46 protein-coding genes (1 of these 46 only partly in view) are annotated in these 57,671 nt (G+C 43.6%); 22 read left to right on the top strand and 24 right to left on the bottom strand.

Annotated elements, in window-relative coordinates:
• Positions 1-874 carry the 3' portion of a vWA domain-containing protein gene (locus AK824_RS08655; RefSeq protein WP_057760756.1) on the top strand. It extends 350 nt beyond the left edge of the window, so the window shows 874 of its 1,224 coding nt (coding positions 351-1,224); the start codon falls outside the window, past its left edge; the stop codon is at positions 872-874.
• A gap of 134 nt (positions 875-1,008) precedes the next feature.
• Here AK824_RS08655 and AK824_RS08650 read toward each other — a convergent pair whose 3' ends face one another.
• The 3 genes from AK824_RS08650 to AK824_RS08640 form a co-directional block, all read right to left on the bottom strand.
• The gene (locus tag AK824_RS08650; RefSeq protein ID WP_057760754.1) at positions 1,009-1,821 is read right to left on the bottom strand and encodes a phosphodiester glycosidase family protein; all 813 of its coding nucleotides are present in this window, start codon (positions 1,819-1,821) and stop codon (positions 1,009-1,011) included.
• Between the two features lie 105 nt (positions 1,822-1,926).
• Complete coding sequence (locus tag AK824_RS08645; RefSeq protein WP_057760752.1) at positions 1,927-3,741, bottom strand: FMN-binding glutamate synthase family protein; 1,815 nt, start codon at positions 3,739-3,741, stop codon at positions 1,927-1,929.
• 163 nt (positions 3,742-3,904) lie between these two features.
• Positions 3,905-4,732, bottom strand: coding sequence for an IclR family transcriptional regulator (locus tag AK824_RS08640; protein WP_057760750.1), 828 nt, complete (start codon positions 4,730-4,732; stop codon positions 3,905-3,907).
• Between the two features lie 176 nt (positions 4,733-4,908).
• On the opposite strand from AK824_RS08640, the gene AK824_RS08635 reads away from it, so the two are divergent.
• Together AK824_RS08635 and AK824_RS08630 are read left to right on the top strand one after the other, a co-directional pair.
• A complete protein-coding gene (locus tag AK824_RS08635) occupies positions 4,909-6,093 on the top strand; it encodes an acyl-CoA dehydrogenase (RefSeq protein WP_057760748.1) in 1,185 nt (394 codons plus the stop codon).
• A gap of 195 nt (positions 6,094-6,288) precedes the next feature.
• Positions 6,289-7,497: a CaiB/BaiF CoA transferase family protein gene (locus tag AK824_RS08630; protein ID WP_082624613.1), complete on the top strand. Its 1,209-nt coding sequence runs from the start codon at positions 6,289-6,291 to the stop codon at positions 7,495-7,497.
• A 53-nt stretch (positions 7,498-7,550) separates the two neighbouring features.
• On the opposite strand, the gene AK824_RS08625 is transcribed toward AK824_RS08630, so the two are convergent.
• Positions 7,551-8,321, bottom strand: a complete 771-nt coding sequence (locus AK824_RS08625; protein WP_057760746.1) for an IclR family transcriptional regulator — start codon at positions 8,319-8,321, stop codon at positions 7,551-7,553.
• A gap of 231 nt (positions 8,322-8,552) precedes the next feature.
• On the opposite strand from AK824_RS08625, the gene AK824_RS08620 reads away from it, so the two are divergent.
• The 4 genes from AK824_RS08620 to AK824_RS08610 all read left to right on the top strand — a co-directional run bounded on the left by AK824_RS08620 (position 8,553) and on the right by AK824_RS08610 (position 13,229).
• On the top strand, positions 8,553-10,016 hold the full coding sequence (locus AK824_RS08620; protein ID WP_156410706.1) for an NAD-dependent succinate-semialdehyde dehydrogenase: 1,464 nt from the start codon (positions 8,553-8,555) through the stop codon (positions 10,014-10,016).
• 186 nt (positions 10,017-10,202) lie between these two features.
• Positions 10,203-11,462, top strand: coding sequence for a 4-aminobutyrate--2-oxoglutarate transaminase (gabT, locus tag AK824_RS08615; RefSeq protein WP_057760742.1), 1,260 nt, complete (start codon positions 10,203-10,205; stop codon positions 11,460-11,462).
• A gap of 87 nt (positions 11,463-11,549) precedes the next feature.
• On the top strand, positions 11,550-11,726 hold the full coding sequence (locus AK824_RS13565) for a hypothetical protein (protein WP_156410705.1): 177 nt from the start codon (positions 11,550-11,552) through the stop codon (positions 11,724-11,726).
• Positions 11,727-11,786: 60 nt separating this feature from the next.
• Positions 11,787-13,229, top strand: a complete 1,443-nt coding sequence (locus AK824_RS08610; protein ID WP_057760740.1) for an APC family permease — start codon at positions 11,787-11,789, stop codon at positions 13,227-13,229.
• 953 nt (positions 13,230-14,182) lie between these two features.
• On the opposite strand, the gene AK824_RS08600 is transcribed toward AK824_RS08610, so the two are convergent.
• From AK824_RS08600 to carA, 11 genes are all read right to left on the bottom strand, one after another.
• Complete coding sequence (locus AK824_RS08600; RefSeq protein ID WP_057760737.1) at positions 14,183-15,556, bottom strand: NAD-dependent succinate-semialdehyde dehydrogenase; 1,374 nt, start codon at positions 15,554-15,556, stop codon at positions 14,183-14,185.
• Positions 15,557-15,653: 97 nt separating this feature from the next.
• Positions 15,654-15,848, bottom strand: coding sequence for an agmatine deiminase family protein (locus tag AK824_RS08595; protein WP_264753479.1), 195 nt, complete (start codon positions 15,846-15,848; stop codon positions 15,654-15,656).
• A gap of 80 nt (positions 15,849-15,928) precedes the next feature.
• A complete protein-coding gene (locus AK824_RS08590) occupies positions 15,929-17,251 on the bottom strand; it encodes a glycosyltransferase family 4 protein (RefSeq protein ID WP_057760733.1) in 1,323 nt (440 codons plus the stop codon).
• Positions 17,252-17,401: 150 nt separating this feature from the next.
• Positions 17,402-18,274, bottom strand: coding sequence for a TIGR03915 family putative DNA repair protein (locus AK824_RS08585; RefSeq protein WP_057760731.1), 873 nt, complete (start codon positions 18,272-18,274; stop codon positions 17,402-17,404).
• 75 nt (positions 18,275-18,349) lie between these two features.
• On the bottom strand, positions 18,350-19,618 hold the full coding sequence (locus tag AK824_RS08580; RefSeq protein WP_057760729.1) for a putative DNA modification/repair radical SAM protein: 1,269 nt from the start codon (positions 19,616-19,618) through the stop codon (positions 18,350-18,352).
• Between the two features lie 141 nt (positions 19,619-19,759).
• On the bottom strand, positions 19,760-20,335 hold the full coding sequence (locus AK824_RS08575; protein WP_057760727.1) for a hypothetical protein: 576 nt from the start codon (positions 20,333-20,335) through the stop codon (positions 19,760-19,762).
• A gap of 211 nt (positions 20,336-20,546) precedes the next feature.
• Positions 20,547-21,440 carry a hypothetical protein gene (locus AK824_RS08570; RefSeq protein ID WP_227511143.1) on the bottom strand — a complete coding sequence of 298 codons (894 nt, stop codon included), beginning with the start codon at positions 21,438-21,440 and terminating at the stop codon, positions 20,547-20,549.
• A gap of 471 nt (positions 21,441-21,911) precedes the next feature.
• Positions 21,912-22,388 carry a transcription elongation factor GreA gene (greA, locus tag AK824_RS08565; RefSeq protein ID WP_057760725.1) on the bottom strand — a complete coding sequence of 159 codons (477 nt, stop codon included), beginning with the start codon at positions 22,386-22,388 and terminating at the stop codon, positions 21,912-21,914.
• A gap of 330 nt (positions 22,389-22,718) precedes the next feature.
• Entirely contained in the window at positions 22,719-25,982 is a 3,264-nt protein-coding gene (gene carB / locus AK824_RS08560) for a carbamoyl-phosphate synthase large subunit (RefSeq protein ID WP_057760724.1), read from the bottom strand.
• A 52-nt stretch (positions 25,983-26,034) separates the two neighbouring features.
• Positions 26,035-26,430 carry a hypothetical protein gene (locus tag AK824_RS13560; RefSeq protein WP_156410704.1) on the bottom strand — a complete coding sequence of 132 codons (396 nt, stop codon included), beginning with the start codon at positions 26,428-26,430 and terminating at the stop codon, positions 26,035-26,037.
• Positions 26,431-26,465: 35 nt separating this feature from the next.
• Complete coding sequence (carA, locus tag AK824_RS08555; protein ID WP_057760722.1) at positions 26,466-27,707, bottom strand: glutamine-hydrolyzing carbamoyl-phosphate synthase small subunit; 1,242 nt, start codon at positions 27,705-27,707, stop codon at positions 26,466-26,468.
• Between the two features lie 502 nt (positions 27,708-28,209).
• Between carA and AK824_RS08550 the strand changes: the two genes are divergently transcribed.
• The 13 genes from AK824_RS08550 (at position 28,210) to AK824_RS08490 (ending at position 46,124) form a co-directional block, all read left to right on the top strand.
• Positions 28,210-28,746: a gamma carbonic anhydrase family protein gene (locus tag AK824_RS08550; protein WP_057760719.1), complete on the top strand. Its 537-nt coding sequence runs from the start codon at positions 28,210-28,212 to the stop codon at positions 28,744-28,746.
• 157 nt (positions 28,747-28,903) lie between these two features.
• Complete coding sequence (locus tag AK824_RS08545) at positions 28,904-29,605, top strand: HAD family hydrolase (protein ID WP_057760717.1); 702 nt, start codon at positions 28,904-28,906, stop codon at positions 29,603-29,605.
• Between the two features lie 124 nt (positions 29,606-29,729).
• A protein-coding gene (gene prfB / locus AK824_RS08540) for a peptide chain release factor 2 (protein WP_102078362.1) occupies positions 29,730-30,825 on the top strand; the annotation gives its coding sequence in 2 pieces (ribosomal slippage) (positions 29,730-29,801 and positions 29,803-30,825; 1,095 coding nt in all).
• 77 nt (positions 30,826-30,902) lie between these two features.
• Positions 30,903-31,187, top strand: coding sequence for a pyrimidine/purine nucleoside phosphorylase (locus AK824_RS08535; RefSeq protein ID WP_057760713.1), 285 nt, complete (start codon positions 30,903-30,905; stop codon positions 31,185-31,187).
• Between the two features lie 211 nt (positions 31,188-31,398).
• On the top strand, positions 31,399-32,529 hold the full coding sequence (locus AK824_RS08530) for a DNA topoisomerase IB (protein ID WP_057760711.1): 1,131 nt from the start codon (positions 31,399-31,401) through the stop codon (positions 32,527-32,529).
• A gap of 308 nt (positions 32,530-32,837) precedes the next feature.
• Complete coding sequence (locus AK824_RS08525) at positions 32,838-34,553, top strand: AMP-binding protein (RefSeq protein WP_057760709.1); 1,716 nt, start codon at positions 32,838-32,840, stop codon at positions 34,551-34,553.
• A gap of 72 nt (positions 34,554-34,625) precedes the next feature.
• Positions 34,626-35,417, top strand: a complete 792-nt coding sequence (locus AK824_RS08520; RefSeq protein WP_057760707.1) for an SDR family NAD(P)-dependent oxidoreductase — start codon at positions 34,626-34,628, stop codon at positions 35,415-35,417.
• A 111-nt stretch (positions 35,418-35,528) separates the two neighbouring features.
• Positions 35,529-36,110, top strand: a complete 582-nt coding sequence (locus tag AK824_RS08515) for a L,D-transpeptidase family protein (RefSeq protein WP_057760705.1) — start codon at positions 35,529-35,531, stop codon at positions 36,108-36,110.
• 309 nt (positions 36,111-36,419) lie between these two features.
• Positions 36,420-39,017 carry an ATP-dependent chaperone ClpB gene (clpB, locus tag AK824_RS08510; RefSeq protein WP_057760702.1) on the top strand — a complete coding sequence of 866 codons (2,598 nt, stop codon included), beginning with the start codon at positions 36,420-36,422 and terminating at the stop codon, positions 39,015-39,017.
• Positions 39,018-39,224: 207 nt separating this feature from the next.
• Positions 39,225-40,508: a PQQ-dependent sugar dehydrogenase gene (locus AK824_RS08505; RefSeq protein WP_057760700.1), complete on the top strand. Its 1,284-nt coding sequence runs from the start codon at positions 39,225-39,227 to the stop codon at positions 40,506-40,508.
• Positions 40,509-40,687: 179 nt separating this feature from the next.
• On the top strand, positions 40,688-42,331 hold the full coding sequence (locus AK824_RS08500; RefSeq protein ID WP_057760699.1) for a BCCT family transporter: 1,644 nt from the start codon (positions 40,688-40,690) through the stop codon (positions 42,329-42,331).
• Positions 42,332-42,575: 244 nt separating this feature from the next.
• Entirely contained in the window at positions 42,576-44,228 is a 1,653-nt protein-coding gene (locus tag AK824_RS08495; RefSeq protein ID WP_057760697.1) for a BCCT family transporter, read from the top strand.
• A gap of 243 nt (positions 44,229-44,471) precedes the next feature.
• On the top strand, positions 44,472-46,124 hold the full coding sequence (locus AK824_RS08490; RefSeq protein WP_057760694.1) for a BCCT family transporter: 1,653 nt from the start codon (positions 44,472-44,474) through the stop codon (positions 46,122-46,124).
• 143 nt (positions 46,125-46,267) lie between these two features.
• On the opposite strand, the gene AK824_RS08485 is transcribed toward AK824_RS08490, so the two are convergent.
• The 8 genes from AK824_RS08485 to dnaQ all read right to left on the bottom strand — a co-directional run bounded on the left by AK824_RS08485 (position 46,268) and on the right by dnaQ (position 55,561).
• A complete protein-coding gene (locus AK824_RS08485) occupies positions 46,268-46,624 on the bottom strand; it encodes a hypothetical protein (RefSeq protein WP_057760692.1) in 357 nt (118 codons plus the stop codon).
• Positions 46,625-46,856: 232 nt separating this feature from the next.
• Positions 46,857-47,213, bottom strand: coding sequence for a DUF3144 domain-containing protein (locus tag AK824_RS08480; protein ID WP_057760690.1), 357 nt, complete (start codon positions 47,211-47,213; stop codon positions 46,857-46,859).
• A 76-nt stretch (positions 47,214-47,289) separates the two neighbouring features.
• Positions 47,290-48,456, bottom strand: a complete 1,167-nt coding sequence (metK, locus tag AK824_RS08475; RefSeq protein WP_057760687.1) for a methionine adenosyltransferase — start codon at positions 48,454-48,456, stop codon at positions 47,290-47,292.
• A gap of 488 nt (positions 48,457-48,944) precedes the next feature.
• Positions 48,945-49,640 (bottom strand): endonuclease III, encoded by a 696-nt coding sequence (gene nth / locus AK824_RS08470; protein WP_057760685.1) that lies wholly within the window; start codon positions 49,638-49,640, stop codon positions 48,945-48,947.
• Between the two features lie 120 nt (positions 49,641-49,760).
• Positions 49,761-50,606 (bottom strand): RnfABCDGE type electron transport complex subunit B, encoded by an 846-nt coding sequence (locus AK824_RS08465; RefSeq protein WP_057760683.1) that lies wholly within the window; start codon positions 50,604-50,606, stop codon positions 49,761-49,763.
• A 254-nt stretch (positions 50,607-50,860) separates the two neighbouring features.
• On the bottom strand, positions 50,861-51,805 hold the full coding sequence (gene nudC, locus AK824_RS08460; protein WP_057760681.1) for an NAD(+) diphosphatase: 945 nt from the start codon (positions 51,803-51,805) through the stop codon (positions 50,861-50,863).
• A gap of 267 nt (positions 51,806-52,072) precedes the next feature.
• The gene (locus tag AK824_RS08455; protein WP_057760679.1) at positions 52,073-53,755 is read right to left on the bottom strand and encodes a hypothetical protein; all 1,683 of its coding nucleotides are present in this window, start codon (positions 53,753-53,755) and stop codon (positions 52,073-52,075) included.
• A 147-nt stretch (positions 53,756-53,902) separates the two neighbouring features.
• The gene (gene dnaQ, locus AK824_RS08450) at positions 53,903-55,561 is read right to left on the bottom strand and encodes a DNA polymerase III subunit epsilon (protein WP_057760677.1); all 1,659 of its coding nucleotides are present in this window, start codon (positions 55,559-55,561) and stop codon (positions 53,903-53,905) included.
• A gap of 349 nt (positions 55,562-55,910) precedes the next feature.
• Here dnaQ and AK824_RS08445 point away from each other — a divergent pair, with 349 nt between their 5' ends.
• Positions 55,911-56,456: a hypothetical protein gene (locus tag AK824_RS08445; RefSeq protein ID WP_227511142.1), complete on the top strand. Its 546-nt coding sequence runs from the start codon at positions 55,911-55,913 to the stop codon at positions 56,454-56,456.
• Positions 56,457-56,572: 116 nt separating this feature from the next.
• Positions 56,573-56,878 carry a hypothetical protein gene (locus AK824_RS08440; protein WP_057760675.1) on the top strand — a complete coding sequence of 102 codons (306 nt, stop codon included), beginning with the start codon at positions 56,573-56,575 and terminating at the stop codon, positions 56,876-56,878.
• A gap of 122 nt (positions 56,879-57,000) precedes the next feature.
• On the opposite strand, the gene AK824_RS08435 is transcribed toward AK824_RS08440, so the two are convergent.
• Entirely contained in the window at positions 57,001-57,480 is a 480-nt protein-coding gene (locus AK824_RS08435; protein WP_057760673.1) for a YkvA family protein, read from the bottom strand.
• Positions 57,481-57,671: the final 191 nt, after the last annotated feature.

Here is a 57,671-nt window from a genome sequence, read left to right as displayed (position 1 = left end):
ACTGAAAAAGTACGGCTCGCTTGAAGAGCTGATGAAGGCGTTAGAGGAACGGTTAAAAGAGCAAAAAGAGCGTCATCAAGGTGGTAGTAAATGGGTAGGGACGGGCGGCACTTCGCCATTTGGTGCCTATGGCGACCATCCAGAAGGCGTACGTGTCGGCGGTGAGTCTCGCAAACGTAGCGCAGCAAAAGTCTGGGAGCAGCGTAAATATCGCAATCTTGATGATGACAATCAGTTGGGTACACGCCAAATTCAGATGGCGCTGCGTAATCTGCGTCAGTTTGCGCGGACAGGTAGTGCTGATGAGCTCGATATTCATGAGACGATTAAGCGTACGGCAAAAAAGGGTGTACTCGATATTCATATGCAGGCGGAGCGCCGTAACCGTGTCAAAGTGCTGATGTTGTTTGATGTGGGCGGCAGTATGGATATCCATATCGAAGCGCTCGAAAAACTGTTTTCTGCGGCAAAAAATGAATTTAAAACATTAGAGTTCTTTTATTTTCATAACTGCTTGTATGACTATGTGTGGAAGGACAACAATCGTCGCCATAGTGCACCGATGCCAACGTTTGAGCTGCTCAATAAATATGGCCGAGAGTATCGTGTTATCTTCGTCGGTGATGCGTCTATGTCACCTTATGAGCTGATGACAGTCGGTGGTAGCGTAGAGTATATGAATAATGAAGCAGGTATCGTATGGCTGAAGCGCGTACTTGAGCATTTTGATAAAGTAACTTGGCTCAATCCTGAAAACCCGTCATATTGGCAATATACGCAAACCATCGTTGAAATTAAAAAGCTGTTCGAAAATAAAATGTATCCGATGACGCTACATGGTGTTGAAGAAATGACTCAATATATGGCACGGTAATATTAGTCTACATTTGGACGAGTAATATAAAAAAGCACTTAAAGCGACGTTATCGTTTTAAGTGCTTTTTTATTGAGTGTAATTCCAATTTTGAGGAGGTATATTAGCGACAAATGCTATGGTAAAGAGGGATGTTATTGTTTATTTTCAACCAATCCAATCATCACGCCCATCTCTTTTTTATCTTGCTTATCGATACTAGGCGCATACAACGCCGAGGCAATACCACCGTCTAAAAACAGCGCGTTTGAACAACCCAGCTCATTCTTAAATAGCTCTGCAAACTGATAGAATGTCACAGGCTCATCGCTATTAACGAGCTGTATACTGCCATCACGGCAAACGCCTGCACCATTACGCAGTTTGATTGAGCTGCTATCAGAGTTAAACTGTGGGTGTATATCGTCATTGATGACCAACATAGGACCCGATTGCGTCGCATACCAAGGCTGCACATCACCACTGCTTATCTGCTCATTTAACGCATTACTTTCGGTGATTTGCACGTTGCCAGCTTTGTCCCACCACATAACGCCATTAGGTAATAGATGAAAATTACCGCCACCTTCTTTTGTATTTAGCGATTTGAGTTCTTTGCCTTCGATGACTGTATAGCCAATCGGCGCATAGTGTGCATTATACATGCCTGCATTCATGGCAAAGCTGAGACTCTCATTGTTTGGTAATGTGGCCAATAACGCATCAAAGGTTAGCAGAGGCTCGTTGTTATCAGAGGATTGCCAAAACAGTTGTAATGAATAACGCTCGCTCGCTAACGCGGTAGCATCCACACGGCAAACACTATAAGTAAAGGGTGTGTCTCCAGTCTGACATGACCAGCTATCGGTGTCGCTGCTAGCTGCATCAGGATTTGTCTGCTGGCAGGCGCTCAGGCCTAGCGCGAGCACTATCGTTGATAGGGATAAGGTAAAAATAGAACTTGGCATCAATCACGCGTCTTTTAATGTACAAATTATTTAAGTTTGGTTGCTATCTACTGCTTAATTACACCTTCATTACTATTTTTTAAGTACAACAATTCAGGCGCTTATTCAATCGCTAGCAGGCGGGAAGTCGCGGATTGTGTTATTCACATTACCAATTAATCGTCCACCGTCGGTGATGTTGGTCAAATGCTCAGAATTATACCCAGCGCTTTGTTCGGTTGGCGCGCCAGTTTCTTTGCCCTTATCGCGTGAGTCTTTGTTATAAGCAATGAGCGCATCATTATTGGCTAAGAAGCTATCAGGGTTTGCCATGACCCACATCTGGTTAAATACATCGGCACGGGCACTATGATCGAGTAGTGCGCCTTTATCAGCAAAATAGAAGAATTTGGATAGCAGCTTAATTTGCCCATCGTCTAAGCGGCGTGCGATATGATACGGCTGTAATTGGCTAGGATGCTGTAAACCGACCGCGCCTACGATACTGGCAAGCGATTTTAGCGTGTTTTCATGGAAACTTGCAACACGCTCAGCCTTACTAGGGACGTCGAGCGCCTTTTGACGGTAAGGATCTTGGGTTGCCACACCCGTCGGGCAAGTGTTGGTATGACAAGAGCGCGACTGAATGCAGCCGACGGCAAACATGAAACCACGTGCTGAGTTACACCAATCGGCACCTAGCGCAATCATGCGCGCAATATCAAAGCCTGATACGATTTTTCCACTAACACCAAGCTTAATTTTGTCACGAATGCCTGCACCGACTAAAGTGTTATGTACCAGCAAAAACCCTTCGACCATCGGCATGCCGACATTGTCCATAAACTCGACGGGCGCTGCACCTGTGCCGCCTTCTGCACCATCGATAACGATAAAATCAGGATAGTTATCCGTCTCTATCATGGCTTTGACAATCGCCATAAACTGCCATGGCTGACCAATACATAGCTTAAAGCCAACTGGCTTGCCGCCTGATAAATCACGTAGCTGCTGCCAAAAGGCGACCAACTCGCGTGGGGTGCTAAATGCAGTATGCGAAGAGGGAGAGATGCAGTCTTGACCCGTAGGCACTTGGCGCGTGTCGGCAATCTCTTGCGTGATTTTGCTAGAGGGAAGGACGCCACCTTTACCAGGCTTAGCACCTTGTGAAAGCTTGATTTCAATCATTTTAACTTGAGGATCGACGGCTTTTTCAGCGAAAGACTGTGGATCAAAGTTACCATCATTATCACGGCAACCAAAATAACCCGTACCCAATTCCCAAATCAAATCACCACCGAATTTGCGATGGTAAGGGCTGATCGCACCTTCGCCCGTGTCATGGGTGAAACCGCCGAGTTTCGCGCCTTGATTGAGTGCCATGATGGCGTTGGCTGACAGACTGCCAAAGCTCATCGCGGAGATATTGAATACCGACATATCGTGTGGCTGCTGACAACGCTCACCGCCGACCATAATACGAAAGTCTTTGTTTTCTAACGGTGCACTGATGGTAGATTGCAAAAACCATTCTTTACCATGAGTATATAAATTATCTAGCGTACCAAAAGCGTTGGTGTCACTGACGTTCTTAGCCCGCTGATAGACTAGCGCGCGCTGCTGGCGTGAAAACGGTACTTGTTCTTTATCGTCCTCAAGCAAGTACTGGCGAATCTCAGGGCGAAAGTCTTCCAACACATAGCGAATATGTCCAGCGACAGGGTAGTTGCTCAATATCGCGTGCTTCGACTGAATCAAATCATAAATACCAAGCGCTACGGCCAAACCACCGATAACAATCAGCCACCAACTTACCAATAATAAACCCGCTAACAGAATTAAAATCGCCGCGCCAAACGTGCTATAGCGAAGTAATAATCCGATAAAATACGGCGAGCTGGTTTTGGGTTCAGGGTTTAGATTGGTACGAGATTCAGGCATAACGAGGCTCAATAGTAATGATTAATATAAATAAGATGCTTACATTTGTCGCGTACATCATACACGCATGACGTCATTACGTCGGTATCAATGGGTAACAGGGCTGCAGACGGTGTATTAATCAATCTAGCCTAAACTTTAATCTTATTCGTTTGAATATGCTCTATGTACCACTCCCAATCCGCTCTGCCAACGCCTGCAATTTTGGCACTATCATCGCAGCATACTCATCCGCTTCCCAGTTGGCACTTGGTACACTGGCATTGAGCGAATACGTGTATTGCCCTGTTGCGACATCATATACACCAACCGCGACTGCTAATATGTCAGTAGAAAATTCTCCATCAGACACGGTATAGCCGTATTTTTCATAATGCTCTGCTGAGCTAGCTAGGGCATCTTGTGCATGGTTGAATTCCTCAACAGATAAATTCTCTTGGAGATTATTAATGATGATCGCCTGTCTCGCTTGCGTACTTACCGTATAAAAAGCACGTCCGATAGCCGTGCGTGCGACGGGTACAGCGGAGCCAACTTGTAAATTGACCGATAGGCGAGCAGGGCTACGGCAGCAGGCGTGATAGCGCATTTCTCCTTCGACTTCGGTTGCCAAATTCACCGATACTTCATTCTCACTAGCAAATTGTCGCAGTAAAGGCTCAGCTGCTGCCACCATATCATGGCGACTCCATGCGATCGCACTGAGGCGTACTGCACTACTGCCCAGTTGATACTGACCATAATCACTCGTTCGTAAAAAACCAAGCGTGGTCAAAGTATGGATAAGGCGAGTAATGGTTGCTTTTGGTAGTTCGGTCATTTGACATAGCTGTTGATGGGTGAGCCGCTCATTATGCTCAAAAGCCGCCAGTATGATCAGTCCCCGTCCCAATGCCGTCACAAACTGTCGGTCATTCTCTTCCTTATTTTGACTCATTGTTGCATGCATGCGTTCGAGTAGTGGAATAGTTGTTGATAAGGGTTTCGTCATTTTATACTCATCTTTTTTTGATAAAGGTTTACAGGGTGGCAAAAGTTTGATTTAATGGTTTTAAATTATGAAACTAAGTTTCGCATAGCGGAATAATGAAGTCAATGACTTGTTAGACCAAATGATGTATCAATCACTATTCGTCAGTCAGGATGACTGATACCAAGGAGATCCACATGGCAACATCTACCAGCCCACGCTTTGATTGGGAAGATCCTTTTTTACTACGTGACCAGCTCACTGAAGAAGAGCGCATGGTCACAGACAGCGCGCGTCAGTTTTTTCAAAAAGAGCTGATGCCTGGCATTATTGAGGCCAATCGCAACGAGAATTTTGATCGTAATATCATGCGTCAAATGGGTGAGATGGGTTTGCTTGGTGTCACGATTGAAGGTTATGGTTGTGCTGGCTTATCGAGTGTTGCCTATGGTCTGATTGCCAAGGAAGTGGAAGCCGTTGATTCGGGCTACCGTTCAGCGATGAGCGTACAGTCAAGCTTGGTTATGCATCCTATTTGGGCGTACGGTACTGAAGAACAGAGAGAGCGTTATCTACCTAAGCTTGCTTCGGGTGAGTATGTTGGCTGCTTTGGTTTGACTGAGCCAGATTCGGGCTCTGACCCTTCGTCGATGTCGACGCGTGCGCGTGCAGTCGATGGCGGTTATGAACTGACGGGCAATAAAATGTGGATCACCAACAGTCCTATCGCAGACGTATTTGTCGTCTGGGCAAAAGATGATGCTGGCGAGATTCGTGGTTTTGTCTTAGACAAAGGCATGAAAGGCTTATCTGCGCCGAAAATCGAAGGCAAGTTCTCACTACGTGCATCAGTCACGGGTGAGATTGTCATGGACAAAGTATTCGTCCCTGAAGCCAATGCTTTCCCAGATATCCGTGGTCTAAAAGGACCATTTGGCTGCTTAAATAAAGCCCGTTATGGTATCGCTTGGGGTTCGATGGGTGCGGCTGAATTCTGCTGGAAAGCCGCCCGTCAGTACACACTCGATCGTAAGCAGTTTGGTCGTCCGCTAGCCGCAACGCAGCTGGTACAGTTGAAGCTGGCCAATATGCAGACAGAAATCACATTAGGTCTACAAGCGGCACTACGTGTCGGTCGTCTGATGGATGAAGACAATGCAGCACCTGAAATGATTTCACTTATTAAGCGTAATAACTGCGGCAAGGCGCTTGATATCGCTCGCATCGCTCGTGACATGCATGGCGGTAACGGTATCTCTGACGAATTCCATGTCATCCGTCACGTGATGAACTTGGAAGCCGTCAACACTTACGAGGGTACACATGATATTCATGCGCTTATCCTAGGCCGTGCCCAGACAGGCATTCAAGCGTTCTTCTAAGCGTTTTTAGCTAATAGTTTTTGGTACAACTGTATTTTATAACGTACGTTGCTGCTTAGCTTTTTATTAAAAGAGCATTAACGGTAGCGTACGTTTTTCAATTGTTCTTCATGATTTAACTACTTTGTAATTACATCCTGAAGAACAATTTTATGATTAAAAGTCAAAAAATACGCGACAGAGTAAGGGAATCTCATGACTGATATAGCTAATATGCCAGAGGGCGCATTGCATGGTATTAAGGTGCTTGATTTATCGAGAGTGCTGGCAGGGCCTTCTTGTACACAAGTACTTGCTGATCTTGGTGCCGAAGTCATCAAGGTTGAGCGTCCGCATATCGGTGATGAAACGCGTCATTGGGCACCGCCGACATTCAGCGATGATACCTCCGCTTATTACGCTACGATTAACCGCAATAAAAAATCACTGACGGTAGATATCACTACGGCTAAAGGACAAGACATCATTAAGCAGCTAATTGCTGAGAGTGATATTTTGGTCGAAAACTTTAAAGTCGGTGGTCTGAAAAAATACGGCTTGGATTATGACAGCTTAAAACAAGACAATCCGCGTCTGATTTATGCGTCATTGACAGGGTTTGGGCAGTCAGGTCCCGATGCCAAACGCCCTGGTTACGATTATATTATCCAAGGTCTGTCAGGTCTGATGAGTATCACGGGTCCAAGCGATGGCGAACCGCATAAAGTTGGCGTGGCAGTCGTCGATTTGTTTGCAGGTTTGCAGCTAACGATTGGTATTCAAGCGGCACTGCTGGCACGTCAAAATACGGGTGTTGGTCAACATGTCGATGTAGCGTTGCTCGACAGTGCGCTCGCCATGCTGGCCAATGTCGGTATGAATCATTTGGCATCCGATAAGATACCGCCAAGACTGGGCAATCAGCATCCTAATATCGTGCCGTATCAAGTATTTGCGGGCGAGGGCGAGCAGCATTTTATTTTAGCCTGTGGTAACGACAGTCAATTTGCCAAACTGTGTGAGGTGCTTGCAGTTGATTGGCATACCGATGAGCGCTTCGCGACCAATCCACAACGCGTTGCCAACCGCGAACTGCTGTGCGGTGAGTTGACTAAACATTTTGCCAAGCAGCCACGTACCTATTGGCTAGAGGTTTTAGATCAAGCAGGGATTCCATGCGGTGCGATTCATAATGTGGCTGAAGCCTTGGCCATGCCGCAAGCGCAAGCACGTGAGATGATCGTTAATTTCACCGAGCAAGGCAGTCCAGTACGCGCACTTGGTAACCCTATCAAGTTATCCGCATCACCAGTCAGCTATCGTACGCCGCCACCGCAGTTAAGCGAGCATACTGATAGTACGCTTACTGATTTGGGTTATGACAGTGAGATGATCGCTAAGCTAAAAGCCGATGGAATTGTTTAGCAGAATTTTTTAGATTATATTTTTTAGACCTGCACCGATATTCAATCCTAACGCTACCTTTCAGCATTAGGGTTAAAGCCTAAATGCTGCTCAATTTGCTCCGCTAATTCAATCAATACCGCACTGACCTCAGCTCGTTTAGACTCATACTCTCCTTGCAAAAAACTCACTGCCATACCAGCAACTGCATTGCCTGATGCATTACGAATATAAGTGCCCAAGCAATACATTCCATCGCGCAACTGTCCATCATCGAGTGACAATCTACTTTTCTGAGTCGCTGCAAGCTCAGCGGATAAATCCGTAAAATTTTTGACCCCATGCTGGGTCATAGGTGTCGGAAACTCATCTTTATATAACGATTTGATGTTGTCCATCGACAACGTAGATAGCATAGCCTTGCCAGTTGCAGAAAACACGGCAGGCACACGAACACCTGCACGAAAGGTAAAGCCAAGCGGAGCAGGCGACTCATGGCATGCCAAAAATACCACCTCTCCTAAATCCAGTTTGGATAAGGTAACTGTGTGCTGAAGAAGTACCGGATACTGCACAATCAAATCTTTAAACAACTGGGTGACGCCTTGTTGTTGCTCATATTTCCCAGCCCAATACATCAAATATGAACCCAAATAAAAACGGCTTTCAGGGTCTTTGTAAATGACATGTTTGGTCAATAGACTCTGCAAAATATTGTGAGTGGAGCTACGCGGTAGCCCAAGCTCTTTTGCGATATGAGCCGCTGTCAGAGGCTGTGAGCTATCGGTAATCAAGTCCAAAATCTGAAACGTTTTGTCTAGCGCAGGCACGGCAGTCGAGCTCATAAGTAACCTATAAAAGTGAATAAAAATGAAATAAAAGAAAGAAGTACAAGATAATTTTTAAAATAATGAGATTAAGGGTTGCAAATTGCGTCATATCGTTCTTATAATGACGTCTCGTATATAGAATACGTGTTCAGTATATTGAACAAATAACGAATTATCAATAATTATTTACGACTTACCATTGTATCCATTCTTATAAATACATCCTATATGACAAGGAGCGTCAATATGTCACACGCGCTGCAGTTATCAAATCCAGATTTACTCAAACAATCTTGCTTCATTAAAGACGGCTGGCATGCTGCTAGTGATGAAGCTGTGCTTGATGTCAACAATCCTTTTAATGGCGAGCTCATTGGTACTGTACCAAGTCTTACCACAGAAGATGTCAACGAAGCCGTTGCTTATGCTCATGACGTCCAAGCAGACTGGGCAGCAAAAACAGCCAAAGAGCGTGCAGAGTTATTGCAAAAGTGGGCGGATCTAATCGATGCCAATAAAGAAGATTTGGCCATCATTATGACCGCTGAGCAAGGCAAGCCACTAACTGAGTCACGTGGTGAAGTAGGTTATGCCAACAGCTTTATCCGTTGGTTTGCCGAAGAAGGTAAACGCGTCTATGGTGATGTGATTCCTGCCAATAGCACACAGCTACGTCATGTCGTTCTTAAGCAGCCGGTTGGTGTTTGTGCCGCTATCACGCCTTGGAACTTTCCAGCTGCGATGATCACGCGCAAAGTTGCTCCTGCGCTCGCAGCAGGCTGTACGATTATTGTCAAACCAGCCACCGAGACACCGTATTCGGCATTGGCACTGGGTGTATTGGCAGAACAAGCGGGTATTCCAGCTGGCGTTATTCAGGTTGTAACCGGTAAGTCTTCTGTCATCGGCGACATCCTAACGGGTGATGCACGCATTCATAAGCTGTCATTCACAGGTTCTACAGAAGTAGGCCGTACGCTGATGGCACAATGCGCGCCGACTATTAAGAAGCTATCGTTAGAGTTGGGTGGCAATGCGCCATTTATCGTCTTTGATGATGCCGATCTAGAGAAAGCCGCTGCTGGTTTAATCGCTTCTAAATATCGTAATGCTGGTCAGACCTGTGTCTGCGCCAACCGAGTATACGTTCAAGACAGCATTAAAGATAAATTCTTAGATGTCTTTGTCAAAAAAGTCGCTGAATTAAAAGTAGGTAACGGCTTAGAAGAAGGCGTAGATATCGGTCCTCTTATCAACAAAAAAGCGTTAGATAAAGTTCAAGCCTTGCTAAAAGACGCGCTAGATAAAGGCGCAAAACTGGTCACTGGTGGTAGTGTCAATGACGCTTCAGAACTGACTTATAATCCAACGGTTATCACAGATATTAGTAGCGATATGGACATCGCTTCTGAAGAAATCTTTGGACCAATTGCAACCATCTTTACTTTCAAAGACGAAGCAGAAGTTATCCGTGCTGCTAACGATACTATCTATGGCTTGGCCGCTTACTTCTATAGTAGTGACTATGCACGTTCATGGCGCGTTACCGAAGGTCTTGAGTACGGCATCATCGGTCACAACACGGGTTTGATTTCTACAGAAGTTGCCCCATTTGGCGGTGTGAAGCAGTCTGGCTTTGGCCGTGAAGGTTCAAAATACGGTATCGAAGACTATATCACGACCAAATACTGGTGCTCTGATATCACCTAATAGCCATAACCTAATGAGTTGGCTTAATGGTTAGCAAAGCATCAACTAGCATAAATTTTTAGATATCTATGGTGTTTTGGGTCAAACAAGCACCATTTGATATCTACTGAGTACAAAGACAAACATCAAATAAACCGCCAATCACTAGATGGCACTTATGTTACGAACAAAGAAAAGGACATTCCCATGACTACCAATCAATCATTACTTGAGCGCCGCAAAGCTGTTTTACCAACAGGACTTGGGGTTGCCTTTCCTATCTTTGCAGAAAAAGCAAAGAACTCAGAAATCTGGGATATCGAAGGCAAGCGTTATATCGACTTTGTCGGTGGTATCTCAGTATTGAACACGGGTCATAGCCATCCAAAAATCACCCAACGTGTGCATGAGCAGCTAGACAAGTTTACGCACACTGCGGCGCAAATGATTAACTACGAATGCTATGTAGATTTGGCTGAAAAGCTATGCGAAAAAGCGCCTATCAGCGGCGATACTAAAGCGTTCTTTTTGACCACTGGTGCAGAAGCTGTTGAAAACTGCATCAAGATTGCTCGTGCTAAAACCCGTCGTCCAGGCGTGATCTCTTTTGTTGGTGGCTGGCATGGTCGTACCATGATGTGTATGAGCTTGACAGGCAAAGTATTGCCATACAAAAAGAACTTTGGCCCGATGCCAGGACCTGTGTTCCATGCGTTGTTCCCTGCAGAAGAGTTGAACGTAACAGAAGCGCAAGCGCTACATAGTCTTGACATGATCTTCCAAGCAGATATCGATCCTAGTGAAGTGGCTGCAATGATTATCGAGCCAGTCCAAGGTGAGGGTGGTTTCCATCAGGTAACGCCATCATTTGCCAAAGCGTTGCGCGAGATTTGTGATGAGCATGGCATCGTGCTTATTTTTGACGAAGTACAGTGTGGTTTTGCCAGAACCGGTACCTTATTTGCAGGTGAGCAGCTAGGTGTTGAGCCTGATTTGATGACGACTGCCAAGAGCTTGGCTGGCGGCTATCCTATATCAGCAGTGGTTGGTCGCGCTGATATCATGGATGCGCCGCAAGTCGGAGGCTTAGGCGGTACTTACTCTGGTAACCCACTGGCTTGTGTGGCAGCGCTTGCTGTAATGGAAGTGATCGAAGAAGAGAACTTACTTGAGCGTAGTGTGGTGATTGGTGATACCATCGCCGCGTTTTTGAAAGGCTTGAACCTAAGCAGTATCGGTCATATCCGTCATAAAGGCGCGATGCTAGCGTTTGAACTAATCGATAGCGAAGGCAAACCTGATGCAGCAGCAGCAGCCAATCTAAAAGCAAAATCATTTGAGCAAGGTTTGTTATTAGCGTCTTGTGGTATGTATGGCAATGCCATTCGTGTGATGGTGCCATTGACGGTCGAAGATGAGGTGCTACAAGAAGGCCTTGATATCATCAAAGGTATTCTAACGGCATGAGCAATACTGAGTGTCATTTACTTTAGCGATGGATCGCTTTTAACCAAGTACAGCTAGTTCAAGTACCGATATTGGTTAAAAGATTGTATGAAAGATAACGGCAAGGTTGCCCTTATAACACTCGCTTTGAGTGAGTTTTTTAACGGCGCCTTGCAAGTCAAGACGCCGTTTTTGTTTTTGCTGTTTGCATACTATACCGACGGCAAATACAAGTTTTTCGGCGACGCGACAGACACAACAAACATGATGGGTATGATCCCATGAAACAAAAATAGTGTAGCTGTAACAGGCTCACACGGATGACACACAGACAAGGAGTAGGTTATGTCTGAATTAAAAAAGTCGCTAGGGGTGTTCGATATCATTGCACTGGCATTCGGTGCAATGGTCGGTTGGGGCTGGGTTGTACTGGCAGGTAGTTGGATCATCTCGGCAGGTATATGGGGCGCAATTAGCGCCTTTTTGATAGGCGGTCTGGTAGTTGTATTGATTGGTGTGACGTATGCTGAACTTGCGGCCTCTATGCCAATTACTGGCGGTGAGCATACTTATACTCACCGAGCACTAGGGGTCAATGTCTCCTTTATTTGCTCATGGAGTATTTTGTTCGGTTACTTTTCAGTCGTCGCGTTCGAGGCCGTGGCGCTTCCCACCGTCGTCGAATACATTATTCCCAATTATAGCCAAGGGTATCTTTGGAATATCGCTGGCTGGGACGTATATGCCACATGGGCCGCTGTTGGGATGCTTGGTTCAATCATTGTCACATGGCTAAATATACGCGGTATGGAGGTCAGTGCTTGGTTTCAAAAGCTGGCAGTCGTGGGTATTTTCTGTGTAGGTATATTACTGTTCGTTGGGGCATTGATGTTTAGTCCTGAAACCTCTAATACAGTACAAGCGCCTAACTTCATCGGTGGTATGGGTGGCATCATGACTGTGATGGTAATGGTACCGTTCTTATTCGTTGGCTTCGATGTTATTCCGCAAGCTGCAGAAGAAATCAATCTTACCCGTCCAAATATCGGAAAATTTTTGATTGTCTCTATTATTATCGCGGTGCTTTGGTACGTGGCTGTCGCTTGGAGTGTGGGTAAAACATTACCACTATTACAAGCGCAAGACTCAACATTGGCGACCGCTGATGCGATGACCAATGCTTGGAATGGTAAATGGGCGGGTACGTTGCTCGTTATTGGCGGTGTACTAGGTATTTTATCAAGCTGGAACGCGTTTCTTATCGGTGGTAGTCGTCTGTTATATGCTATGGGCAAAACACACATGTTGCCGCAGTTTTTGTGCAAGCTGCATCCTAAGTATAACACCCCAGTCAATGCGATCTTGTTGATTGGTGGTCTCGCGACACTCGCGCCATTGTTTGGTCGCAAAATGTTGGTATGGATTGTAGATGCTGGTGGGTTCGGTATTGTTATTGCTTATACTTGTGTGGCTCTTTCATTCTTAGTGCTGCGCTACCGTGAGCCTGATATGGTACGTCCGTTTAGAGTACCAGCAGGTAAGTTGGTTGGTATTATCACTATTATCTTAAGTCTCGGTATGTTGGCGCTTTACCTACCGGGCATGCCATCAGCCCTTGTTCCTATCGAGTGGTGGATATTCCTTGGTTGGACGGTTCTTGGCGGCGCAATGTATGGCTATGCATCAATGAAGAATCCTGGTAAGAGTAAAGATATTATGGATCATGAGCTGCGTGAGCTGAAAACGGCTAACCAGCAATGGTTAAAAGAAAATCCATATAAAAAGTAGACTTACTTATCGTTAATAAAAAAGCCTAACGTCAAACGTTAGGCTTTTTTTGTTGTTTTTGTTCTGTTCAAAAATGAGTTTATACATTTAGGACAGTAATAATTTACTTAAAGTCGTTTTCTATCCTTTCTTGATTAGATGAGAGTCTTAATTATTTTTGTTAAATAATCAACTAGCATAATATTCGCATATTGACATTTAACGATAAAAAAGTAAAATAGCTCACTCTTGTTTACTATTATCGTTGTCGTGAAGGTTAGCTATATGATCAGAAGTGGAGATAAACTAAAATGTATCTGTGGCAACGATTTTTTTGTAGAAGGCTCGGTCTACACTGTCGGCAATATTATAAGCAATAAGTTTTTCCAAATAAATATTAGTGCAAATGATGAGTATTGGTATGCAACAAAGGACAGTGAAGGGATATATGTTCGTTTTAATGAAGAGGACCACTTAGTCAATGACGCCTTTTTTTCTTTAGAAAAATAATAGTATTAGCGTCTCATTGAGAAAGCTGTGGGTTTCGAGTGTCAGGCAATGGATTGAGGTGCTGCTACTGCCCGATAGTATGCTCAATAAACAGAACGACATTTTTCTAGTTTTTGGCAGTGTACTCGACATCGCATCATCTAACTATGTAGAGACAATTTAACGTAAAAATAATGAATAAAAATATCCCAACGAAAAGACCTAATACTTGATATGAGGCCTTTTTTGACGTTCTGAAATACGTGCAATCATAATACTCTTAAACATGCATAGAAAAATAACTACGTCTAAACTCTAGATTTCGTGAAATGAGTATGATCAATGAGATTAACTAAGTTTTTGATGTTCGATATCGTCAACTAAAAATAAGAAAATCCATATAAAAAATAGACTTACTTATCGTTAATAAAAAAGCCCAACGTCAAACGTTAGGCTTTTTTTCATTCAACTAAGGTTTTAATCTATTAAGACTTATCACGAATCAGCTTATAATTTAAGAACTCGGTGATGCCAAGAGTGCCAAGCTCACGGCCAAAGCCTGAACGTTTAACACCGCCAAATGGAGTATTTGCCTCAGAACCAGAAGGCGCATTAATAGTGACCATACCCACTTCTAATTTGTCAGCGATTTCAGCAGCCAGTGCCGCATCTTGCGTTTGAATAGACGCACCCAGACCGAAAGGCACGTCGTTGGCAATCTTGATGGCATGGTCGATATCATTTGCTTTATAGACGACTGCGACAGGACCAAACAGCTCCTCACGATATACATCCATGGATTCAGTCACATCTGTCAGTACTGCAGGCTTAAACCAAGCGCCAGGCTTGTCTTTGTCCATGCCGCCTTCTACCAATACCGTTGCACCTGCTTGAATAGCACTGTCTAGCTGCGCTTGCAAGTTGACCGCCGCGGCTTTTGATGACATTGGGCCAATGAACGTATCTTCTTTAAGCGGGTCGGCCAAAGTCATGTTACTGACCGCATTGGTAAAGCCTTCAACGAATTTATCATATACGGATTCAATGACGATCAAACGTTTGGCAGCATTACAGGCTTGTCCAGTATTACCAAAACGACCAAAGATAGCGCCTTGTATCGCTTGCTCGATATCGGCATCTGCTGCAACGATAAAGGCATCTGAACCGCCCAATTCTAAAACGACCTTTTTGAGTGCGCCGCCAGCTTCTTTTGCGACCGCTTGTCCAGCGCGTTCAGAACCTGTTAGCGAGACACCTTGTACGCGTGTGTCATTGATGATGGTCGCTGATTGCTCATTGGTCGCAAAAATATTGTTATAAACGCCCTCAGGTACGCCTGCATCTTTGAAGATATCGACGATAACTTCTGCGGTGTTTGGACACTGCGGTGCGTGTTTTAGAATAATTGTATTACCCGCCATAAAGTTTGGCGCGACAAAACGGGCTACTTGGTAATGTGGATAGTTCCACGGCATGATACCTAGTAGCGCGCCTACAGGGTGTTTTTCTACCGATGCTGATCCTGAGTCTACATCAATGGTGCTTGGCGCTAGTAGCTGCTCAGCGTTGTCTGCATAGTAGCGGTAGATATCAGCAACCAGACCAATCTCGCCTTTTGCTTGGGCAACAGGTTTGCCCATTTCGTTGGCGACGATGCGTGATAGCTCGTCTTGGCGCTCAAGATAGATATCAGCGATTTTATACAGTAGTGCACTGCGCTCATTTAATGGCACTTTACGCCAATCTTGATAAGCAGTGTCGGCTTGCTCAATGACTTGTTGGATATCTTGTTCAGTGGCGGTAGGGTAAGTGGCTTCTACTTCACCAGTGGCTGGGTTATTAACTTGATAATCGCTCATGTTATGTCCTTTATTTTAAAATATTATTGGGTTCAAAATCCATTTGGGTCTATATTTTTGTGCGGGTACTTTTAATTAAAGCTTTTAATTAATGCTTTTAGTTATTGCCTTTGAACGATGGTTTTGGTTGCTGCTGCGTAATACAGTGAATATTACCGCCACCAAAAACAATCTCTCTTGTTCGTACTCCCACTACCTGATGATGAGGAAAGACTTTTTCAAGCTGCTCGATGGCGAGTGCATCATTTATATCATCATATTGCGGTACGATGACCGCGTCATTACAAATCAAAAACTTGGCATATGAGGCGATACAAACATCACCCGTTAGGCGAGGTTTGGCATCATCAGATTGGAGAGTGTTTACAGTGGTTAATTGTCTTCTGCTGTTTCTATCGTATCGACATTATCCGTTGTCTTCGATTTTTCTTTAGTCAGCTTTATTTTTGGATTCTTAGCAACAGGTTCGATATTTTTCACGGCGACATTCAGGGCAGGTTTAGATGCTTTTTTTAGACTGCGTTTGATGCGTCGAACTGCGATAGCATCTGCTTCGGCTTGTTCTTCGGCAAGCGCCGTATCATGTAAGCTTTGATATACTTCAAGCGTCTTTTCAATCATCTCACGCATGGTGAATTTGTTGGTCATTTCAGGACGCGTCACACTCTCTAGCTGGTTTCTAACGGCTTTACAAAGCGCATTGGCATTGTACTTTTTTACCAAGCCTTGCGGGTAGAGCGGTTGTAAAATCTCGCTAAAGGCAGCTTGATCCCAACCAATAACTGGCGTACCTAAATGTATGGCTTGTAGGGCATTGATACCGATTGACTCGGGCTCATTGGCAAGTGCCATGACGATATTAGCCGCCGATAGCCATTCCCGCATATCATTACGCTTGCTGCCCACATAGGTAATACGTTCAGCCAATCCCAAGCTGTTAGTACGTTGGCGAAAGTCTTCATGAGCGACATCGCCGTCTTTATAGTCTTCATCCATAATAATGACATGAATATTGGGGAACTGTTCTTGCAGGTTACCCAAAATATCTATCAGCCATTCTTGCCCGTACTCATTACCGATGACGGTTGGGAATACGAGCCATTTTTTGTGCTCAAGCTCAGGGTATTCAGCAAAGGTATGACGTAACCAATAAACCGAAGGGTTATGACGATAAGGGTAGCGCCGAGTATCGATACCACGATAGATACGTGTGATGACTTTAGGATCTACGTCTTCGATGCGCAGTCCTTTTTTTAAGTATTGCGTGACACTATCAGATACGGTGATTATCGTATCAACATTGAGTAGAGCCTGAGAGTACTTATTAATAGGATAAAAACCATACATGGTCGAGACCAGTTTGGGAAAACGTCTGACACGTGCGCGGCGTAGTGCCAAATGCAATATCCATGCAGGGGTACGCGAATGTACATGAATGACATCAGGCTCGTACTTTTCTATCAAATGCCGTAGGGCAGAGACTTGCAATAGCGATAGCCAAGACTTTTTATTCACGTGTAGCTGATGGTAAATATTGCCATCGCGCTTGAGACGTCTAACCAAGTCATTATCTTCATCGGCACTAGAGACAATGATAGAGGTATGCTCATTTTTGACCAATGCCCGTCCAAGATGAAAAATGCCGCGCTCGGATTCATCATGCTTTAGAGACGACAGTAAGCGCATAACTTTCATAATAGCGTTGGTCACCGGTTAGTAATATCAATTTGCTATTGTCAGTTAAAAGCGATTAAAACTCAACCATCAAGATAAAAAGATGAGGTCAGATAGGTAGTTTTTAGACTATATAAGCGTAAGACGTGGCTTAATAAACACCAAAAGCCGTTAGCGTCGTTTTTGTAAATGCTCAGCATTGGGTAGTACTTGTTTTTCACTCAAATATTTCCAGTAGCGCTGCGGGAGATATTGTTTATGCAGCTTGGGGTTTTTGCGCTCTTTGATATTGACGTTGGTAAAGTAACCTTGCCAAAATTTTTGATAGCGCTGCTCATCAGGACTATGGATGCTAGCAGGGTTGCGTAGTACCGCATCATCGAGGTCGGTGATGGTTTGCAGCTTTGCTGGACGTGATGGTGTGCTATTACTTTTATCGTAATAGATGCCATAGCCCCGCGTTAGATCATAGATCGCCCAGTGTTGATCTTGATAGCGCTGCCGAAAGTGCTCTCCGATGAGTGGCAGTACATTAAAATCAGGCTCTACACGTGCAAAATAAATATCATCAGTCGTATGTTCAAAACGTACAAACGCTTCCATACGGTGTTTTTCGCGCCCGACAGATTTGACTGTCTGCACTAATTCGAGAACGTCTAAATTACCAAGGTCTTGCATAATCTGACGACTAGGGTAGTCGATGGCGTATTTGACCACGCGAAACAATGTCGTACCGATATCGTCTTTCTCTGATAAAAAACCCCATAAGATATTTCGCATGCCTGAGCGACCCAGTAAGGTATTTAATTTAACCAACACGCGCTCGGCTTTATCCTCATCAGTTACCACATTAGTCGCCTGAGCGATGAGTGATGGCACATAGCAATCTTGCGCGGTTAGTTTGAGTGACATATCATTTTGCAGACGATTGGCATAAACATAAAACACAGCACTCAGCCAACCTTCAAAGCTAGGCTCATACAGTACAATGCTAGGCGTCAATTGACCGACAGCGTAAGAGTCATTTTGCATAAGTGCTGACATGTTTTATCCTAAATTTCTATCATAAATACAATAGCGAGATAGCAGGTTTTTTAACACGTGCTATCTAGAGCCATTTTAAAATAAAGCCAACTGCCCAGTACGTTGATCGTTAAACTTGGTCTGTGTTTGAGCCAATACATACTGACGGAAATTATCGCGCGTTAAATGAGCAAGGTGTTCGTTTTTGCCAGTAGTCGCGATGAAGTATTTAGCACGGTTGACCGCAGCGCCCATCTTTTTTAGATGGTATAGCGTCAATTGATTGAACTTACGTGCTTTGACGATTTTCTTGGCAGTCTTTGTACCGATACCTGGGATACGTACAATCATCTCATAAGTCGCTGTCTGGATATTGACTGGGAAATGCTCGCGATGGCGTATCGCCCACGCCAGCTTTGGATCGCAGTCCAAATCTAAAAATGGCGATTCTGGCTCCACAATCTCATGCGCACCAAAACCATAAAAGCGCATTAACCAATCTGCTTGATACAGACGGTTCTCCCGCACCATCGGCACAGGCGTTCCAATCGCAGGCAAGCGATTATCAGAGAGCATAGGTACATAACCTGAGTAGTAGACCCGCTTAAGATCATACGTTTTGTAGAAGTGACTCGACAGCTGAATCACCTGCAAATCAGTCTCGTTACTCGCACCAACGATCATTTGACTGGTCTGACCTGCTGGCGTGAACTTAGGCGCTTTCTTATGGGTTTTACGGCTCTCACGGATGGTGATAATCTCTTCTTTTACCGTTTCCATCGGTGCTTTTAATTGGTCATGTGATTTCTCTGGTGCAAGCAAAGCCAATCCTGATTTGGTCGGAATCTCGATATTGACGCTCAAACGATCCGCATATAATCCTGCTTCTAGCAGCAGTTCTTTTGACGCACCTGGGATGGTCTTTAGATGGATATAGCCATTAAAGCGCTCGCGGGTACGCAAAAGTTTGGCGACTTCGACCAGTCGTTCCATCGTATAGTCGCCACTTTTAAAGATACCAGAGCTAAGAAATAACCCTTCTATATAGTTACGGCGATAAAACTGCATGGTTAAGTCGACGACTTCTTCGACACTGAACGCAGCACGCGGCGTGTCATTGCTCTTGCGCGAGGTGCAATAAGCACAGTCGTAAATGCAGTGATTGGTCAAAAGAATCTTTAATAGGCTGACGCAGCGACCATCTTCGGTATAGCTGTGACAGATACCCGTTGCTGAGGCATCGCCTAGACCACCGCCTTGGTTTTTACGCGTACCAGCGGAGGATGAGCAGGAAACATCATACTTGGCAGCATCAGCCAAAATATTGAGTTTTCCCTGTAATCTTTCATAATTGATGTTTGCCATAAGTCGCGTTTTACCAATTAATTGATGAAAGACTATTTTACCAAAATTATCGCTAAGTCATTGTATTTATAGGTGAAGTTAGAATGATATACGACAACGGTTGTCGTCAAGAAAGTCTAGATTTTTAGATATGATTTGAGTTTATATAAAAATTTTTTCAGCTAATAATCCAACCACCAATCCGCCAACGATACCTGCAATACCAAGCAATAGGAGAGGAATGGCTAGTATCGTGAGTATCTGTGCTTGGCTTTTTTGAATCTCAATAGAGTAGTGGTTTAAATCAATATCTGCCAATGGGATAGCGCCTCCTATCATTGCTTGAAATCTTGAGGTACTTGAACCTGGTACTAGCTTTAATTCGTAGTGACCCGCTTCCGCCTTAAAAGTAAAAAGCTCCATTCTTCCAGTATCAAAATTGTTTGAGCGCGGAGACAGTATCGAGCGATTAAGCTTAATTTCTTTATCAGTAGCGGTATTGAGAATATGTGTTCTAAACTGGGTCAGCGGCGTTTTTTTGAAGAGAGGGCCCTTGTGCCAGATTGCATAAATGCCTGATTTTGAGACAGTGAAACTACCTGCATTATCGTTATATGGTAGCGTCAATAATATGATGCCATTAAATGCATTGCTAAACAGTTTTATTGCTTTAAAAATAATAAATATGCCAATAAGAACAAGGATGAATAGAAATATTCTAATGGACAGGATGCTCATTATTCATCTTCCTTAGTGATATAGAGCTTAATAATAACGTGTTACAGCCAATACAACTACAAGGCTCATTTTTCAGATTAACAAACGCTTATTTATATCATAATAAGTTAGCTATTTTCCAAAAAAAGGTCTTGTGGACTAGATAGCTAGTCCACAAGACCTTTTACATATACCGATAGCTGTCAAATAATAATATGCGACAGTTTAATGTTTACTGAACCTTGGCACGTATGACGACAGTTTTGGCCGCATTGGCATCAAAGTTCACCAAGTTCCATTTCAGACCAGAGTAGTTTTCTTGGACAACCACCGTATTGCCAACCTGCTGAATGGTTTGATAGCTGTCTCCACCAGTGGTAGCAAGCGTCGGCAGAGGACTATTCAACGAGACTAACTGGACGCCACTTGGTAATGAGATCATTGCGTTGATGTCATTAACTGGCTGTGCTGTGGTGTTGGTATAAGTGGTGTGATACTCGATCACATCGCCTGGGGCAATATGATTGGCAGGAACGGCAACTTCACGTCCATCAGCATTTTTTAGAATTTTCATGACTTTGGTGTTGGCATTGACTACGCCAGGCGTACTAAAAGTCGGGGTCAGTTGCAACGTATCCAAAGTTGTCGTCGTTGTCGTTACTTGATTGGTCACTGGCTGCTGCATAATCACTGGCGGGGTGACATTGGTTGCGACAGGTAGTACTTGCGTCACGCTGCTGGCAGGCGTGGTAATCACATCTACTTTAGTGACTTTATTGGTAATAGAGTTAGTCACTGGTACGCTAGTAACGGTCGTCGTACCTTGGACAACAGGAGACTGACGCACGACATAGCGTGGCACAGTGGTCACCTGAGTTACTGCGTACGGCATGCCGACTTGCATGGTGATTCCGTTTGGCGTTGCCGTAATCGTAGCAGTTTTGCCATCAGAGTATTGCTCGACCACGGTGGTGCTACCGCTCGCAGATGAGCTAATAGCAATCTCAGGGGCAGCATTGGCCGATGATGCGGCCAATACGATACTTGCTAGCAATGCAGACATAGCTGCATTTTTTGCCATAGTCGTTGTAGCAGTTGATGCTTGAAAACCATCGTTCATAATCATAAAAGACTCCTCAAAAATAATAGTAAGTAATACAACAATAGATAATGCTTAGATAAACAAAACCCCCGCTAAATGACACCAAAAAATATGCCAAATAACGAGGGTAGTAGTGCTGATATTAGCCTATGTATGCGATCAGACCATCATTATTTTTAGTAAAAGCGCAGCAGTGTTAACTTGCATAGAAGTTATTCAATCTTAACTATTTCTTACTGAATAGACTTAATACTAAAGCTATAGTGCACTCAAACTCAAATAATTATGCGCCAAAACAAATCATGGATAAAAGCAGCATTGTGTAACCGAAATGGTATAAATGCTATCTATGTGTAGTACAGCTTTCACCTATGGAATTGCATAACTAAGTAATCAGGCGCAATCATTGTCATAGAAGCTATTATCTAAAAGTCATTTCTCAAACTATCTACAATTGAGAGTATCAAGCTTCTAGATTGGAACGCAGTGTAGCTATTAGTCGTATATAACTTTCATGACTTCATATTCAACCACGCCCTTTGGCGTTTCGATGCGGACTTCGTCGCCTTCGAACTTACCAATCAAACCACGAGCAATTGGTGAGTTGACTGAGATTTTGCCAGCCTTGAAATCAGCTTCATCATCGCCAACGATTTTGTATTGTTTTTCTTCTTCGGTGTCCATGTTTTCAATCACGACGCTGACGCCAAATACGATACGGCCTTCTTTTGGCAGTGTCGAAGGATCGATGACTTGAGCGCCACCAAGTTTGGCTTCGATATCACGAATACGTGCTTCACAAAAACCTTGTTGCTCGCGGGCAGCATGGTATTCAGCATTTTCTTTCAAATCGCCGTGTTCGCGTGCTTCAGCAATCGATGCTGTGATACGTGGACGGTCGACACTTTTTAGCTGTTTTAATTCGGCTTCTAAAGCCGCGTGTCCTTGCGGAGTCATTGGGTAACGTTGCATGTTTTTTCCTTAAACCAATAACACCACACCACCTCATAATGAGATGGTGTCAGTGTTGTTGCAATGGATATAAAATATAAAAGAGTGATAATTAAGACGATGTAATGAATAAGTTGGCTATCATTTATGAGTGTATCTCACCTCAATTCAAGCATAGGCGCACTTAAGCTTACGTAATAAAAAGCATAGTCGCAATTTAGCCACTATGCTTTTTAGGTCTATCACGGTAAAGGTATCGTTCCTCAAGCATGGTTGGCTATATTTAAAGCAAACAACGATACTTGAGTGAGCTTTTAGGCAAGCCTAACGGTTATGCTTAATCTACTGAAATTATTCAGCCACGTCAATAGACTTTGCTTGCTCATGCAAATCTTGTAACTTATAGACATCAAACGGTAAGTCAATCGCGTAAGATTTGCAGACGGCATCAGCGGCACCTAACGTGGTGACGTAGAATACTTTTCCTTGTAGCGCACTGCGGCGAATAGAGAACGAATCCTCTTGTGCTTGCTTACCTTCAGTCGTATTGATGATAAGGTCGATTTTGCCATTTTTCAAGGCATCAACGATATGCGGACGACCCTCAGTAACCTTGTTGATTTGTTGACTTTCGATACCAGCGTCGCTCAGTACTTTTTGCGTGCCAGTGGTCGAGACAATCTTAAAGCCAAAGTCTGCAAGTTGACGAGCAATCGGAGCGATTTGGGCTTTGTCGCTGTCACGAACCGAGATAAAGACCGTTTTTGTCTCGCCTTCAGTCGGTAGACCTGGCAGACGCTCATTACTACCGATAATGGCCTTGTAGAATGCTTCGCCAAAGGTTTTGCCCACGCCCATAACTTCGCCCGTTGATTTCATCTCAGGGCTCAAGATTGGGTCAACACCTGGGAACTTAGCAAATGGGAATACCGCTTCTTTGACCGCATAGAATGCTGGGACAATCTCAGTAGTAAAGCCTTGGTCTTTAAGCGAAGTACCAGCCATACAGCGAGCAGCAACCTGTGCTAACGAAGTACCGATACACTTAGAGACGAACGGTACTGTACGTGCAGCACGTGGGTTCACTTCTAGGATATATACCGTTTCGCCTTTTACCGCGAACTGTACGTTCATTAGACCGATAACGCCTAGCTCTTTTGCCATAGCAACTGTCTGTGCGCGCATCACGTCACATAACTCTTTAGACAGTGAGTATGGTGGTAATGAGCATGCTGAGTCACCTGAGTGAACACCTGCCTGTTCGATATGCTGCATGATACCGCCGATAACGACATCAGTACCATCGCATACACAGTCAACATCGACTTCGATAGCATCGTCTAAGAAACGATCGAGTAGCACAGGTGCTTCGTTTGAAGCCTGAACTGCGGTACGTAGGTAATGTCTTAGCTCGTCTTCGTTATAGACGATTTCCATCGCGCGGCCACCTAACACATACGACGGGCGTACAACCAATGGATAACCGACGTCTTTTGCTTTAACCAAACCATCTTCTAAGCTCGTTGCTAAGGCGTTTGATGGCTGTACTAGGTTAAGCTGTTGGATCATGTGCTGGAAACGCTCACGGTCTTCCGCGCGGTCGATCGCATCAGGACTCGTACCGATGATTTTTACACCCGCTGATTCTAACGCGCGCGCTAGTTTCAATGGTGTTTGGCCACCGAACTGGACAATCACGCCATCTGGGTTTTCGATACGGACGATTTCTAGCACGTCTTCTAACGTAATTGGCTCAAAGTACAAGCGGTCAGACGTGTCATAATCGGTTGAAACCGTTTCAGGGTTACAGTTGACCATGATGGTTTCAAAACCATCTTCACGCATGGCAAGCGCTGCGTGTACACAGCAGTAATCAAATTCAATACCTTGGCCGATACGGTTTGGACCGCCACCGATGACCATGATTTTTTTCTTGTCAGTTGGGTTGGCTTCACATTCGCTATCGTAGGTTGAGTACATATAAGCGGTGCTGGTAGCAAACTCTGCCGCACAAGTATCAACACGCTTATAGACTGGATAGACGTTTAGATCCCAACGCTTTTTGCGAAGTTGCTTTTGTGAAATACCAAGCAGTTTAGCCAAACGCAAATCTGACAAACCTTTACGTTTAAAGCTACGTAGATTTTTCTCGTTCAATCCACCAAAGCCAAGTGATTTTACGGTAGCTTCTGTTTTAACGATGTCTTCGATCTGTACCAAGAACCATGGGTCAATCTTGGTAAAGTTAAACACTTCATCGACACTCATACCGACGCGGAATGCATCAGCAACGTAGTAGATACGCTCAGGTGTTGGAATGGTTAGGCGGTTAATGATTTCGCTACGCGCTTTTTCGGCGCTTACTTTTGATAAGTCAATTTGCTCGTCAAAGCCATCCGCACCTGTTTCCATACCGCGTAAGGCTTTTTGCATAGACTCTTGGAAGTTACGACCAATTGCCATCACTTCACCGACAGATTTCATCTGAGTCGATAGGATGTTGTCTGCTTGTGGGAATTTTTCGAAGTTGAAACGAGGTATCTTAGTCACGACATAATCAAGCGCAGGCTCAAAGCTGGCTGGCGTTTTGCCACCAGTGATGTCGTTTTGCAATTCGTCTAGCGTATAACCAATGGCCAGTTTCGCTGCGATTTTGGCAATCGGGAAGCCAGTTGCTTTTGAGGCGAGGGCAGACGAACGTGATACACGTGGGTTCATCTCGATGACGACCATACGACCAGTATCAGGGTTGATACCGAACTGTACATTTGAGCCGCCCGTTTCTACACCGATTTCACGCAGTACTGCTAATGACGCATTACGCATGATTTGGTATTCTTTGTCCGTCAAGGTCTGTGCTGGCGCGACGGTGATTGAGTCGCCTGTATGCACACCCATTGGATCAAAATTTTCGATGGCACAGATGATGATGCAGTTGTCGTTTTTGTCACGAACCACTTCCATCTCGTATTCTTTCCAACCAATCAATGACTCATCGATCAATAATTGATGGTTTGGAGACAAGTCAAAACCGCGCTCACAGATTTCAATGAACTCATCGCGGTTATAAGCGATACCGCCACCTGAGCCACCCATCGTGAATGATGGACGAATGATACATGGATAGCCCATTTTTTCTTGAGTCGCAAAGGCTTCTTCCATGGTTTCAGCCGTTTCAGCGCGAGGGCACTCAAGGCCAATACGCTTCATGGCTTTATCAAACAAGTTGCGGTCTTCTGCCATCTCGATTGAGTCTTTGGTCGCGCCAATCAATTCGCAGTTATACTTTGTCAATACGCCATGCTTGTCCAGCTCTAGCGCACAGTTTAGAGCCGTTTGTCCGCCCATCGTTGGCAAGATTGCATCTGGACGTTCTTTGGCAATGATTTGTTCAACCGTTTGCCAAGTAATCGGCTCGATATAGGTCGCGTCAGCCATGACAGGATCGGTCATGATGGTCGCAGGGTTTGAGTTGACCAAGATGACACGGTAGCCTTCTTCTTTTAACGCTTTACAGGCTTGTGCGCCTGAATAATCAAACTCACACGCTTGACCGATGACGATGGGGCCTGCGCCAATGATAAGAATACTTTTTATGTCGGTACGTTTTGGCATTGAAACACCTTAGAATTTGGATAAGTAAAGTTATTTATTAAAGTTATGTTTTTTAGTTAGAACAAACTTTATATTTCAACCAAGCAAGAGTTTCTTGATCGTTTGTAGCTTTAGGTAATATGCTGTTTAAAGTCAAATATCCATAAAAACCACCATCTTCGTCAACTATAACTGGTGGGCTATTTGCAATAGTGTTACATGGGCTATATTTTGAGATACTTGAACCGTATTTACCGATAGTGTTATGAATAGATAGAGGTGAAATTTCTGAACCATATTTTCCAATAGTATTATGAATCGAGTCAGGCGATATTTCCGAACAGCTTAGGCAACCTAGATACTCTGAATTATTTGTATCACCAAACAACATGAGCTTATTTGCAGCATTTACGTTGGATGTCATAACTAAAATAGAGCAAGTTATAAGTAACTTTAATATAATTTTCACAAATTTCAGCCTTAATTTATTTTACTAAAACCAATTTATACTGACGCTGTTTTGGCACCTGCCATCATATCCGCAAACTTATCAAACAATGGCGCGCAGTCATGTGGACCTGGGCTGGCTTCTGGGTGACCTTGGAAGCTAAATACAGGCTTATCGGTCAACTCGATACCTTGGTTGGTACCATCGAATAATGAACGATGGGTAGATTTAACGTTGTCAGGTAGCGTGTCTTCATCAACCGCAAAGCCATGGTTCTGACTGGTAATCATCACCGTACCAGTCGCCAAATCTTGTACTGGATGGTTGGCACCATGATGGCCCGTTTTCATTTTGATGGTATTTGCACCGCTAGCCAAACCAATCAGCTGATGGCCTAAGCAGATGCCAAACGTTGGTACGTCAGTTTGCCCAATGATGTGGCGTACCGCATCGATAGCATAATCACAAGCTGCAGGGTCGCCAGGGCCGTTTGATAAGAAGATGCCATCTGGGTTCATTGCTAGCACATCTGCGATAGGGGTCTGTGCTGGTACAACCGTTACGTGACAACCGCGGTCAACGAGCATGCGTAGGATGTTGGTTTTGCTACCGAAGTCATAAGCGACGACGTTGTATTTAGAATCGATGTGAGTGCCGAGTTGCTTAAAGAAGCCGCCAGTACCACTATCATGACTACCAGGGATATCGCGGTTGAGTAGGGTGTCTGATAAATCCCAGGTACCCGCTGTCCACTCAAAGTTCTCTGTAGTGCAGCATTCTTTTGCCAAGTCCATACCCTTTAGACCTGCAAAGCCTTTTGCTAACTCAATCGCTTTTTGCTCATCGTCGCTACTGATCGTCTCGCCGTTTGAGGCAGTCATGATACAGCCGTTCTGTGCACCTTTATCACGTAATAGACGTGTTAGCTGACGCGTATCAATTTCAGCGATAGCCACTGTCTCATTACGCTGTAAATAGTCGCTAAGTGACTCTGAGTTACGGAAGTTAGAGGTTGCCATGGTGGCATCACGGATGATAAGACCGTCTGCCCATACTTTGTGACCATTGCCAGATTCTGTGTCCTCGCTATTGGTGCCTGTATTACCGATATGCGGATAAGTTAGGGTGACCAGCTGTCGCGCATAACTTGGATCGGTTAGAATTTCTTGATACCCTGTCATGGCGGTATTAAATACCACTTCACCAACACGATGACCTAGGCTGCCGATACTGACACCGCGAAAAATTGTACCGTCTGCTAGTGCCAAAATTGCTTGTGTTTCTACCGATGAATTCAAGGATTGCCTCCGCTATTATTGGTGAGTGCCATCATGTTTTGTTGGTCTAAAATTGCTCCGTATCCTTTTATTTACGGCATTTGACTGTTGTCATATAAAAGTAAAAAAAGGGCGATACACAAAAATTTTCCACAAAAAAGCGAGAAGACATTATTGATGAAAACTACAAAACCCACTAGATAGTGAATAGGTAACTTGCATCATGTCCGCTCGCTTAGGCACAGATTTTGCGTATTATATACAAAATAGACGGTTATAGCTAGCCGATTTACTGGATTAATAGTCATTTCATAGCTAATAATGAGGTCTTTATAAATATATCGACTTTATAAAATAGCCTAAGCGGCCACTGACTCCTTTCTCTTTTATCAAAATCAACATCCAGCGTGTATTAATAGCGCTGGATTTTCACAGTTGGCTTTGCCACAATGGACAGCGCAGCGCTAAACCCAATTTTTATGATCGTTTGTTATAACAATAATGAAGATGACAAGGAGTCGTTATGATTTATCAGTATTTAGACAAAACCCCTGAGTTTGCTGCACCGTTCAACGGTTGGGTAGCAGACTCAGCACAAGTGATGGGTGATGTATATTTAGGCCATCAAGCCAATATTTGGTTCGGTGCAGTGATACGCGGTGACAACGATCGTATCCATATCGGTGACTATAGTAATGTGCAAGAAAACAGTGTGATTCATACTGATGCAGGTATCAAAGTTACTATTGGTAATTACGTGACTATCGGTCATCTGGCTATGTTACATGGCTGTGAAGTCGGTGATAATAGCTTGATTGGCATTGGCGCTGTGGTACTTAACAATGTCAAAATCGGTAAAAACTGTCTGATAGGGGCAAAAGCCTTGATTACTGAAGGTCAGGTTATTCCTGATAACTCGCTAGTGATGGGCGCGCCTGCAAAAGTGGTCAAGACGCTGACCGATGAGCAAGCAGCCATGCTAAAAATGTCAGCGCTACATTATGCTGAGCGTTGCCAGAAATTTAAAACAGGCTTGACAGAAATAGCGATGCCTGACTAAGGGTAAGTAAACGAGCTAAGTTTAAATAGATAGACGATAGGGCGCATACTTATTTCATTAATAGACTGTTCAATTAATACGCTCAGCCTTAACGCATAATGTACCCAATTTTATTAAATAATTCATATTTTTTCGCAACCAACGATAAGGTCTCACCATGCAGGCAAATCAAGTACAAACAAAACAAAAACAACTGGCATTATTCGATTTAGATCATACATTACTTGATGTCGATAGCGATTATCTCTGGGGCGAGTATATCGTAAAGCATGACCTTGTCGATGAGGCGCAGTACCGCACTGCCAACCAGAAATTTTATAATGATTATATTGAAGGCACACTAAACGCGACAGAGTACAATGAATTCGTTGCGCAGTTTTTGAGTAGTCTGCCGCTTGATAGACTTGATGAGCTAAGAGAAGACTATATCAAAAGCGAAATCGAGCCACATATTCGCCCAAAAGCGATGGAAGCGTTGTGCCAGCACATTGAGCAAGGGCACGATGTAGTGATTATTTCTGCGACCAATGATTTTGTAGTATCCGCCATTGCCAAGCGATTTGGTATTGAAGCTGCCAATGTATTGGCGACGCCGCTAGAGATCAAAGACAATCGCTATACAGGTAAGCTAATTGACAGACCAAACTTCCAAGCGGGTAAAATATACCATTTGGATAAATGGCTGAATAAACAGCAAGCCTCTGGCATCACCTTTGAAAAAACATACGCGTATTCAGATTCCAAAAATGATATTCCGTTACTTGAATGGGCTGATGTGGCCGTTTGTGTGTCACCTGATGACGCGTTACATGCGCATGCTTTGGCACATCGCTGGGCAGTAGAAGATTGGTCAATATAGGCTGTCCAATCTAATAATAGTAGCAACATTGGCAATAGTGATAATTAGCGAACCATTTAGTCTCAATCTCATTTAAAATAGCGCCACATGCGTTATTTATTTTATTAGAAAAACAGGAACATTTATGGAAATCAATCCGTATCAAGAGCAAATTAAAGACTTATCAGAGCGTGGGCAGGATTTGCGGAGGTATCTTTGACTTTGATGGTAAGCAAGAACGCTTAGAAGAAGTCAATTTAGAGTTAGAAAACCCTGAGCTATGGAACGATCCAGAGCGCGCGACCAAAATTAATAAAGAAAAAAGTCACCTTGACGGTGTCATCGATGTGGTGGTCTCTCTTGAAACGACACTAGAAGATGCGTCTGCCATGTTAGAGTTGGCAGTCGAAGCAGAAGATGAGTCATTGCTAGCCGACGTGCAGAGCGAGCTAGATAGCGCTGAAAAACGTGTTGCTGATTTAGAATTCCGTCGGATGTTTAGCGGTGAGATGGATCCAAATAACTGCTACTTGGATATTCAGTCAGGCAGTGGTGGTACTGAAGCACAAGATTGGGCTGAAATGCTACTACGCATGTATACGCGCTGGGCAGAAGCACATGGCTTTAAAGTAGATGTAATTGAAGTGTCATCAGGTAGCGTGGCTGGTATTAAGTCGGCAACGATTGAGATCAAAGGCGATTATGCTTTTGGTTGGCTGCGCACCGAGATTGGTGTCCACCGTTTGGTACGTAAATCACCATTTGATAGTAATAATGGTCGTCATACCTCGTTTGCTGCGGTGTTTGTGTCACCTGAAATCGATGACAATGTCGAGATTGATATCAATCCGGCTGATTTACGTATCGATACTTATCGCTCATCTGGGGCGGGTGGTCAGCACGTAAACACGACAGATTCTGCGGTACGTATTACCCATGAGCCGTCGGGCGTGGTAGTGACCTGTCAGAACGAGCGTAGTCAACATGGTAACAAAGCCACGGCGATGAAGATGCTACGTGCTAAGCTGTATGAGCTTGAAATGCAAAAACGTATGGAATCACAGCAAGCGGTCGAAGACGGTAAGTCTGATGTCGGCTGGGGCAGTCAAATTCGCTCATACGTGCTCGATGACTCTCGTATCAAGGATTTGCGTACGGGTGTTGAAACCTTTAACACTGGTGCGGTACTAGATGGTGATCTCGATCAGTTTATTGAAGCAAGTCTAAAAGCAGGATTGTAAAAAGCTGTCTTAAATAAGCAGCCGCTTTAAAATAGTAACTAATTAAAATAGCAACTAACATTTAATTAAGGAAAATTATGCCAAGCGTTAATAATTATTTTGATGATAAAGTGACTTCTATTGCCTTTCAAACGGCTACTAAGCCTGCGACTGTCGGCGTCATGGAAATTGGTGAATATGAGTTTGGCACCAGTGAATTCGAAACCATGAGTGTGGTAAGTGGCGCATTGACTGTTAAGCTACCAGAAAGTGATGAGTGGCAAACGTTTAACGCTGGCGAGCAATTCACGGTTGAAGCCAATCAAAAGTTCCAAGTAAAAGTAGACGTCGAAACCGCTTACTTATGTGTATACGGTAAATAACGACTTCTAAGTTATAGCAGTATCAAAACGAAAAACGCCAAGTATTTTATGCTTGGCGTTTTTTTGTGTGTCATATTTCAAATGAATTTTAAGCTACTATCCTGAAAACCATATTTTACACAGCATTACACTTTGTCTGTGCCAAATAAACAGCAAAAACTACCGTCATTAATTATGCTAAAACCATGAATTCTTAAAGGTATATAGGTTTATGACAAAGGCAAAATTACAGACTAGCCAGCAGACAATGACCAAAGACGTGCGTCATGATTATGAACATCTCGCACGCCGTGCCAATTTGCGTTATGTGAGTGACGACGAACCAGGCTACGAGCGTAGACGTTGGGGTCGCGGCTTTACTTATCGTGATGCAACGGGCAACACCGTCAAAGACAAAGCATTGCGTCAGCGTTTTGATGCATTGGTGATACCGCCCATGTGGTCAGAGGTGTGGATATGTCAAGATGAAAGAGGCCATCTGCAATCAACAGGCCGAGACGAAAAATCGCGTAAACAGTATCTGTATCATCCCTCATGGAACAACATCCGTGACCAAGCAAAATTTGATGCGATGATAGGATTTGCAGAGGCACTGCCCAATCTACGCGCGCAGGTGGAGGCAGATTTGGAAGCAGAGTCCTTATCGCGCACCAACGTGCTTGCTGCCGTTGTTAAATTACTAGAGACTACTTTGATTCGTATTGGCAATAGCCGCTACGCCAAACAAAACAAAAGCTATGGTCTGAGTACGCTACGCAGCAAGCATGTCAGTGAAACCGACAATGGACTGGCGTTTGATTTCGTCGGCAAAAGTGCAAAAGAGCATCATATTGAGCTACAAGACGAGCGATTAATTGACATCGTGCAGGCCTGTTCTGAGCTACCAGGCTATCAAATATTCAAATACTTAGATGACAACGGACATAAGCAAGTCGTTGACAGTAGCGATATCAATAACTACTTACGGATGCACACGTGCGGGATGGACTGCGAAAGCAAGCTATACAGCGCAAAGGATTTTCGCACATGGATGGCCAGTGTGCTCGCGGCAAGCTACCTATATGATGAGCTACAAACGACGGCAGGCGCTAGCATACTAGCCAGTGCACCAGAAAGCGCTGAGCGACAGCAATTAGTCACTGATATGGTAAAAAGTGTGGCAGCAGAGCTAGGCAACACACCAACCGTATGCCGTGCCTCTTATATTCATCCCATTGTCATTGAGCGCTTTTTGGCAGGGCAATTCTTTGAAACTTACAAACAAGCACGCCGTGGTCGAACCAAAAAATACCAAAGTTGTGAAGAGAAAGCGTTATTAGGGTTTTTAAGAGCTGATGTTTAAGTGTGAGGTTTTAGACAATAATATTGAAGTGTTAATTCTTTAATAGGAAATTGAAAATATGTGGCAGTACTTTGGCTATTGATTGTAGGTGTCTTAGCGGACTTATAGCGAATTAATGATAATTAGTTATAGACTATCTCTATTTCTATAAAATAAAAATGATACGTTATGTATTGAAATAAACGTAAAAATGCGTTACTAATAGAGCATGATAAATACGAATCTATGAAACGGTCTATAGGATGTGACCGTTTTGCAATCATAAATACCATTTTACCAGTTACCTGATATTGCTAAAGGATTAGCTTATGAACACCGCCTCTCAAACTCCGACGAATATTGATACAGATACTATCGTCACACCAAAAAACTATACCGATTACTATAATAATTTTGATATGGATACACTGCTGTCAGAAATATTTGGCGAGCATGTGGATGATCGTTTAAATGCTTATATGGCTTGTTGTGGTCGTCATGTACGTGATGGCCGCGCTGACAATACTGCGTTAGTACACGAAGATACCGCAGGCAATATAACGCGCATGACTTTTGGTGAGCTTGACAAAGCGAGTGCTCAAATCGCTAACTTGCTACAGTCGTATGGGGTAAAAGCGGGCGACAAGGTAGCGACGATGCTACCGCGCACGCCAGAGCTGCTGACCGTTGTATTGGCGACATGGCGTATCGGGGCGGTATATCAGCCGCTATTTACCGCTTTTGGCTATGATTCAATCAAATATCGGATGGACAAAGCCGACACCAAAGTCGTTTTTACTAACTTAGAAAATCGCAGTAAGTTTGAAGATTTGGCTGAGCAAACCAAAATGGTATTTGTCGGCAGTATAGAAGATGCCCAGACATGGGGTGACGATCATTATGGCCAGTCTATGGAAGCACAGTCGCAAACGATTGAACCAGTGATGCTTGATACGGATGCGCCATTCTTGCAAATGTTTACCTCTGGTACGGTTGGTAAATCAAAAGGGGTCAGCGTTCCGCTAGCCGCATTACCTGCTTTTTACCTATATATGCGTTATGCCATCGACCTACGCGAAGATGATCAATATTGGAACATGGCAGATCCAGGCTGGGCATATGGCTTGTACTATGCCATCACAGGGCCGCTGCTATTGGGTATCACGACTTACTTTAATGAAGTAGGCTTTGACGCGACTAATACGCGCGATTTTATGGTGCGACATCAGATTACCAATTTAGCCTCTTCACCAACTGCATTTCGAATGATGAAATCTAGTGGTGTGTTTGATATTATTAATGAAGACGCTCATAACGATACTAATGCTAAGCTGTCTTTACGCTGTGCCAACTCGGCAGGAGAGACACTGAATACCGAAGTGGTCAACTGGGTTGAAACCTATCTGGCGTGCCAAGTCAAAGACCAATATGGGCAAACAGAAACCGGCATGACCTGCTGTGCGCATCATGCACTGGCGCATGACTGTCCTGTTGGCTCGATGGGTATGGCGCTCCCAGGTCATACGCTAGTCGTATTAGATGATGATATGAATGTACTGCCCGATGGTGAGCAAGGGCAACTGGCAGTCGTGGTCAGTCAGTCACCAGCGTTTTATTTCCGTGGTTATAGTTGGAATGAAAAGCAAGCCTTTGTAGATGACTATTATCTGACAGGCGATGTGGTCGAGCGTCATAGTGACGGCAGCTACTGGTTCTCAGGACGTGATGATGACATTATTATTACCGCAGGTTACCGTGTAGGGCCTACTGATGTTGAAAATACCGTATTAGAGCATGAAGCAGTCGCAGAGTCTGCGGCGGTAGGTGTGCCCGATGAAGTGCGCGGCCATACCATCAAGTCTTATGTGGTACTAAAAGATGGCATCGAAGGCAGTGAGCAAATCGCCAAAGAAATCCAAGAGCTGGTACGTAAACGTCTATCCACTCATGCCTATCCGCGTGAGGTTGAGTTTGTGACCGAGCTGCCAAAAACGCCAAGTGGCAAGATACAACGCTTTTTGCTGCGTAGTCTGTCTGCTGCATAAATGAGTTGGTAAAGCGTCCATAAAGTTAATAGAAAAATATCTAATAAAAAGTAAAAATTTAAAGGAATAATCATGCAAGTTAAAGAAAACAGCTTTTTGGTCACAGGCGGTGCATCAGGTTTGGGTGAATCAGTGGCTCGGACGATTGTCGGGCAGGGTGGTAACGTCGTTATTGCTGATTTAAATGAATCAGCAGGGCAAGCATTAGTCGCTGAATTGGGTGATAATGCGCGCTTTGTACGCTGTGATATCACTAACGGCGATGAAGTTCAATCAGCGGTCGAAATGGCAGAATCAGCTTTTGACGGTCTACAAGGTTCAATCAACTGTGCTGGTATCGTAGTGGTACAAAAACTGCTAGATCGCGATAACAATCCGGCAGACCTTGAGGCATTTAGCCGCGGAGTCAATATCAATCTGGTTGGTTCATTTAACGTCGCTCGTTTGGTCGCTGCTAGCATTGCCAAGCGCATAGCGAATGACAGTAGTGCAGGCGACCATGTAGAGAAGAACATAGATCAAGGTATTATTATTAATACAGCCTCTATCGCCGCCTTTGACGGTCAAGTAGGTCAAGCCAGCTATTCTTCGTCCAAGGCAGGCGTGGCTGGTCTGACCTTGCCACTTGCTCGCGAGCTGGCACGTCATGGCATCCGCGTGATGACTATCGCACCAGGTGTCTTTGCTACGCCGATGATGGACAGTATTCCTGAAAAGGCACGCGAACAGTTAGAGGCAGGTGTGCCATATCCTAAACGTTTAGGCGCTCCCAATGAGTTTGCCAAATTGGTCACTCATATCATCGATAATGCTTATCTAAATGGTGAAGTCATTCGCTTAGATGGTGCTATTCGTATGGTGTAGCAGTCTAGTGAGTGATTCATCACTTTTGCACAAAACGTATCTACAGAATCTGGCATAGTGCTTTGATACATATGATTAATGACAAAAAATTAATTATGGGAATCAAAGTCTATGCCATTTTTTTATAAAAAACATTATTCATCAAATGAGCAGCGTACGCCTTGGTTGCCCATTATCATTGGTCTTAGTCTTGCTACCATTGTCAGCACCAGCGCTATTGCTTATGCCAAAAGCACCTCAAAACCCGAAAACCCCATTCCTCCTTCTATAATCATTGATAGAGTCTTTGTCGATAAATCAGATCGTGTCTTAAAACTGATGAGCGATGGTAAAGCCATTAGGTCGTATCGTATTGCGCTAGGGGGCAGTCCATCAGGTCACAAGCAACAAGAAGGTGACCAGCGTACGCCAGTTGGGGTCTATACATTAGATTATAAGAATGAAAATTCCATTGCCCATCGTTCTATTCATATCAGCTATCCCAATGATGAGGATAAGGCACGAGCGCAGTCATTAGGAGTCAATCCGGGTGGCGACATCATGATTCATGGGCAAATGAATGGCTTTGGATACTTGGCATTGTTTAATCAACGACGTGATTGGACAGATGGTTGTATCGCTGTTGCCAATGATGAGATGGATGAAATTATGGCAGCGGTGACACTTGGTACTCCTATCGAAATCGTGGAGTAGCATAGTCGGATTATGATTGGGTCCATGCTAAATAGGTACATTGCTTATTACCGTATTTAATGGAGATTTCTCTTTAACTTATATCAATAAAGTGGCGTTTCCTATCTATTAACTATCTTTAACTGATATTAATAGCTCCTTTAAATATTATTAATAATAAATATCATTGCTTTAAGTAAGGTTTTATTTGGTAATCGTCTTGAAATAGGTGTATATATACCTTATATAAGTGACAGATAACAGTGGGCACTAGACTAAGATAATCCTTAGAGGTGCTACTGAGAATACCAATTATAAAAGGATATAGACATGAGATTTGAGAAGTTTACTCAAAAACTGCAGTCCGCCATTCAAGAAGCACAAAGTCTAGCGTTAGGTCGCGATCATACAGGTATCGATCCTGTGCATTTGCTTGCCGTGTTGCTACAAGATGAGTCTAATTTATCTATCTGCCAACAAGCAGGTGCTTCTATTCCAGCGCTAAAAAATGGCGTTGCTAAAGCACTAGATAATCAAGCGACCATTTCGGAGCCGACAGGTGACGTCAACCTAAACCCAAACTCGGTCAAAATCTTGAACTTGGCAGATCGTCAGGCGCAAAAAGAAGGCGATGATTTTATCGCAACAGAATGGGTCATGTTGGCACTTGCTGAGCAGGGCGAAACCAAGAAAATCTTTGAAAGTGCAGGCGTAACGGCAAGCAAGCTAAAAGAGGTAATTGAGCAATTGCGCGGCGATGATACGGTAAATAACCAAAACGCAGAAGATCAGCGTGATGCGCTCAACAAGTACACGATCAACCTGACTGAACAAGCAGAGCTTGGCAAGCTAGATCCAGTCATTGGCCGTGACGAAGAGATTCGCCGTACCATTCAGGTGCTATCACGTCGTACTAAAAATAACCCTGTGCTCATCGGTGAGCCGGGCGTTGGTAAAACGGCTATCGTCGAAGGCTTGGCACAAAAAATCATCAATGGTGACGTACCAGAAGGACTACGCCGTAAAGAAGTGTTGTCGTTGGATTTAGGTGCGCTAATCGCTGGGGCAAAATTCCGCGGTGAGTTCGAAGAGCGCCTCAAAAGCGTATTGAGCGACTTGGCCAAGCAAGAAGGCAATGTCATCCTATTCATCGATGAGCTGCATACGATGGTTGGTGCGGGTAAATCTGAAGGTGCAATGGATGCGGGTAATATGCTAAAACCCGCACTAGCACGCGGTGAGCTGCATTGTGTCGGAGCGACGACGCTTGATGAATACCGCAAGTACATCGAAAAAGATGCAGCGCTTGAGCGTCGTTTCCAAAAAGTGCTGGTCGATGAGCCAACGGTCGAAGATACCATTGCGATATTACGGGGTCTAAAAGAGCGTTACGAGCTGCATCACGGCGTCGATATTCAAGACAGTGCCATTATCGCTGCTGCGCGCATGAGTCACCGCTATATTACCGATCGTAAGCTACCAGATAAGGCGATTGATTTAATTGATGAAGCGGCCAGTCGTCTGCGCATGGAGATGGATAGCAAGCCTGAATCATTAGGTAAGCTTGATAGCCGTTTGATTCAATTAAAAATGCAGCGTGAAGTACTCAAAAATGAAGAGGATGCTGGCGCGCAAGCAGAACGAAAAGTGCTTGATGCGCAAATAGCTGAATTGGAAAAAGAGTATGCTGATCTCAATGAAGTGTGGCAAGCAGAGAAGGCACTGGTCAAAGGCAGTCAACAGCTAAAAGACGAGTTGGATAAGGCCCGTATCGCCTATGACAAGGCTAGCCGCGAAGGCGATTATGAGACCATGAGTAAGCTGCAATACGAAACCATTCCGCAGTTAGAACGTCGTATTCATGAGTCTGACTTGGCTGAGCAAAAAGAGCAAACAGGCGAAGGTAGCGGTGTCAAATTGCTACGTAATAAGGTGACAGACAACGAAATCGCCGAAGTGGTTGCGGCCGCGACTGGTATTCCAGTCAGCAAAATGATGCAAGGCGAGCGTGATAAGATGATCGCAATGGAAGAAAAGCTCCATGAGCGCGTCATTGGTCAAAACGAAGCGGTCGAATCGGTGGCCAATGCGGTACGTCGTAGCCGTGCAGGCTTATCTGATCCCAACCGTCCTTCTGGTTCTTTCTTATTCTTGGGACCTACTGGTGTTGGTAAAACTGAGCTGACCAAATCACTAGCAAACTTCTTGTTTGACTCTGAAGATGCGATTGTACGTATCGATATGAGTGAATATATGGAAAAACACAGTGTCAGTCGCCTTGTAGGCGCGCCTCCAGGCTATGTCGGTTATGAAGAAGGCGGTACGTTGACTGAAGCGGTACGCCGTAAGCCGTATAGCGTCATATTGTTCGATGAAGTAGAAAAGGCGCATCCTGATGTGTTCAACATCTTACTGCAAGTATTGGACGATGGTCGCTTAACCGATTCGCAAGGTCGTGTAGTAGATTTCAAAAATACCGTGATTATCATGACCAGTAACTTGGGTTCACATAAGATTCAAGAGATGGTTGGCGAAAGCTATGAGGATATCAAAGCAGAAGTAATGGATTCTGTTGGGCAGCATTTCCGTCCAGAGTTCGTCAATCGTATTGACGAAATCGTAGTCTTCCATCCGCTTGGTATGTCACAGATGGCAGGTATTGCGGATATTCAACTGGATCGATTGCGTCAACGTATCCAAGAGCGTGAGATGGATATTGAGCTGTCAGCAGATGCGATGAATAAATTGGTTGCCGTGGGTTATGACCCTGTTTATGGTGCTCGTCCTTTAAAGCGTGCCATTCAACAAGAGATCGAAAACCCATTGTCATTGAAACTATTAGCAGGTGATTTTGTCGCTGGTGATATTATCAAAGTCGATGTAGGTGCCGATGACAAGCTAACTTTTGATAAGCTTAGAATGAGCTAATTGTATTGGCTTTGACGTCTTTATAACCCAATTGTACGCTTAAAACAAACCCCTTATCTACAATCGTAGGTAAGGGGTTTTTATTTATAAGGAGCGTTTTACGTTACTGTTTTTTTACCATTTCAATATCTCTTAAGTCTCAGGACTATGCTATAACTAAATCACAGACTAATAGTGTCAGTATCAACTGAACGGAGAAACAGAACGATGACAGCCCATATTGAACGTATAAATATACCTTTAACTTCGCCGCTAATCATTGCAGCATTGCTGTTTAGCACTGCCGCGTGCTCCAATCCTTCAGCAGTAAGTACTAGCAATAATAAAAGTACCGCAACAGAGTCTACAGAGGTTTCCACTTCAGATAGCAATGCTCAAACCGTCACACAAACCACTACACAAACAAAGACTAGCAAGCCTGACTTTACCACCAAGGCAATCGCTACCTTTGATGAGCCTTGGGCAATGACAGCGTTACCCATTGCAGATAGCACAGCGCCAAAATTACTACTAACACAAAAAACAGGTGAGCTATTTATCGTAGATACAGCGACGGGTAATAAGACCAAAATCGAAGGCACGCCTACAGTCGCTTACGGTGGTCAAGGCGGCTTAGGAGACATCATCGTGGCTCCAGATTTTGCGACGTCCAATACCGTCTATCTTAGCTACGCAGAAGCAGGAACAGGAAATGATAGCAATAAATTTGGTGCTAAAGTGATCAAAGCGACACTCTCAGGATTAGAGACAGCCACACCTACGTTGCAAGATATCACGCCTATCTGGCAACAGTCTCCGAAAGTCACAGGGCAGGGACATTATAGTCATCGCCTGCTGTTTTCACCCGATGGACGCTATTTATATATCAGCTCAGGCGAACGTCAAGACAAAGACCCAGCACAAGACATGAATAGCAATCTAGGTAAGATAATACGGTTAAGTCCTGATGGTAAATCTCCAACAGACAATCCATTCGCTGATACGGGTGATGAGATAGCCAAACAGTTTTGGACTATCGGACATCGCAATGTACTGGGTATGGCATTTGACGATAGCGGACAGCTTTGGGCGCACGAGATGGGACCAAAAGGCGGGGATGAATTTAATATTATTGAGAAGGGTAACAACTATGGCTGGCCAGTGGTATCCAATGGACGAAACTATTCAGGTCTAGATATTCCTGACCATGATACAAAGCCAGAGTTTACGGCACCCAAAATTACTTGGACACCTGTCATATCACCATCTGCTATGAGCATCTATGCGGCTGGTACTCATAATGATTTTCCTAGCTGGCAAGGCAATGCTCTTATCAGTGGTTTATCGTCTAAAGCGCTTATCGTAGTGGGCATAAACGACGACAATACCGCAGCTGGGCGTTATCGCTATGACATGGGAGAGCGTGTACGCAGTGTGCTAGCAGTAGACGGGCAAGTGTGGGCACTTGAAGATGGTAATGATGCACAATTACTCAGATTATTACCCAAATAACATCGAAACAATATTGAAAAAACATCGAATTAACGTCGTATTTACCTACCTGTATATTTAATTATTTTAATAAAACTATTGAATTCTTTTAGAGTAAATTAATAGTTTTATTTTGTAATAGATTGATAGTTAAGACCTATTTTGTTAAGGTAACGTTCCTTGAAATTTGAGACTTGCACATGGAAGAAGTAAAAGTAGGCAGATTAGGACCTTTTCCGCGGGTAAGTAAACCTGTGTTTATTACATCGTCACTGCTGATTGTTGGCTTTATTATTTTCGGTGCGTTTTTCACCGAAACAGCAGGGGCTGTTTTTAGTTTTTTACAAAATTTTATTACCGATAAGTTTGGTTGGCTATTCATTATTCTGGTCAATACCGCGCTCGCGCTTTGTATCTACTTGGCAATGAGTCGCTATGGTGACATTCGACTAGGTAACCAAACAGAACGACCGCAGTACAATCTGTTCTCTTGGATTGGCATGCTATTTTCTGCAGGTATTGGTATTGGTCTGGTTTATTGGGGTACAGCCGAGCCGCTGTATCACTTTATGGCACCACCAATGGGCGATGCAGAGACAGTAGAAGCCGCCAAGCAAGCAATGAATATCTCGTTTATGCATTGGGGTCTACATGCTTGGGCAATTTATACGATTGTAGCGCTATCTTTAGCGTATTTTCATTTCCGTCGTGGCCTACCATTATCGATTCGATCTACTTTGTATCCTTTACTTGGTAAAAAGATCTATGGTCGTTGGGGACACACGGTCGATATCTTGGCTGTGTTTGGTACGATGTTTGGTGTAGTTACCTCGCTCGGGCTTGGGGTTATGCAGATCAACTCTGGACTCGAAAAGCTGTTTGGTACGCCTAACAGTCTTACCGTACAGTTTGGCTTGATCGCTTTCATCACAGCGCTAGCGGCAGCTTCAGTCTTGATGGGTTTGGATAAAGGTATTAAGCGTTTAAGTGATATCAATATTGGTTTTACTATCGTCTTATTAGCGTTTATGGTTATCTTAGGACCAACGCTATTTATCTTTGATAGCTTTATCGAAAACATCGGCAACTATCTGACCGTGATTGTACCTCTAGGTACATGGGGTGAGTCTTATAGCGGTACAGATTGGCAAAGTAGTTGGACGATATTTTATTGGGCATGGTGGGTTAGCTGGGCACCATTCGTTGGTATCTTTATTGCTCGTATCTCTCGTGGTCGTACGATTCGTGAGTTTACGCTTGGTGTATTACTGATTCCAATGCTGATTTTGTTCTTTTGGTTTACCACCTTTGGCGGCGTTGCTATTCATATGGAGCTTGCTTCTGCTGTGTCAGGTGTTAGCCCAGGATTGGTTGAAGCAGTACAAGCGGATTCTGGTAGTGCCATCTTTAAGTTGGTTGAGTATTACCCATTGGCAAAACCGATTACGCTACTGATTGTCGTCATGATTATGCTATGGTTTGTGACCTCGTCAGATTCTGCTAGCTTTGTCATCGATATGTTGACTGCTGGTGGCGATACCAACCCACCGAAAATCCAGCGCTTATTTTGGGCAACGACAGAAGGCGTTATCGCCGCTATCTTGCTAGCGGCTGGTGGATTGTCTGCGCTACAGGCGGCGGCTATCGTAGCGGGACTACCGTTTGCCTTAGTAGTCTTTGTCATGATGTATGCGCTACTGCGTGGTTTGAGTCGCGATCGTCTGATTCTATACAGAGCGCAGCAAGGCTTTATTACGGATGAATCAGCAGACCATAACTCAGCGAATGAGTTCGTCGATGAGCATCTGCTAAAAGGGCCACCTAAGATTGTCAAAGGTGACTAAGAAGTAGGTAGCATCCAGATAGCTACTTAAGCTTTTGATAGAAGAAGCCCCAATTTAAAAGTAAATTGGGGCTTCTTTATTGGGTAAAGATATTTAAATTTATTCAGAACAAATTCAGATTGTTGAACTATTATTGCTGCAATGTTACTACGATTTCTATACATTCGGCAGTATTTACATGGTGTTATATTTAGTGATTCGTTCATACCTTGGTATGGTTACGCACTTTTTTTGGGATATACCTATGGATCATGTAAAAGTTGGCAGGTTAGGCCCTTTCCCGCGGGTAAGTAAACCTGTTTTTTTAACTTCAGCATTACTTATTATTATATTTATTGTTCTTGGCGTTTTTTTTACTGAATCTGCCGGTACGTTGTTCAGTTTTCTACAAGGCTTTATTACCGATAAATTTGGTTGGTTTTTCATTATTCTCGTTAATGTAGCCTTAGGACTTTGTGTTTATTTGTCTATGAGCCGTTATGGCGATATTCGTCTTGGTGCTCAAACTGAGACACCACAGTACAGTCTATTTTCGTGGATCGGTATGCTGTTCTCTGCTGGTATCGGTATTGGACTTGTCTACTGGGGTACAGCAGAGCCCTTATATCACTTTATGGCACCGCCACTTGGTGAAAAGGAAACGATAGAAGCCGCCAAGCAGGCGATGAATATTACCTTTTTACATTGGGGCTTGCATGCTTGGGCATTGTACGCAATTGTAGCGCTATCTTTAGCCTATTTCCATTTTCGCCGTGGCTTACCACTATCGATTCGCTCAACCCTTTATCCTATACTGGGTAAAAAAATATATGGCTCGTGGGGTCATGCCGTTGATATCTTAGCCGTATTCGGTACGATGTTTGGTGTGGTGACGTCACTCGGTCTTGGCGTTATGCAAATTAACTCAGGGCTTGAGAAATTATTTGGTATTCCTAATAATCTCACAATACAAATCGCTCTGATTGCTTTTGTTACTGCTTTGGCCGCCTGTTCTGTCATGATGGGCTTGGATAAGGGTATCAAGCGTCTAAGCGATGTGAACATCGGTTTAACGGCTATTCTGCTTGGTTTTATGGTCGTCTTAGGGCCGACGCTTTTCATTTTTGATAGCTTCCTAGAAAATATCGGTAACTATCTTTCAGTGGTTATACCATTAGGTCTGTGGGGTGAGTCTTATGAAGGTGAGGCAAACTGGCAGTCAGCATGGACAATATTTTATTGGGCATGGTGGGTAAGTTGGGCACCATTTGTCGGCGTGTTTATTGCTCGTATCAGCCGTGGTCGTACGATTAGAGAGTTCGTACTTGGGGTATTACTTATCCCTATGACCATATTGTTCTTTTGGTTTTCAACTTTCGGCGGCGTTGCTATTCATATGGAGCTGCTCGCTGCTATTGATCCAGCGTTGGTTAGTCCTGGACTCGTTGAAGCGGTACAAACAGATTTTGGTAGTGCCATTTTTAAATTGGTTGAGTACTATCCATTGGCGCAACCCATCACATTTATGATTGTGATTATGATCGTATTGTGGTTCGTGACCTCATCAGATTCAGCAAGTTTTGTCATTGATATGCTGACGGCTGGTGGTGATACCAATCCGCCAAAGATTCAACGTTTATTTTGGGCAAGCACTGAAGGCGTCATTGCTGCTGTTTTGTTAGCTGCTGGTGGATTGAGCGCGTTACAAGCAGCCGCTATCGTAGCAGGATTGCCATTTGCCGTGGTTATATTTGCCATGATGTATGCGCTACTGCGTGGTTTGAGTCGCGATCGACTGATACTATATAGAGCGCAGCAGCATTATATTACTGAAGAATCAGCAGATCACAACTCGGCAGCTGAATTTGCTGATGAGCATCTGCTAAAAGGGCCACCTAAGATTGTAAAAGGTGACTAAAAAGTAGGTAAAAGTAAGACAGCTATTTAAGCCTTTAATAGAAGAAGCCCCAATTTATTTTTAAGTTGGGGCTTCTTTATTGGGTGAAGATACTTAAATTTATTCAGGACAAATTCATATTGTTGAAAATTATTACCGAAATGTTACTACCATTTCTATACATTCGGCAGTATTTACAAGGTGTTATATTTGATAATTCGTTCATACCTTGGTATGGTTACGCACTTTTTTGGGGATATACCTATGGATCATGTAAAAGTTGGCCGATTAGGCCCTTTTCCGCGGGTAAGTAAACCTGTATTTTTGACTTCAGCAATCCTGATACTGGCGTTCATTATTTTTGGCGCTTTATTCAACGAACAAGCAGAAGTAGTATTTAACCAAGCAAAAGCATTTGTCTCTTTACGCTTTGGCTGGTTTTTTATTGTCGTGGTCAATTTAACATTGGTCATGAGTATATATATGATATTTAGCCGCTACGGCGATATCAGACTCGGTCATCAGAATGAGAGACCAGAGTACAATATGGTTTCTTGGATTGGCATGTTGTTTTCAGCTGGTATCGGTATTGGGCTGCTTTATTGGGGCACCGCTGAGCCGCTGTATCACTTTATGGCACCACCATTAGGAGAGGCGGAGACAGTCGCCGCTGCCAAACAAGCGATGAATATCTCTTTCCTACATTATGGTCTACATGTATGGGCGCTATATGGCATGGTCGCGCTGTCGCTTGCTTATTTTCATTATCGAGTAGGTTTACCACTGGCTATCCGTTCGACACTTTATCCAATATTGGGTAAAAAGATCTACGGCGGTTGGGGTCATACGGTAGATACGCTCGCCGTATTTGGTACGATGTTTGGGGTAGTGACCACGTTAGGTCTTGGTGTCTTGCAGATTAACTCAGGCCTTGAGACATTATTTGGTATACCCAATAATATTACGGTGCAGATTATTTTGATTGGCCTTATCACCATGCTAGCAGGGTTATCTCTGTTTATGGGATTGGATAAAGGCATCAAGCGTCTAAGTGATACCAATATATTGTTCACTGTGATATTGCTAAGTTTTGTGATTATCTTTGGGCCTACGCAGTTTATTTTTAATAGCTTTGTAGAAAACATCGGTAACTATTTGCATCAAATCGTGCCATTAGGTCTATGGACAGAGTCTTATAGAGGCGAAGAAAACTGGCAAGCCTCTTGGACGATTTTCTATTGGGCATGGTGGATTAGTTGGTCACCATTCGTTGGGGTATTCGTTGCGCGTATCTCTCGTGGCCGTACCATCCGTGAGTTTATATTAGGCGTATTATTAATTCCTATCACGATATTGTTCCTGTGGTTTACTGCTTTTGGTGGTTCTGCGGTAAATATGGAGTTGGTGGCAGCAGCAGACCCTAACATAGTTAGCCCAGGTCTGATTGAAGCGGTCAAAGCCGATACAGGTAGCGCTATCTTTAAATTGATGGAGTCTTATCCATTAACGGGTGCGGTCAACTTGCTCATCGTGGTGATGATTGTCCTATGGTTTGTTACCTCATCGGATTCAGCCAGTTTTGTCATCGATATGCTGACATCAGGTGGTGATACCAATCCGCCAAAGATCCAGCGTTTATTTTGGGCAGGTTCTGAAGGTGTTATCGCAGCTGTATTATTGGCAGCAGGTGGTTTGAGTGCACTACAAGCGGCATCGATTGTCTCAGGATTTCCTTTTGCTATTGTGATCGTCGTGATGATGTATTCTCTATTGCGTGGTCTCAGTCGAGATCGTTTGATACTCTATCGTAATCAGCAATGGTTCACCACAGAAGAGTCAGCAGAGCACAACTCGGCCAATGAATTCCGTGATGAAGAGTTACTAAAAGGCCCACCAGCACTTGAGAAAGATGCTTAAGCGTTAGAGTTTATTTTCTAGCTACAAAAATACCCAGCTTGTCATAAGCTGGGTATTTTTATGGATGTTCAATATTTTTAATAAAAAATCTTCCAATACAGCAGCTTTCAGTACAGCAGATCTCGATACAACCACTTTATAGATCAGCTACATTCGCCTTTTGCATAACCAACGGATTCAGGGATATTACAGGCTGAGCAGGCATTACTAGCTGTTCGGTAGCTGATCACTGTTCCAACTTTCGTCTTTACACAGACGGGTTCATATTGTGCCGTACAGATATTGTTGGCAGGGTTAGCGGGTGGACATTGAGTAAGAGCACCTTCAAATTGCTGACTGATATCAGGACTGGATGGGGTAGGTGTTTGACCAGACGTGCCTACATCAGACATAGAGCTACAGCCAGTTAAAGCTAGAACTAATATCAATATAAGTGATGATGGTTTGAGCGAAGATTGATTAATTGTGGAAAATCGACGAGTAGATAGAGTTTGTTTCATAAAAAATGTCCTTATTAATAATATTCGATAGCGTCCTGTTATCGATGATGGATTTGCCTACTAATGATAAATATTTAGTCTTTTATGGTAGCTCATTTGTCGGTAGCTATCTACTTAAACACCATACAAAACCCCCAAGCTCAATGAAGCTTGGGGGTTTATTTTTTGCCATCAAATACTGATTTTACAACAGTATGTCTAAATCAAAAACATCTAGACTGACGAGATTCGCTTATTCAGCTGGTTTGTCGTCTTGATTTAGCTGCACGTACTTGTCAAAGTTTTGAGCATAATCAGTTAAATTATCGCTCAGCATTTGGCGATATTGTTTGACATAAAACTCGACAATATCGTCTTTTTCTTTGGCGAAATCATCACCTTTGACGAAGCCGATAGAGGCAACTGACGCGCTATAGCGTGCTGCAGCATATAATAAAGAAGCACCTACTTGACCTGAATGCGCTTCAGGGCCTAGCTGACTGTTGGCGATACCGATGATAGCGTCAGCACGTTGATAGAATGCCTGCATTTCAGGGGTGATTTCGATGTTAGCATCAGCGTTTTGGTCTTGAGTATTGTCTTGAGACATAAGCAACTCCTAATAATAAGTGTCAGTAGTTTTTAGTATATAAAAATGGTTGGTAAACGTTTTAAAATAGTGACTCTTATAAACCAGCGTCTGCTTTTAAGATATCAGCTTTGTCTGTTTTTTCCCACGTAAAGGCAGTCTCTGAGCCTGGACGACCAAAGTGTCCAAAGGTAGCAGTCTGCTGATACATTGGCTGTAGTAAGTTCAACATACGGGTAATGCCGTAAGGACGTAGGTCAAAGTGAGTACGAATCAAGCGAATGATTTCATCGTTACTGATTTTGCTAGTACCAAAAGTATTAACAGAGATAGAGGTAGGCTCAGCGACACCAATTGCATAGCTGACCTGTACTTCACAGCGCTCAGCAAGACCTGCTGCTACGATGTTTTTGGCCACATAACGTACCGCATAAGCAGCACTGCGATCCACTTTTGAAGGATCTTTACCACTGAACGCACCGCCACCATGACGTGCCATGCCGCCGTAAGTGTCAACAATAATTTTACGACCAGTCAGACCAGCATCACCAACAGGACCACCAATCACAAACTTACCAGTTGGGTTGATATGATAGCGTGTGCCAGCGTGCAATAAGTCAGCTGGTAGCACTTGCTTGATGATAGATTCCATCACCGCTTCTTGCAGATCTGACTGCGAGATGCTTGGATCATGCTGTGTTGATAATACAACAGCATCGATGGCGACAGGACGATTGCCGTCATACTTCAAGGTTACCTGCGCTTTGGCATCTGGACGTAACCAAGGTAGCTCGCCTGCGCGGCGCAGCTCCGACTGACGCTCCATCAAACGATGGGCATACTCGATAGGCGCTGGCATCAATACTTCGGTTTCATTACTTGCATAACCAAACATTAAGCCTTGGTCGCCTGCACCTTGCTCTTCAGGGTCGCTACGATCGACGCCTTGCGCGATTTCAGGAGATTGTTTGCCTAGCATGTTGATGACTGCACAAGTCTCGCCATCAAAGCCTAAATCTGAATGGTGATAGCCGATGCCATTTACAGTGTCACGCACCAGACGCTCTAAATCGATATTTGCGGTTGTAGTGATTTCACCTGCAAGTATGACTGCGCCTGTTTTTACTAAGGTTTCGCATGCCACACGTGCGTGCAGATCTTCACGTAAGATAGCGTCAAGGATAGCGTCTGATATTTGGTCAGCCATTTTGTCAGGATGGCCTTCGCTCACAGATTCTGAGGTAAATAAGTTGTATTCACGCATAATGGGATCGCTTAATTGAATCAATAAGGGTAGGAAAAGCAGCACATCTGGGTGCTGCTCTAATTAATTTTGACCACGCATTTACGCGGCAGATAATCGGTATTTCTTAATTTAAAATCGGTTTTAACTAAAATCTTTGCTAATAAATATGACCAAAGGGTGAGCGGACTATCATTCAATCAATATATAAAATGATACTGCCACGCTCTAATATGGCCTTGGCGATAACGAGTTGGGTCAGTACTTGCCCTAATAGACAACGCTAATGTGCAGATTGCCTTATCAGAAGCAGGGTAATGGCCAAAATCTCTTAACGCAAAATAGGGTTATTCTACCTTGAAACGTTATAAAACTCTAGTGAGCAACACTTGCTCTACTATAAGAAATGCTCAACAAGCAGTTCACTGCAATCAAAGGTGGTTACTGGATAGCAGTTTATCTAGCTGAGTAATTGGCTGTAGTAGCGTTTGCTTGAAATGAACAATACGTTACAACTCTAAAAATGCAGCTTTATCTTTGAACATGCATTCTTCATAGACAGGGCAAGCGCCGCATTTGGGTGTACGTGCCTGACAGGTATAGCGGCCGTGTAAGATAAGATAATGATGGGCGTCTACGATGAAGTCTTCTGGAATTCGCTCGACTAGCTTTTTTTCGACGATAAGTACGGTTTTACCAGTGGCAAGCCCAGTACGATTGCCCACCCGAAAGATATGCGTGTCAACGGCCATGGTCGGCTGGCCAAAAGCCGTATTTAACACAACGTTAGCAGTTTTCCGGCCGACACCTGCCAGTGATTCTAAATCTTTGCGGTTATCAGGAACGGTGCTATCAAATTTCTCAATCAAATCACGGCAGGTTTTGATGACGTTTTTTGCTTTGGCATTATATAGACCAATGTTTTTGATATAGGATTTGAGACCGTCTTCGCCTAGTGCCAGTATTGCCTCAGGTGTGTTAGCTACTGGGTACAATTGCTTGGTAGCAATATTGACACTGACATCAGTCGCTTGTGCGGACAGAATTACCGCGATAAGTAACTCAAAATTACTGTCATAATTAAGTTCGGTGACAGGCTCATCAATAGTCGCTGCTAGCTTTTCAAAGAACGGACGCACGTCACGATTGGGCATTCGTCTTGAGGGCGGCGTGTCAGCTGTTTTATGTTTGACCGTTTTACTCATGGCATTTTGACTATTATTTTGATGAATGATGGTGCCAAATTATATGCTAGCGCTAGCATTCATGTTAATGATTAAAGTATCAATTTATTAACGCATTCACTGCGTAGTCAGCTATTACCGTTATAGCGCTACTTGCAATGACTCAAGCTCGGCTTGTAAGGATTCGAGCTCTGCTTGTTTCTTATCGTTTGCACGCACACTCAGTTGCTTTTCTAGTTTTTTGATTTTGGTACGGAGCTTGGCAGCTGCAATGGTATTTTTCGCTTGCGACTCACTGATATTTAGAGTCTGACTTGCTGCGTTATTGAGCTTAGCTTCTACCATACTAACGACAGGTCTACTATTGCTCGTATCGGCAAGCTGTTCTGTGACGCGTTTTAAATGAGTGTGGTAGCGTTGTCTCAAATCTTCTTGCTCTGCTATTCGCTCAGGCTCAGATATTTCCCGATCAACCGTGACTAAGTCAATGCAATCAACAGGGCAGGGCGCGATACATAGCTCACAGCCCGTGCACAAATCTGTAAAAATCGTATGTATATGCTTGCCAGTACCAACGATAGCATCGACTGGGCAAGCAGGAATACATTTGGTGCAGCCGATACAGTCATTTTCACGGATAACCGCACGAACCTCCGTCGGACGTTCAGAAGTGGCATCTATTGGCCACTGTGAAGGCACCGCCGTCAACGTAGTGTTAGGAGTGTCTATATCGAGAGTCTGAGCAATCGCATTGGTGACTGGCTGACCACCGGGCACACATTTATTATACGGCTCGCCATCTAATACAATCGCAGCGGCATATGGCAGGCAACCATCTGGATGCTCACATAGTCCGCACTGCGTCTGTGGCAAACATGCATCCACACGTGCAATTTTTGCCTGTATGTCAGCGGGCAAGGTATCAATGTGTAATGCATCGAATAAGATAGGTAGATTGACTAAGCGTATATTGGTGCTACTTTGCATTTAATTAAGGACCTTAATACCAGTCGTAAGAATTGGTATTAGTATAAATAGAGATGAAATATTGAGAAAGCGGTCTTTGTAAAACAGTATCTATAAGAGCATCTGCTCTGTCAGCGTGTTACTGCTCATTTTGGCGTGTTACTTACTAAAAATAAATTTAAAGTAAAACGCTTATCACAGGAGCAGCGATTTTAAAGAGATGAGATTGAAAATACAATACTATAGCGTAATGTGTGTTTATAGATAAGGACTGATTATAAATCTATATTTTGTTCTTTAGCCACTTGGTCAATCAAATCGCGAGCGATACTACCCTTTGGCGGAATTCTGGGTAGGTTTGAGAGATCAAAGAAATCAGCATGTGCGAGCTCATCTTCTTGCAAGATAATATCGCCACTGGCATACGAGGCTCGAAAACCAAGCATCAAGTTAGAGGGGAATGGCCATGGCTGACTGCTCACATAGCGGATATCTGATACGCTGATATTGACCTCTTCTGCGACTTCACGTACTACGGCATGCTCCAAACTCTCTCCAACTTCTACAAACCCTGCGATCAAACCATACATTGGCGGTAGGTTTTGCTGTCCATGACGATGATGGTGAGCCAGTAAAATTTGCATCTCACCTGTCATTGGATTTGGACGAGTAATAGCAGTAATGACGCATGGTTGTACGCGGGGATACTGGCGCAACCGACATACTGGACAAACCATGGCACGTTCGCCTTGGTCAGCATTTACAGTAGGGCTAGCACAGCGACTACAAAACTGTGTATCTGCTTGCCAGCTTAATAGCTGTATTGCTTGGCTAATCTGATCTGACAAGGCGACTGGCAAATGAGTCATCAGTTTTCGATAAGGAACAAAAGTGTTGCCACTGCTTTCAGCAATAATTGGTAGCGTTACGTTATGAGCAACTGCATAGTCATAAGTCATGGCGCTCGTAGCTTGAGCAGTAAAGCTATGAGCCATATTGGCATCAACCGTATTATCTGCATGGTTGCCAGTGCTATTGTTATCGTCTGATAGCCAATGATTTGGTGCTAGGCTCTCATGCAGCGTTACATGACCAACTTGATAAGCTTGCTCATTTGAGTCATTACTATCGGGCGATAGCTGAACTTGCAAAGGCCACCAACCATCTGGCATTTGACGGCATAAGATACTGTCATCACTTAATACAAAAGCATGGGCCATATAAAATTCCAAACATTATAAAGTAAGTCCGCATCGACGTAGACACAGACTGTTTTAGAGTAAAATATCATCAATTCTATGTAAACCAGATATCCAGATATCCATACATATTGTCAGGCTGGTTCAGCCTAATAACTAGGCTAGTTTAACCTAATGACTGTAGCACTTTCACGTGCCTGACTTGTACCTACATTGTCTTGAGTTATCTGTATTTAAATGAGATGTCATGGCTCAGAGATAATGACCATGACATGACAATGAGAAAAGTTAAGCAGCAAGTAGGTGGCTTAAGCTTTGTTGACCAACATCAAGTGCTTGCTTGCTAACAGGGCGATTATTCTCAAAACCATCTAAGTGATGATCGACCGCCATGATGACATCAGCGATGCAGGCTAACGTACCGTCTTCGATACGTCGTCCGCCATCGATACGTTGTTCGATATAGTTGGCTAGCTGACTCAGCATGCTGGCAGGTGTGGGCAGTTGTAAGAAGCGTACTGCGCCTGCTACTTGTCGCATCATCCCAGGAATATTTTGGATATTAAGCATATCGCGCTCAGGCTCCGCCAAATAATCATTGATGGCTTGCTCAGCACTAGCAATCGCAGTTCGGCTTTCTTGTATCAAGGTATCATTGGCCGTATTAAGCTGATGCAATGAAATATGCGGGTTATTCAGTGGCAGATAGATTGCCCCTGGTGTATGCATCTCTGCCATAGCAATAGTGGCGTTCTCTGCATGCATTAATGCTAGTAGCAAATGATCGAAGTCTTCAGGAGAAGGCGCTTGCCAATGGCTCACAGCTTCTGCTGCTTCGCTAAGACTATTGGCTGCGTTGGACAGACCTAATAAACGCAATGCCGAACTAAGCTCAGTCAACTCTTTAATAATCTGCGCTGTCTGCATGTCAATAGGATTAATTGAATCGCCACGTGCATAACTGTCTACGTGTTCTTTAATGTTATTGATCTGATGTTGAATAATTGTGTTCAACGTATCGGTAAGTTCGCGGTTAGGACCGAATAAAAAGCGCTTCATCTGTTCTAGCTGAGCACCTTCTAAATGATTGCTTGCATACTGTTCACGTAGTTGATGCGCTTGCTCGTTATTACGTTGACAGGCAAAGCTCACTAAATCTGCAAAACGGGTATCCATTACTGGTAAATAGCTTTGAAATTGCTGCTCTAAATAGATAAGTGTGTGTTTTTGACTTAGGTTTAATGGTAATACTGCTGCGATATCAGTCACGGCAGCAGTCGCCGCTTGCCAAAACAAACTATCAGTATTTGCAGCGATTAATGCACAAGCTGCACTCATAGCATCCAGCTTTTGCTGATCCTTGGAGTCAATGTTGCCATCTTGATTAAGTAGTGCAACCGCAAGGCCACTACGATACGCGTTGGTCAGCAGCTCTGTGTCTAGATTAAGCGTGCTTAGAGATTCAAAGTTTTGTTCAGGATTAGCGATGATGACACTACTGCTACCAAATGCAGAAAAATAGTCTGCTGTAATAGGAGCTTTTTGACTATGTGCATTAAGCTTGTTGATTACAGGTATCAGTAGAGTAGGCTCTACCGATTCAGTCAATAGGACAAACTCGACATAACGATCCAAGGTCATGATGGCTTCTGATAGATCCATGATTAAATCAGTATCATTGTTGTCACCATTGTCATAAAGTCTCTGTAGACCACCAACAATGGCATCATTCAATGCTTCTGCACCGACCAAAGAAATCAGTTTGAAAATACAAGACAGTTGCTTTAATACTTCGATAGAGTCTGACAACAAAGGCGCCTGACTACTATCATCATTGAACTCACCTAAATGAATCTCGGTGTCTTTAAGCGTTGCTATAACCTCATCATGCAGTAAATGGAGTGATGGTAGATTAAAATCAGTAACACTAAGCGTTGGGGCGGTTAGCTTCATTTGCGCAGACTGGTCCATAAGTATTTTTCCATAATGTACTGATGAGAATAGCAATATGATAAATTTGATTTAGAAAGTATTAGCTAGTGATGTTTTAACGCTTTCTATCATAATAATCAAGACTAAATTATACAAATGTCGGTTCAATAAAAATTCGAACGATAATTATATGCTAGCTTTTAGGGCAGGATAATCTTCTGCCAAAGCCGTATACCAGCTTTGGTCAGCAGTTTCATCCGCCGTTGATGCCAGCAATAAATTCGCTAAATTGGCGAAACTTGCATGAGCAGTTTGTCCGCCATCGGTATCTGTATCCTCTTCGATAGCGAGCGTGACCTGTCCACCAGTCATCGCTAAATAAACTTCGGCTAAAATCTCTGAGTCAAGTAATGCCCCGTGAAAAGTACGGTCCTGCTTACCAACATCTAGGCGACGCACGAGGGCATCTAGCGTGTTTTTTTGCCCCGGGTATTGCTGCTTGGCCATCGCCAGTGAATCGGTTACTTGCACTCGATTAGCAAAGTCATTCAGACCAACTTTTGCAAACTCCATATTTAAGAAGTTCATATCAAAAGTAGCGTTGTGAGCGATAATCTCAGCGCCGTCCATAAAGTCATACAAAGACTGAGCCACTTGGTCAAAGGTCGGCTTGTCAGTCAAAAACGCTTCAGAGATACCATGAATACGAATGACTTCGTCATCCATACCGCGCTGCGGATTGATATAAACGTGCAGCTTTTCACCAGTAAACTTACGTCCGACCAGCTCCACAATACCGACCTCGATAATACGATCGCCTTTTAGAGCATCAAGCCCTGTGGTTTCTGTATCCATGATAAGCTGGCGATCTGCTTCATGGCGGTGTATCGGCTTTGGTAGTAGTGGCTTGAAATATGGGTTGGCACGGCTAGTATCCCCATCGAACTTAGGGGCATCAGATTCTACACTTGGCAACATATCATTGTCGACGGTGTCATCTAGGTGCGTTTGAATATCTGGCATAGCTTTGGTACTCGTCGGGTTGTATGTATTGTCTTGATGGCTGTTAGATTCTACAGCAATGTCTTCATCTATCTTAAGGGTGTTAGCTGTACTCTGACTATCTTCTCTGAGCGGCTCAGGTTCTAAGAGCTCTTCATCAAACTCATCGTCCATCATATCTAGACCCAATGGATCGAAACTTAGCCAGTCAGCGCTAGATGATTTTTGCGAAGTATCAATGTTAGTGTCAGTATTAGTATCAATGTTAGGATTAATGTCATTCACTATTTGGTCTTTTTTTTTAGTCGTATCTGCTTCATTGAGCCTAGCTGAATGGTCGCTGTTTGAGGTGACACCTAGGTTTGCCAGCTCGTCTGCTTTTTCATTACCCGCATGTCCAGCGTGACCCTTGACCCAATGCCAGCTAACATCACGCTGTTGGCAGAGCTTATCCAATTGTTGCCATAGGTCTTGATTGGCGACTGGCTTTTTACTGGCAGTTTTCCAGCCCTTTTTCTTCCAACCTTCAATCCATTCAGTTATGCCTTTTTTGACATAACTGGAGTCAGTCCAAATCTCAAGAGTATGCTCATGCGGGCTATGCGTCAGGGCTTGTATCGCACCCATTAGTTCCATACGGTTATTGGTGGTTTCTTTGTCGCCGCCGTATAAATCTTGAGTGCTGCCATCACTAAATATAAGATGTGCGCCCCAGCCGCCAGCGCCAGGATTGCCTTTGCAAGCACCATCAGTATAGGCCACAGTGGTGTTTGTTTTAGCAGCCAATGGATCAATCGCGTTGTCTTTATGAGTGTTTGGCATTGAATTACGGTTGTCTGACATAAAAGAGTATGGACCTGATAAGTGGTAAGCATAGGGTAGTACTAGAGCATCTCGTTTACGTTATTCGAACGATGATGATGACGTTGTGAGTATAGCAAATCTATCATAAATATGGGCAGTCGTGACGCACAAAGTCAGAAAACCGCTACGGTAACTTATAACATAATAGTAACGTCTTGGTTTTCTGTTAAAATAGTGAAGCTCGCTGAAAGGCTCTAGTTTTTAGTAAAAGAATCGTTTTTGCTACAAAGATACCCAAGTGCATTTTTCGTATCTGCTATTTTATGGTTTTTTGACAATAGTACACTTAATAAAAGTTTTTAATGCATGATTGCAGGATAACCCCATTATGTCCTTACGCTCGAATTTATTTAATAAGAGACTGACGTATTTGATGCTCAGTGTAACTACTAGCAGCGCGATTTTTCTGAGTGCTTGTAATGATACTAGCCCTCAAGAAGATACCGAAGTTGCGGCAGATCTGTCTGTCTTTGAAGGTTGTTATACGGTGAGTCAAGATGAGCCTGCACAGATAAAGGTCAGCAAACAAAATGACACTTGGGTGATGCAGATGAAAGAGCCCGTCACTGCTAAGCGCGTCTGGGATACTCCAGAGCCGTTAGAAGTGATAGACAATAGCGACATACCGCAGTTTTTCTCTATCGATCCAGATAATGTCGATGCGGTTATTGGTCGTCCTGATCGAGTGCTTGTATTGGCGCACGTCAAACCAGCTTACGCAAATATTGATCCGCTCTTAGACAGCGAATACTTGTCGTACATTTATCGAGGCGCTAACACGATCTACCGCGTGGAGTGCGATGAGGTGAATACCGATATTTTAGCCAATCCACATGCCGATCTTATTATCGATAATGTCGACGACAGTATTTAAATAAGCATTGATGATAGTATTTAGATAAGTATCGACTATAAATATCATTGTTGATGGATGATATTTTCATAGACAGTATTTTGTTATAAACAGTCATACCATTAGAGTTAAGCGATATGAACTTTTTCAGTTACGTGGTGTTAGGCGGGTTTTCTTATGCAGCTGGTTGGGGGGTAAGAACGTATGTATTAGACAAACAACCGACGCCTGAGCAGCCTTATAATTTGAAACATCCTGCGATTTTGGCATATTTGGGTGCATTTTTTATTATCATGTTGATCGTCTCTTGGCTGCTTGGTCGCTATGCACTTGGTCATGCTGCGATTGATTTACCTTTCATTATTGTCAATAGCCTCGTTGCGACATTCGTCTACTCGTTTGGTCTCAATCCAGAAAAAGCTAATTATGAAGTGCCTGATTAAAATTTAACGACAGATGAATCATGAGAACTAAGAAGCCACGACCGAAAAGTTAATTCGCGGTCGTGGCTTTTTTAATACTGTGATTATGAATCACTTTTTTTAATCGCTAAAAGTATTAATATTTATGAGGCTTTCTTCAGGTTAGTACCAGTCTCGTCGCTGTCTTTCTCATCAGTACTAGTCTTGTCGTTATCAGTCTTATCCGTATCATTGTTAGATTCTAACTTATCCTTAGTAGCTGATTGTTCCTGCTTCCATTCTTTGTATTTTTGTAGATCTTTTCTGGCCTGCTTCAAACAAAATTTAAGTACTAGCGCATCATCGATATAGCCGATAAACGGAATAGAATCAGGAATGATGTCAATTGGATTTAGCACATAGAGCGCACCAATAACGCCAGCTGAAATTGTTTTGAAAGGGATCTTACGGTAGTCACCTTTGTAATAATCTTTGACGAGACTCATAAATAGCATTAGATCATCACTAAACGGCTCAAGGTAGCCGCTATCTTCTAACTTTTCTTTCAGCTTATCTTCTTTGCCTAGCAAGTATTCCAAATTAGAGTCAAGTGACTTGTTTTTATCGGTTTTTTTATTAAACATAATTATTACCTTTTGTTTTTTGCGATGAATTTGTATTTACAGTAACAAATCTAATCGACCTATATTGTGTGTCTCAGTAGCGAAAAAGTAAATATCGGTAAAGATTAGGCAACCATTAGTGTGAGAAAAGCGTCTACAATATGCTGCCACAAGGTCTAAAAACATAAGTCATAAAAAATAAAAGCGATAAG

This window comes from Psychrobacter sp. P11G3, assembly GCF_001435845.1.
Classification (GTDB): Bacteria; Pseudomonadota; Gammaproteobacteria; order Pseudomonadales; family Moraxellaceae; genus Psychrobacter.
Note: the sequence above shows the minus strand (reverse complement) of the source record. Positions and strands in the feature narration are given on the sequence as shown.

Bases quoted from the DNA above. Each gene is read 5' to 3' on its own strand.
- AK824_RS08645 (WP_057760752.1), bottom strand. From the start codon at position 3,741: ATGCCTGAATCTCGTACCAATCTAAACCCTGAACCCAAAACCAGCTCG.
- AK824_RS08620 (WP_156410706.1), top strand. From the start codon at position 8,553: ATGTCACACGCGCTGCAGTTATCAAATCCAGATTTACTCAAACAATCT.
- AK824_RS08650 (WP_057760754.1), bottom strand. From the start codon at position 1,821: ATGCCAAGTTCTATTTTTACCTTATCCCTATCAACGATAGTGCTCGCG.
- AK824_RS08640 (WP_057760750.1), bottom strand. From the start codon at position 4,732: ATGACGAAACCCTTATCAACAACTATTCCACTACTCGAACGCATGCAT.
- AK824_RS08600 (WP_057760737.1), bottom strand. From the start codon at position 15,556: ATGAGCGATTATCAAGTTAATAACCCAGCCACTGGTGAAGTAGAAGCC.
- AK824_RS08515 (WP_057760705.1), top strand. From the start codon at position 35,529: ATGCCATTTTTTTATAAAAAACATTATTCATCAAATGAGCAGCGTACG.
- AK824_RS08580 (WP_057760729.1), bottom strand. From the start codon at position 19,618: ATGGCAAACATCAATTATGAAAGATTACAGGGAAAACTCAATATTTTG.
- dnaQ (WP_057760677.1), bottom strand. From the start codon at position 55,561: ATGTCAGACAACCGTAATTCAATGCCAAACACTCATAAAGACAACGCG.
- greA (WP_057760725.1), bottom strand. From the start codon at position 22,388: ATGCAACGTTACCCAATGACTCCGCAAGGACACGCGGCTTTAGAAGCC.
- AK824_RS08435 (WP_057760673.1), bottom strand. From the start codon at position 57,480: ATGTTTAATAAAAAAACCGATAAAAACAAGTCACTTGACTCTAATTTG.
- AK824_RS08545 (WP_057760717.1), top strand. From the start codon at position 28,904: ATGCAGGCAAATCAAGTACAAACAAAACAAAAACAACTGGCATTATTC.
- AK824_RS08550 (WP_057760719.1), top strand. From the start codon at position 28,210: ATGATTTATCAGTATTTAGACAAAACCCCTGAGTTTGCTGCACCGTTC.
- AK824_RS08445 (WP_227511142.1), top strand. From the start codon at position 55,911: ATGTCCTTACGCTCGAATTTATTTAATAAGAGACTGACGTATTTGATG.
- AK824_RS08455 (WP_057760679.1), bottom strand. From the start codon at position 53,755: ATGGACCAGTCTGCGCAAATGAAGCTAACCGCCCCAACGCTTAGTGTT.
- carB (WP_057760724.1), bottom strand. From the start codon at position 25,982: ATGCCAAAACGTACCGACATAAAAAGTATTCTTATCATTGGCGCAGGC.
- AK824_RS08465 (WP_057760683.1), bottom strand. From the start codon at position 50,606: ATGCAAAGTAGCACCAATATACGCTTAGTCAATCTACCTATCTTATTC.
- clpB (WP_057760702.1), top strand. From the start codon at position 36,420: ATGAGATTTGAGAAGTTTACTCAAAAACTGCAGTCCGCCATTCAAGAA.
- metK (WP_057760687.1), bottom strand. From the start codon at position 48,456: ATGCGTGAATACAACTTATTTACCTCAGAATCTGTGAGCGAAGGCCAT.
- AK824_RS08625 (WP_057760746.1), bottom strand. From the start codon at position 8,321: ATGAGCTCGACTGCCGTGCCTGCGCTAGACAAAACGTTTCAGATTTTG.
- AK824_RS08520 (WP_057760707.1), top strand. From the start codon at position 34,626: ATGCAAGTTAAAGAAAACAGCTTTTTGGTCACAGGCGGTGCATCAGGT.
- AK824_RS08570 (WP_227511143.1), bottom strand. From the start codon at position 21,440: ATGATTATGAACGATGGTTTTCAAGCATCAACTGCTACAACGACTATG.
- AK824_RS08585 (WP_057760731.1), bottom strand. From the start codon at position 18,274: ATGTCAGCACTTATGCAAAATGACTCTTACGCTGTCGGTCAATTGACG.
- AK824_RS08530 (WP_057760711.1), top strand. From the start codon at position 31,399: ATGACAAAGGCAAAATTACAGACTAGCCAGCAGACAATGACCAAAGAC.
- AK824_RS08635 (WP_057760748.1), top strand. From the start codon at position 4,909: ATGGCAACATCTACCAGCCCACGCTTTGATTGGGAAGATCCTTTTTTA.
- AK824_RS08485 (WP_057760692.1), bottom strand. From the start codon at position 46,624: ATGAAACAAACTCTATCTACTCGTCGATTTTCCACAATTAATCAATCT.
- AK824_RS08610 (WP_057760740.1), top strand. From the start codon at position 11,787: ATGTCTGAATTAAAAAAGTCGCTAGGGGTGTTCGATATCATTGCACTG.
- AK824_RS08500 (WP_057760699.1), top strand. From the start codon at position 40,688: ATGGAAGAAGTAAAAGTAGGCAGATTAGGACCTTTTCCGCGGGTAAGT.
- AK824_RS08505 (WP_057760700.1), top strand. From the start codon at position 39,225: ATGACAGCCCATATTGAACGTATAAATATACCTTTAACTTCGCCGCTA.
- nth (WP_057760685.1), bottom strand. From the start codon at position 49,640: ATGAGTAAAACGGTCAAACATAAAACAGCTGACACGCCGCCCTCAAGA.
- AK824_RS08490 (WP_057760694.1), top strand. From the start codon at position 44,472: ATGGATCATGTAAAAGTTGGCCGATTAGGCCCTTTTCCGCGGGTAAGT.
- AK824_RS08630 (WP_082624613.1), top strand. From the start codon at position 6,289: ATGACTGATATAGCTAATATGCCAGAGGGCGCATTGCATGGTATTAAG.
- AK824_RS08575 (WP_057760727.1), bottom strand. From the start codon at position 20,335: ATGAGCATCCTGTCCATTAGAATATTTCTATTCATCCTTGTTCTTATT.
- AK824_RS08495 (WP_057760697.1), top strand. From the start codon at position 42,576: ATGGATCATGTAAAAGTTGGCAGGTTAGGCCCTTTCCCGCGGGTAAGT.
- nudC (WP_057760681.1), bottom strand. From the start codon at position 51,805: ATGGCCCATGCTTTTGTATTAAGTGATGACAGTATCTTATGCCGTCAA.
- AK824_RS13565 (WP_156410705.1), top strand. From the start codon at position 11,550: ATGAAAGATAACGGCAAGGTTGCCCTTATAACACTCGCTTTGAGTGAG.
- AK824_RS08440 (WP_057760675.1), top strand. From the start codon at position 56,573: ATGAACTTTTTCAGTTACGTGGTGTTAGGCGGGTTTTCTTATGCAGCT.
- AK824_RS08535 (WP_057760713.1), top strand. From the start codon at position 30,903: ATGCCAAGCGTTAATAATTATTTTGATGATAAAGTGACTTCTATTGCC.
- AK824_RS08480 (WP_057760690.1), bottom strand. From the start codon at position 47,213: ATGTCTCAAGACAATACTCAAGACCAAAACGCTGATGCTAACATCGAA.
- AK824_RS08590 (WP_057760733.1), bottom strand. From the start codon at position 17,251: ATGAAAGTTATGCGCTTACTGTCGTCTCTAAAGCATGATGAATCCGAG.
- gabT (WP_057760742.1), top strand. From the start codon at position 10,203: ATGACTACCAATCAATCATTACTTGAGCGCCGCAAAGCTGTTTTACCA.
- AK824_RS08525 (WP_057760709.1), top strand. From the start codon at position 32,838: ATGAACACCGCCTCTCAAACTCCGACGAATATTGATACAGATACTATC.